This is a genomic window from Lujinxingia litoralis (assembly GCF_003260125.1).
In the GTDB taxonomy this organism is placed as follows: Bacteria; Myxococcota_A; Bradymonadia; order Bradymonadales; family Bradymonadaceae; genus Lujinxingia; species Lujinxingia litoralis.
Genome location: NZ_QHKO01000008.1, coordinates 115,344 through 172,461, shown reverse-complemented (window position 1 = coordinate 172,461; position 57,118 = coordinate 115,344). Strand labels below are relative to the sequence as shown.

The 57,118-nt window shown below is 66.6% G+C and carries 51 protein-coding genes and 1 pseudogene (2 of these 52 only partly in view); 36 read left to right on the top strand and 16 right to left on the bottom strand.

From position 1 onward, the window contains the following. From DL240_RS15820 to DL240_RS15780, 9 genes are all read left to right on the top strand, one after another. On the top strand, window positions 1-2,339 hold the 3' portion of the coding sequence (locus DL240_RS15820) for a monovalent cation/H+ antiporter subunit A (RefSeq protein ID WP_111730875.1). The gene continues 466 nt to the left of window position 1, outside the view; only the last 2,339 of its 2,805 coding nucleotides appear in the window; the start codon falls outside the window, past its left edge; the stop codon is at window positions 2,337-2,339. Beyond that, complete coding sequence (locus DL240_RS15815) at window positions 2,327-2,665, top strand: Na+/H+ antiporter subunit C (protein WP_111730874.1); 339 nt, start codon at window positions 2,327-2,329, stop codon at window positions 2,663-2,665. The genes DL240_RS15820 and DL240_RS15815 overlap by 13 nt, the downstream gene beginning before the upstream one ends. Continuing rightward, entirely contained in the window at window positions 2,662-4,224 is a 1,563-nt protein-coding gene (locus DL240_RS15810; protein ID WP_111730873.1) for a monovalent cation/H+ antiporter subunit D, read from the top strand. The genes DL240_RS15815 and DL240_RS15810 overlap by 4 nt, the downstream gene beginning before the upstream one ends. A gap of 1 nt (window position 4,225) precedes the next feature. After that, window positions 4,226-4,723: a Na+/H+ antiporter subunit E gene (locus DL240_RS15805; RefSeq protein WP_158542627.1), complete on the top strand. Its 498-nt coding sequence runs from the start codon at window positions 4,226-4,228 to the stop codon at window positions 4,721-4,723. Then, a complete protein-coding gene (locus tag DL240_RS15800; RefSeq protein WP_111730893.1) occupies window positions 4,723-4,992 on the top strand; it encodes a K+/H+ antiporter subunit F in 270 nt (89 codons plus the stop codon). The genes DL240_RS15805 and DL240_RS15800 overlap by 1 nt, the downstream gene beginning before the upstream one ends. A gap of 39 nt (window positions 4,993-5,031) precedes the next feature. Further along, window positions 5,032-5,376, top strand: a complete 345-nt coding sequence (locus tag DL240_RS15795; RefSeq protein WP_111730871.1) for a Na+/H+ antiporter subunit G — start codon at window positions 5,032-5,034, stop codon at window positions 5,374-5,376. Between the two features lie 86 nt (window positions 5,377-5,462). Next, window positions 5,463-6,413 carry a class I SAM-dependent methyltransferase gene (locus tag DL240_RS15790; protein ID WP_111730870.1) on the top strand — a complete coding sequence of 317 codons (951 nt, stop codon included), beginning with the start codon at window positions 5,463-5,465 and terminating at the stop codon, window positions 6,411-6,413. 61 nt (window positions 6,414-6,474) lie between these two features. Continuing rightward, on the top strand, window positions 6,475-7,476 hold the full coding sequence (trpS, locus tag DL240_RS15785) for a tryptophan--tRNA ligase (protein WP_111730869.1): 1,002 nt from the start codon (window positions 6,475-6,477) through the stop codon (window positions 7,474-7,476). A 61-nt stretch (window positions 7,477-7,537) separates the two neighbouring features. After that, a complete protein-coding gene (locus DL240_RS15780; protein ID WP_111730868.1) occupies window positions 7,538-9,241 on the top strand; it encodes a S1 RNA-binding domain-containing protein in 1,704 nt (567 codons plus the stop codon). Between the two features lie 121 nt (window positions 9,242-9,362). Here DL240_RS15780 and yaaA read toward each other — a convergent pair whose 3' ends face one another. The 4 genes from yaaA to DL240_RS15760 form a co-directional block, all read right to left on the bottom strand. Continuing rightward, a complete protein-coding gene (yaaA, locus tag DL240_RS15775; protein ID WP_111730867.1) occupies window positions 9,363-10,142 on the bottom strand; it encodes a peroxide stress protein YaaA in 780 nt (259 codons plus the stop codon). Between the two features lie 140 nt (window positions 10,143-10,282). Continuing rightward, window positions 10,283-11,137: a hypothetical protein gene (locus DL240_RS15770; RefSeq protein WP_111730866.1), complete on the bottom strand. Its 855-nt coding sequence runs from the start codon at window positions 11,135-11,137 to the stop codon at window positions 10,283-10,285. Between the two features lie 313 nt (window positions 11,138-11,450). Beyond that, window positions 11,451-11,837, bottom strand: a complete 387-nt coding sequence (locus DL240_RS15765; RefSeq protein ID WP_111730865.1) for a hypothetical protein — start codon at window positions 11,835-11,837, stop codon at window positions 11,451-11,453. Between the two features lie 153 nt (window positions 11,838-11,990). After that, a complete protein-coding gene (locus tag DL240_RS15760; RefSeq protein WP_158542626.1) occupies window positions 11,991-13,334 on the bottom strand; it encodes an aminopeptidase P N-terminal domain-containing protein in 1,344 nt (447 codons plus the stop codon). A gap of 350 nt (window positions 13,335-13,684) precedes the next feature. On the opposite strand from DL240_RS15760, the gene DL240_RS15755 reads away from it, so the two are divergent. The 7 genes from DL240_RS15755 to DL240_RS15725 all read left to right on the top strand — a co-directional run bounded on the left by DL240_RS15755 (window position 13,685) and on the right by DL240_RS15725 (window position 21,813). Beyond that, window positions 13,685-14,716, top strand: coding sequence for a M20/M25/M40 family metallo-hydrolase (locus tag DL240_RS15755; protein ID WP_111730863.1), 1,032 nt, complete (start codon window positions 13,685-13,687; stop codon window positions 14,714-14,716). Between the two features lie 152 nt (window positions 14,717-14,868). After that, entirely contained in the window at window positions 14,869-15,192 is a 324-nt protein-coding gene (locus DL240_RS15750) for a hypothetical protein (RefSeq protein ID WP_111730862.1), read from the top strand. A 94-nt stretch (window positions 15,193-15,286) separates the two neighbouring features. After that, window positions 15,287-15,838, top strand: coding sequence for a thioredoxin family protein (locus DL240_RS15745; RefSeq protein ID WP_111730861.1), 552 nt, complete (start codon window positions 15,287-15,289; stop codon window positions 15,836-15,838). A 50-nt stretch (window positions 15,839-15,888) separates the two neighbouring features. After that, entirely contained in the window at window positions 15,889-16,431 is a 543-nt protein-coding gene (locus DL240_RS20320; protein ID WP_199589836.1) for a Sec-independent protein translocase subunit TatA/TatB, read from the top strand. Beyond that, on the top strand, window positions 16,428-17,240 hold the full coding sequence (tatC, locus tag DL240_RS15735) for a twin-arginine translocase subunit TatC (protein ID WP_111730860.1): 813 nt from the start codon (window positions 16,428-16,430) through the stop codon (window positions 17,238-17,240). Before DL240_RS20320 ends, tatC begins: the two co-directional genes overlap by 4 nt. A gap of 209 nt (window positions 17,241-17,449) precedes the next feature. Further along, complete coding sequence (locus tag DL240_RS15730; protein WP_111730859.1) at window positions 17,450-18,229, top strand: ComEA family DNA-binding protein; 780 nt, start codon at window positions 17,450-17,452, stop codon at window positions 18,227-18,229. Between the two features lie 32 nt (window positions 18,230-18,261). Then, the gene (locus tag DL240_RS15725) at window positions 18,262-21,813 is read left to right on the top strand and encodes a serine/threonine-protein kinase (RefSeq protein ID WP_111730858.1); all 3,552 of its coding nucleotides are present in this window, start codon (window positions 18,262-18,264) and stop codon (window positions 21,811-21,813) included. Here DL240_RS15725 and DL240_RS15720 read toward each other — a convergent pair. Further along, window positions 21,796-22,941: a DNA gyrase C-terminal beta-propeller domain-containing protein gene (locus DL240_RS15720; protein WP_111730857.1), complete on the bottom strand. Its 1,146-nt coding sequence runs from the start codon at window positions 22,939-22,941 to the stop codon at window positions 21,796-21,798. The two genes, DL240_RS15725 and DL240_RS15720, sit on opposite strands and share 18 nt — an antisense overlap. 245 nt (window positions 22,942-23,186) lie before the next feature. Here DL240_RS15720 and DL240_RS15715 point away from each other — a divergent pair, with 245 nt between their 5' ends. The 5 genes from DL240_RS15715 (at window position 23,187) to DL240_RS20800 (ending at window position 31,383) form a co-directional block, all read left to right on the top strand. Beyond that, window positions 23,187-24,620, top strand: coding sequence for a hypothetical protein (locus DL240_RS15715; RefSeq protein ID WP_111730856.1), 1,434 nt, complete (start codon window positions 23,187-23,189; stop codon window positions 24,618-24,620). Between the two features lie 6 nt (window positions 24,621-24,626). After that, on the top strand, window positions 24,627-25,448 hold the full coding sequence (locus DL240_RS15710) for a fumarylacetoacetate hydrolase family protein (protein WP_111730855.1): 822 nt from the start codon (window positions 24,627-24,629) through the stop codon (window positions 25,446-25,448). A gap of 308 nt (window positions 25,449-25,756) precedes the next feature. Continuing rightward, window positions 25,757-28,195 carry a DNA topoisomerase (ATP-hydrolyzing) subunit B gene (gene gyrB, locus DL240_RS15705; protein WP_111730854.1) on the top strand — a complete coding sequence of 813 codons (2,439 nt, stop codon included), beginning with the start codon at window positions 25,757-25,759 and terminating at the stop codon, window positions 28,193-28,195. 78 nt (window positions 28,196-28,273) lie between these two features. Next, window positions 28,274-28,879 (top strand): hypothetical protein, encoded by a 606-nt coding sequence (locus DL240_RS20070; protein WP_158542625.1) that lies wholly within the window; start codon window positions 28,274-28,276, stop codon window positions 28,877-28,879. Between the two features lie 35 nt (window positions 28,880-28,914). Beyond that, complete coding sequence (locus tag DL240_RS20800; RefSeq protein ID WP_111730853.1) at window positions 28,915-31,383, top strand: PH domain-containing protein; 2,469 nt, start codon at window positions 28,915-28,917, stop codon at window positions 31,381-31,383. Window positions 31,384-31,939: 556 nt separating this feature from the next. On the opposite strand, the gene DL240_RS15690 is transcribed toward DL240_RS20800, so the two are convergent. Next, window positions 31,940-33,070: a DUF819 family protein gene (locus DL240_RS15690; RefSeq protein ID WP_111730852.1), complete on the bottom strand. Its 1,131-nt coding sequence runs from the start codon at window positions 33,068-33,070 to the stop codon at window positions 31,940-31,942. Between the two features lie 238 nt (window positions 33,071-33,308). Here DL240_RS15690 and DL240_RS15685 point away from each other — a divergent pair, with 238 nt between their 5' ends. The 4 genes from DL240_RS15685 (at window position 33,309) to DL240_RS15670 (ending at window position 35,508) form a co-directional block, all read left to right on the top strand. Then, window positions 33,309-33,803 carry a Spy/CpxP family protein refolding chaperone gene (locus DL240_RS15685; RefSeq protein WP_111730851.1) on the top strand — a complete coding sequence of 165 codons (495 nt, stop codon included), beginning with the start codon at window positions 33,309-33,311 and terminating at the stop codon, window positions 33,801-33,803. Window positions 33,804-34,005: 202 nt separating this feature from the next. After that, the gene (locus DL240_RS15680) at window positions 34,006-34,527 is read left to right on the top strand and encodes an RNA polymerase sigma factor (RefSeq protein ID WP_111730850.1); all 522 of its coding nucleotides are present in this window, start codon (window positions 34,006-34,008) and stop codon (window positions 34,525-34,527) included. Next, window positions 34,500-34,982: a hypothetical protein gene (locus DL240_RS15675; protein ID WP_111730849.1), complete on the top strand. Its 483-nt coding sequence runs from the start codon at window positions 34,500-34,502 to the stop codon at window positions 34,980-34,982. The genes DL240_RS15680 and DL240_RS15675 overlap by 28 nt, the downstream gene beginning before the upstream one ends. Window positions 34,983-35,022: 40 nt before the next feature. Beyond that, window positions 35,023-35,508: a Spy/CpxP family protein refolding chaperone gene (locus tag DL240_RS15670; protein WP_158542624.1), complete on the top strand. Its 486-nt coding sequence runs from the start codon at window positions 35,023-35,025 to the stop codon at window positions 35,506-35,508. 80 nt (window positions 35,509-35,588) lie between these two features. On the opposite strand, the gene DL240_RS15665 is transcribed toward DL240_RS15670, so the two are convergent. The 5 genes from DL240_RS15665 to DL240_RS15645 all read right to left on the bottom strand — a co-directional run bounded on the left by DL240_RS15665 (window position 35,589) and on the right by DL240_RS15645 (window position 37,620). Next, entirely contained in the window at window positions 35,589-35,906 is a 318-nt protein-coding gene (locus tag DL240_RS15665; RefSeq protein ID WP_111730847.1) for a hypothetical protein, read from the bottom strand. Continuing rightward, entirely contained in the window at window positions 35,903-36,181 is a 279-nt protein-coding gene (locus DL240_RS15660) for a hypothetical protein (RefSeq protein ID WP_111730846.1), read from the bottom strand. Before DL240_RS15660 ends, DL240_RS15665 begins: the two co-directional genes overlap by 4 nt. Beyond that, complete coding sequence (locus DL240_RS15655) at window positions 36,181-36,630, bottom strand: hypothetical protein (protein ID WP_146618342.1); 450 nt, start codon at window positions 36,628-36,630, stop codon at window positions 36,181-36,183. The genes DL240_RS15660 and DL240_RS15655 overlap by 1 nt, the downstream gene beginning before the upstream one ends. Next, window positions 36,627-36,872: a hypothetical protein gene (locus DL240_RS15650; protein WP_111730844.1), complete on the bottom strand. Its 246-nt coding sequence runs from the start codon at window positions 36,870-36,872 to the stop codon at window positions 36,627-36,629. Before DL240_RS15650 ends, DL240_RS15655 begins: the two co-directional genes overlap by 4 nt. Before the next feature lie 175 nt (window positions 36,873-37,047). Continuing rightward, window positions 37,048-37,620, bottom strand: a complete 573-nt coding sequence (locus DL240_RS15645) for a GNAT family N-acetyltransferase (protein ID WP_111730843.1) — start codon at window positions 37,618-37,620, stop codon at window positions 37,048-37,050. A 237-nt stretch (window positions 37,621-37,857) separates the two neighbouring features. Here DL240_RS15645 and DL240_RS15640 point away from each other — a divergent pair, with 237 nt between their 5' ends. Then, window positions 37,858-38,799: a DUF6503 family protein gene (locus DL240_RS15640; RefSeq protein ID WP_111730842.1), complete on the top strand. Its 942-nt coding sequence runs from the start codon at window positions 37,858-37,860 to the stop codon at window positions 38,797-38,799. A 120-nt stretch (window positions 38,800-38,919) separates the two neighbouring features. Beyond that, window positions 38,920-40,167, top strand: a complete 1,248-nt coding sequence (locus DL240_RS15635) for a M20 metallopeptidase family protein (protein ID WP_111730841.1) — start codon at window positions 38,920-38,922, stop codon at window positions 40,165-40,167. Here the strand turns inward: DL240_RS15635 and DL240_RS15630 are convergent. Together DL240_RS15630 and DL240_RS15625 are read right to left on the bottom strand one after the other, a co-directional pair. Beyond that, the gene (locus tag DL240_RS15630) at window positions 40,164-40,583 is read right to left on the bottom strand and encodes a response regulator (RefSeq protein ID WP_111730840.1); all 420 of its coding nucleotides are present in this window, start codon (window positions 40,581-40,583) and stop codon (window positions 40,164-40,166) included. The two genes, DL240_RS15635 and DL240_RS15630, sit on opposite strands and share 4 nt — an antisense overlap. Window positions 40,584-40,587: 4 nt before the next feature. Next, entirely contained in the window at window positions 40,588-41,547 is a 960-nt protein-coding gene (locus DL240_RS15625) for a hypothetical protein (RefSeq protein WP_111730839.1), read from the bottom strand. 133 nt (window positions 41,548-41,680) lie between these two features. On the opposite strand from DL240_RS15625, the gene DL240_RS20980 reads away from it, so the two are divergent. Beyond that, window positions 41,681-42,403: a site-2 protease family protein gene (locus tag DL240_RS20980; RefSeq protein ID WP_430673510.1), complete on the top strand. Its 723-nt coding sequence runs from the start codon at window positions 41,681-41,683 to the stop codon at window positions 42,401-42,403. A gap of 813 nt (window positions 42,404-43,216) precedes the next feature. Here the strand turns inward: DL240_RS20980 and DL240_RS20975 are convergent. Then, a pseudogene (locus DL240_RS20975) lies at window positions 43,217-44,680 on the bottom strand (SNF2-related protein); the annotation flags it as partial. Further along, window positions 44,680-47,943, bottom strand: coding sequence for an Eco57I restriction-modification methylase domain-containing protein (locus DL240_RS20790; RefSeq protein WP_158542623.1), 3,264 nt, complete (start codon window positions 47,941-47,943; stop codon window positions 44,680-44,682). The gene DL240_RS20790 and the pseudogene DL240_RS20975, both read right to left, overlap by 1 nt. Before the next feature lie 169 nt (window positions 47,944-48,112). On the opposite strand from DL240_RS20790, the gene DL240_RS15610 reads away from it, so the two are divergent. The 7 genes from DL240_RS15610 (at window position 48,113) to DL240_RS15580 (ending at window position 55,213) form a co-directional block, all read left to right on the top strand. After that, a complete protein-coding gene (locus tag DL240_RS15610) occupies window positions 48,113-49,132 on the top strand; it encodes a lysophospholipid acyltransferase family protein (protein WP_146618339.1) in 1,020 nt (339 codons plus the stop codon). Window positions 49,133-49,254: 122 nt separating this feature from the next. Continuing rightward, window positions 49,255-50,571: a hypothetical protein gene (locus DL240_RS15605; RefSeq protein ID WP_111730836.1), complete on the top strand. Its 1,317-nt coding sequence runs from the start codon at window positions 49,255-49,257 to the stop codon at window positions 50,569-50,571. Beyond that, window positions 50,568-51,260, top strand: a complete 693-nt coding sequence (locus tag DL240_RS15600; protein ID WP_111730835.1) for an ABC transporter ATP-binding protein — start codon at window positions 50,568-50,570, stop codon at window positions 51,258-51,260. The genes DL240_RS15605 and DL240_RS15600 overlap by 4 nt, the downstream gene beginning before the upstream one ends. Beyond that, on the top strand, window positions 51,257-52,081 hold the full coding sequence (locus DL240_RS15595; RefSeq protein ID WP_111730834.1) for an ABC transporter permease: 825 nt from the start codon (window positions 51,257-51,259) through the stop codon (window positions 52,079-52,081). Before DL240_RS15600 ends, DL240_RS15595 begins: the two co-directional genes overlap by 4 nt. A 503-nt stretch (window positions 52,082-52,584) precedes the next feature. Next, window positions 52,585-54,162: an amino acid adenylation domain-containing protein gene (locus DL240_RS15590; protein ID WP_111730833.1), complete on the top strand. Its 1,578-nt coding sequence runs from the start codon at window positions 52,585-52,587 to the stop codon at window positions 54,160-54,162. Window positions 54,163-54,164: 2 nt separating this feature from the next. Further along, window positions 54,165-54,965, top strand: coding sequence for an AAC(3) family N-acetyltransferase (locus tag DL240_RS15585; RefSeq protein ID WP_111730832.1), 801 nt, complete (start codon window positions 54,165-54,167; stop codon window positions 54,963-54,965). Beyond that, entirely contained in the window at window positions 54,965-55,213 is a 249-nt protein-coding gene (locus DL240_RS15580; RefSeq protein WP_111730831.1) for a phosphopantetheine-binding protein, read from the top strand. The genes DL240_RS15585 and DL240_RS15580 overlap by 1 nt, the downstream gene beginning before the upstream one ends. A gap of 44 nt (window positions 55,214-55,257) precedes the next feature. On the opposite strand, the gene DL240_RS15575 is transcribed toward DL240_RS15580, so the two are convergent. Next, on the bottom strand, window positions 55,258-56,571 hold the full coding sequence (locus DL240_RS15575; protein ID WP_111730830.1) for a DUF4910 domain-containing protein: 1,314 nt from the start codon (window positions 56,569-56,571) through the stop codon (window positions 55,258-55,260). A 273-nt stretch (window positions 56,572-56,844) separates the two neighbouring features. Here DL240_RS15575 and DL240_RS15570 point away from each other — a divergent pair, with 273 nt between their 5' ends. Beyond that, a protein-coding gene (locus DL240_RS15570; RefSeq protein WP_111730829.1) for a hypothetical protein crosses the window boundary here: on the top strand, window positions 56,845-57,118 show its 5' end (the start). It continues 872 nt past the right edge of the window; 274 of the gene's 1,146 nt are visible here — the first part of the coding sequence; it begins with the start codon at window positions 56,845-56,847; its stop codon lies beyond the right edge, outside the window.

Genomic DNA, 57,118 nt, shown 5'->3' with positions numbered 1-57,118 from the left:
CTCGCCAGGGCGCCCGCATGGCCCTGGCCATCACCGGGATGGGCGGGCTCCTGCTCTTTGCCGGCATGTTGCTCATCGGCCATATCGTGGGCAGCTACGAGCTCTCGGCCATCCTCGCCTCAGCCAGCCGTATCCAGAGCCACGCGCTCTACCTGCCGGCGCTCCTCCTGGTGCTGATGGGAGCCTTTACCAAGAGCGCTCAGTTCCCCTTCCACTTCTGGCTGCCCAACGCCATGACCGCGCCCACCCCGGTGAGCGCCTACCTGCACTCGGCCACCATGGTCAAAGCCGGCGTCTTTTTGCTGGCTCGCATGCACCCGGCCCTCTCCGGCACCCCGGAGTGGTTCTTCCTGGTCACCGGCGCCGGCCTGGTCACCCTGACCTTTGCGGCCTACGTCGCCCTCTTCAAACACGACCTCAAGGGCCTGCTGGCCTACTCCACCATCAGCCACCTGGGCCTGATCACCACCCTCTTTGGCTTCGGCACCCCGATGGCCGCGCTGGTGGGCGTCTTCCACATCATGAACCACGCCGCCTTTAAGGCCTCCCTCTTCATGAGCGTGGGCATCGTGGACCACGAGGCCGGCACCCGCGATATGCGCATCCTCGGCGGCCTTCGCCACGCGATGCCCATCACCATGACCCTGGCCACCTTGGGCGCCGCGGCCATGGCCGGCATCCCGGGCTTCAACGGCTTCCTCTCCAAAGAGATGTTCTTCTACGAATCCTGGAAGCTCCCCTTCTTGGAGCAGGACTGGATCGTGCCGGTCATCGTCACCGTCGCCGGCCTGCTCTCCATGGCCTACTCGGTGCGCCTGGTCATCGACACCTTCTTTGGCGAAGTCGGTCAGACCCCGGCCAAACCCCATGACCCGCCCTTTGGCATGTGGATGCCGGTGGCCGTCCTGGTGACCATCTGCGTCGTCATCGGCGTCTACCCGGCCGCCGGCGAGCCCCTGCTCAACGCCGCCGCCATGGCCACCATCGGCGGCGCGCTGCCCCAGGGCTACGACCACATCGCGCTGTGGCACGGCTTCAACGCCGCGGTCGTCATGAGCCTGATCGCCATCTTCGGCGGCGCCGCCTTCTTTACCCTGCGCTTTAAGCTCTTTGCCCTGGCCGAGCGCTACTGGCCCGACCTCTACGGCAAGCGCGTCTTCGAAGGCCTGGTCAACCGCGTCGTCGATGCCACCCGCGCCACCACCGTTGCCCTGGATAACGGCTCGTTGCAGCGCTACATCATGCTGCTCATCGCCGTTACCGTGGTCGCCGGCGCCATCCCCTTCTTCCTCTTCGACTTCGCGCCGGGCAACCTCCCGCGCACCGCGCTGGAACCGGTCACCCTGGTCATCTTCGGCATCTTCGCCGCGGCCTGCATCGGGGTCGTCGTCTACCACAAGCAGCGCCTGGTCGCCCTCTCCATCCTCTCGGTGGTGGGCCTCTCGGTAAGCCTCTTCTTCGTGAAGTTCTCCGCCCCCGACCTCGCGCTGACCCAGCTCTCGGTCGAGGTCGTCACGATCATGCTCCTGCTCCTGGCCCTCTACGTCCTGCCCAAAGAGACCCCCTCCGAGGGCGGCTTCTCGCTGCGCAAAGTTCGCGACGGCGTGCTCTCCACCATCGCCGGCCTGGGCACCGGCTGGATGAGCTACATGGTCATGACCCGGCCTCAGGACTCCATCAGCATGACCCACCTGGAGAAGGCCTACTACCCGGTCGGCGGCGGCAAAAACGTCGTCAACGTCACCCTGGTCGACATCCGGGGCTTTGACACCATGGGCGAGGTCAGCGTGCTGGCCATGGCCGGCCTGGGCATCTATGCGCTCCTGGCCAACGTCAACCCCGCCTTCATTGAGGGCGTCAAGAGCAAGGTCCAGGACCGCTTCCCGGTGATGCTCACCTCGGCCACTCGCCCCCTGATGAGCATGATCCTGATCGTCGCCGTCTACATCTTCTTCCGCGGCCACTACCTGCCCGGCGGTGGTTTCATCGCCGGCCTGGTCGCCACCGTTGCCCTGATCATCCAGTACATGGCCAGCGGTCAGGACTGGTCCAATGAACGCATGCCGATCAACTTCCGCACCATGGCCGTCATCGGCGTCCTGATCGCGGTGGCCTCCGGGGCCTCCGGCCTGCTCGTGGGCAAACCCTTTATGACCATGCTCGTGCCCCTCTTCGGAGAGCCCGGCATCGGCATGGCCGTCTTCTTCGACCTGGGCGTCTTCCTGGGCGTGGTCGGCGGCATGATGGTCATCCTCTCGAACCTCGGTGCGCTCAATCGCTCCGACACCACCTACGATTCTGACGCCTACCGCAAGGAGACCAATCCATGGAAGCCCTAGTCGCCGCCGCCATCGCCGTACTGGTGGCATGTGGGTTCTATCTGGTGCTGCGCGCGCGCACCTTCCCGGTCATCGTCGGGCTGGCCCTCTTCTCATACGCCGCCAACCTCTACATCTTTAGCACCGGTCGACTCACCTCCGGGGAGCCCCCGATCTTGCGCGACGGCGTGCCCCTGGAGGCCTACGCCGATCCGCTGCCCCAGGCGCTGATCCTCACCGCTATCGTCATCGGATTTGCCATGACCGCCTTTATTCTGGTGTTGGCCATCAGCGGCTATGTGGAGCTGGGCACCGATCACCTCGACGGCAAGGAGCAGGCGCAGTGAATAACTGGATCGTCATTCCCATCGTGCTGCCCCTGGTCACCGGGCTTATCTGCGCGTTGATCCCCAACTCGAAGATCGCCCTCCAACGCACCCTGGCGCTGGCCTCCTCGGCCTTCTACGTGGCCTTTAGCTTCTGGATGCTCTCGCAGACCTTCTCCGGCGAGATCTTCAGCTACGCCATGGGCAACTGGTCGGCGCCCTTCGGGATCACGGTGGTCGTCGACCGCCTGGCCGCCCTGATGGTCACCCTGACCAGCGTGGTCGCCTTTTTGGTGCTCACCTACGCAGTTCAGGGCACCGATAAGCGCGGGCCCTACTTCCACTTCCTCTACCAGTTCCAGGTTTTGGGGATCACCGGCGCCTTTATGACCGGTGACCTCTTCAACCTCTTTGTCTTCTTCGAGATCCTGCTGCTCTCGTCCTACAACCTGCTGGTCTATTCCGGCGGCAAAAAGCGCATCAAAGCAGGCATCCACTACGTGGCACTCAACCTGGTGGGCTCGGCCCTCTTCTTGATCGGAGTGAGCACCCTCTACGGCGTCACCGGCAGCCTGAACATGGCCGATATGGCCCTCTCGGTCGCCGCCCTGGGTCCCGAAGACCAGGCCATCCTCCAGGCCGGCGGGCTCATCCTGATGGTCGTCTTCGCCCTCAAGGCCGCGCTGCTGCCTCTCTACCTCTGGCTGCCCTCGGTCTACGGCGCGGCCACCGCTCCGGTCGCCGCCCTCTTTGCCATCCTGACCAAGGTCGGGGTGTACGCCATCCTGCGCACCTCCACGCTGATCTTCGGCCCGGAGGCCGGCGTCGGCGCCGACCTCATCGAGCCCTACCTCTTCCCCCTGGCCCTGATGACCCTCTTCTTCGGGATGGTCGGCGCCATGGGCAGCCGCCGGATGCGCCCGATGATCGGCTACCTGATCATCTCCTCGCTCGGCAGCATGCTCGCCAGCATCGGCCTCTTCAGCCAGGAGAGCATCTCCGGGGCGGTGTACTACATGGTGCACTCCACGCTGATCATGGGCCTCTTCTTTTTGCTCGTGGAACGTATCAGCCTGCAACGTGGACCCTTCACCGACGAGATCCGCGTGGGCTGGAAACTCTCCCAGCCCGGCCTTTTGGGTCTGCTCTTCTTCGGGGCGGCCGTGGCCGCCGCCGGCCTCCCGCCCTTGAGCGGCTTTTTGGGCAAGCTCCTGATGCTTCAGGCCGCCATCACCGAGCCCGGTGGGTTCTGGCTCTGGGTCGTCCTGCTCTTGACCAGCCTTCTGGGCCTGGTGGCACTGAGCCGCGTGGGCACCGAGGTCATCTGGAAGGGCGGCGAAGTTCCCCCCGCCAAACAAGACCAGATCGAGCGCACCTCCGCGCTCCAGGCCGCCCCCCTGGTTGCCATCCTCGCCGTACTCGCTACCTACAGCGCGTTGGCCGGCCCCATCACCGAGTTCACCGACGCCCTGGCCGCTCAGCTGCTCAACCCCGAGCAGTACATCGAAGCGGTCATGGTCGACCCGGTGATCTTCCCCGACACAGGCATGAGTGATGAATTCCTCACAAAGGACCACTGAAGTGATCAGCATTCCACAACGCTTATTGCCTCAGCCCCTCTTCAGCCTGGTGCTGCTGGCCATCTGGCTGCTCGCCCACGGTGAGCTGGGAGCCTCCACCCTGATCAAGGGGGTGATCCTTGCCCTGGCGATCCCGGCCCTCACCCGGCGCTTCACCGACACCTTCCCCCGGGTGCGGCGCCTGCGGCCCCTGATCTTTTACGTCTTCATCGTGATGTGGGATATCCTGGTGGCCAACATCGCCGTGGCCCGCCTGATCCTGGGACCGACCCGCAAGCTCACCCCGACCTTCTTGGAGGTGCCGGTGCAGCTGACCAACCCCTACGCCATCACGATCTTTGCGGCGACCATCTCGCTGACCCCCGGGACCGTTTCGGCCAACTTGAGCGGCGATAAAAAGACCCTGCTGGTCCACGCACTCAGCACCAGCGATCCCGACACCGAGATTCAGCTGATGAAGGCCCGTTACGAGGCCCCGCTGCTGGAGGCCTTCCAATGATTTTGACCTACGCCATCATGCTCGCCTTTGGCATCGTCGCCGCGGCGATCTTCCTCTGCGCCTTCCGCCTCTTTGAGGGGCCCAGCATCCTCGACCGGGTGGTGGCGCTGGACACGATGTACATCAACTCCATCGCCCTGCTGATCCTGGGCGGGATCTGGTGGAACCTCGACCTCTACTTCGAGGCCGCGCTGCTCATCGCCATGATGGGCTTTGTCAGCACCGTCGGCATGGCCAAGTTTTTGCTGCGCGGCAACATCATCGAGTGATCCGCGTCGCCACTCCTTCTTCGCATTCGAGAGCACACCATGACCGAGCTGCCGCTCTTCATTCAGATCCCGGCCGCCGCCCTGATCATCATCGGCGCCTTCTTCGCCTTTGTGGGCTCGCTGGGCCTGGCCAAACTCCCCGACTTCTTCATGCGCCTGCATGGCCCCACCAAGGCCACCACGCTGGGCCTGGGGGCGATGCTCACCGCCTCGATGCTCTTCTTTACCTACACACGCCAGTCGCTGACCCTGCACGAGGTCCTGATCACCCTCTTCCTCTTCATGACCGCCCCGGTCAGCGCGCACATCCTCTCTAAGGCCGCCATCAAGTCTCGCCTCTACGACTCAACCGGCATGGTTGAGGAGAAGACCCGCTCCAACTGAGCGACCTGCCGGCCCGCGCCCCGCGCGCGGGCCGCTCCTCTTCTGGCTTGCCAGCCCCCTCCTCCCCCCATCCCCCCGGCCGCCCTATGAGCACCACCGAACAGGCGGCGATGTTCGAAAATCGTCTCCAGAAGAACATCAGCCGCATCCAGAACGCCGCCCAGCGCCTCGACCAGCGCTGCTACCGCCTCTACGACGCCGACATCCCCGAGATCCCCCTCCTCATCGACTTCTATCAGGGCTACCTCCACGTCGCCCTGATGGCCCGGCGCAAGTTCCGCGATATGGACAACGAAGCCTGGCTCGACGCCATGCTCGAAGTCCTGATGAGCGAGCTTCAGATCCCGGCCGAAAAAGTCTTTGTCAAAACGCGCCGACGCCAGAAGGGCTCCTGGCAGTACTCCAAATTTGCCCACGAGCGCCGCGAAATCGTCGTCGAAGAAGACGGCCTCAAATTCAAGGTCAACCTCTCCGATTACCTCGACACCGGCCTCTTCCTCGATCACCGCATCACCCGCCAGATGGTCCGCGAAGAGAGCCAGGGCAAGAGCGTGCTCAACCTCTTTGCCTACACCGGCGCCTTCACCGTGCACGCCATCGCCGGCGGCGCTCGCAAGACCACCACGGTCGACATGAGCAACACCTACCTGCGCTGGGCCCGCGAGAACCTCGCGCTCAATGATATGAGCCTGCGCGGACACCGCTTTGAGCGCGCCGACATCCTGCAGTACCTGGCCAGCCCGGACCGCGCCCGCGAACGCTACGACCTGATCGTGCTCGACCCGCCCACCTTCTCCAACTCCAAGAAGATGGACGACACCCTCGAGATCCAGCGCGACCATCCCTGGCTGATCAACGCCGCGTTGAACTTGCTCAAACCCGGCGGTGCGCTTTACTTCTCGACAAACTTTCGAAACTTTAAGCTCCAGCCCGGCCCCCTCCACGGCGCCCGCGTCGAGGAGCTCACCCACAAAACGATTCCCCACGACTTCCAACACTCCAAACCCCACCGCAGCTGGCGCATCACCCGCAGCTAACCTGCCCGGACCTCGCCACTGAGGGTGACCTACTTTTCCCTGACCGCTGATGAGCACTGACATGTCTTCCCAAGCCACGCCCGCCAAAAAGCGCAGCCTCTCGGGCATCAAACCCACCGGCTTCCCGCACCTGGGCAACTACCTGGGCATGATCCGCCCGGCCATCGATCTGCAGGATGATTTCGAAGCGTTTTATTTTGTGGCCGACTACCACGCCCTGACCACGGTGCGCGACCCGCAGGCCCTGCGCCAATCGGTCTACCAGATCACCGCCTACTTTTTGGCCTTTGGTCTGGACCCCGAAAAAGCCGCCTTCTTCCGCCAGTCGGACATCCCCGAGGTCACCGAGCTCACCTGGCTCTTGAGCTGCGTCACCCACATGGGCCTGCTGGAGCGCGCCCACGCCTACAAGGCCGCCAGGGACCAGGGCATCGAGAAGGATATCAACCACGGCGTGTTCACCTACCCGGTGCTCATGGCCAGCGACATCCTGATCTACGACTCCGACGTCGTCCCGGTAGGCGCCGACCAGGTGCAGCACCTTGAGATGACCCGCGACATGGCCCAGAAGTTCAACTCGGCCTTCGGCGGGGACTTCCTCAAACTGCCCGAGGCCCGGGTCCGCGAAGACGTGGCCACCGTCCCCGGCCTCGACGGCCGCAAGATGAGCAAGAGCTACGGGAACATCATCGAGCCCCTCTTGCCCCCCAAAAAGCTGCGCAAACAGATCATGAAAATCGAGACCGACTCCAAAGGTCTCGACGATCCCAAAGATCCCTCGACCTGCAACATCGTCACCCTCTACAAGCTCTTCGCCTCCGCCGAGGAGCTCGCCGAGATGGAAGAAAATTACCGTCGCGGTGGCTATGGCTACGGCCACGCCAAGCAGGCGCTCTTTGAGAAGATGGACGAGCACTTCGCGCCCTACCGCGAGCGCTTCAACGCCATCATCGACGACCATAACTACCTCGACGACGTCCTCGACGCCGGCGCCCGCAAGGTTCGCCCCACCGTCGAAGACGTGATCGCCCGTGTACGCCAGGCCTCCGGCCTGGGCCGGTAGCCTCCGATCTGAAGTTCTGGCCTCTTCATCCCCTGATAAACACATCAAACAGGCAGCGACCATGGCCTCCAACGACTCCAAAAACAACAAGTCCAACAAACCCGCCGACCAGGCCGTGCCGCCTCGCGCCCGCAAGAAGCAACCCGATGCCAGCGCCCGCGGTGACAGCCCGGACCGCAAGATCGAGGTGATCCGCGCGCCTCAGGCCCCCAAAGCTCCCAACGCGCCTCAGAAAGAGGCTCCCAAACAGGAGGCCCCCGGCGCCACTAAGAAAGAAGAGCCCGAGGCCAGCGGCATGACCTTCGCCGACACCTCGGCCACCATGGACGACTTCGCCGCGATGTTTGAAGGCCACCAGGCCGCCACCCCCTCGCGCAAGCGCTTCGATGTGGGCGACCAGATCGAGGGCACCGTCATCACCGTGGGCTCCTCCAGCATCTTTGTGCAGATCGGCGCCAACCAGGAGGGCGTCGCCGAGCGCGCCGCCTACGAAGACGATGAAGGCAACGTGACCCTGGTCCCCGGCCAGACCTACTCCTTCTACGTCCTGGGCTTTAAAGGCGGCATCCAGCTCGGCAAAGAGCTTGGCGCCGGACGCCAGGGCCTGGTCGCCGTGGAAACCGCCCACGACACCGGCCTCCCCATCAGCGGGCGCGTCACCGGCACCAACAAAGGCGGCTTTGAGGTCGACCTGGCCGGCGTCGAGGCCTTCTGCCCCATCAGCCAGATCGAGCTCGGCTTCACCGAAGAGCCCGACGCCCACGTGGGACAGACCTACTCCTTTAAAGTTCAGGAAGTCCGCGACGGCGGGCGCACCGTCGTCGTCAGCCGCCGCGCGCTCCTGGAAGAACAACAAAAGGAGGCCCGCGAAGAGACCCTCAAAACCCTGGAAGTTGGCCAGGTCCTCGACGGCATCATCACCCGCGTGGCCGACTTCGGTGCCTTTGTCGACATCGGCGGGCTCGAAGGCCTGGTCCACGTCTCGGAACTCAGCCACACCTTCTTCGACCACCCCACCGACCTGGTCAAAGTCGGCCAGGAGGTCAAGGTCGAGGTCTTGAGCATCGAGGAGCCCGTGCGCAACAAGCCCATCCGCATCGGGCTGAGCATGAAGGCCACCGAGCAGGACCCCTGGCTCGACGTCAACGAGAAATTCTCCGTGGGCAGCCGCGTACTCGGGCGCGTGGTGCGTATCGCCCCCTTTGGTGCCTTCGTCGAGATCGCCCCCGGCGTCGAAGGCCTGGTCCACGTCTCGCAGATGAGCTGGGAACGCCACGTCGCCAACCCGGCCGACGTGGTCACCGTCGGCGAAGAAGTCTCGGTGGAAGTCCAGGACATCGACCTGCTGCGTCGACGCATCGGCCTGAGCATGAAGGCCGCCGAAGGCGACCCCTGGAGCGCCATTGACGAGCGCTTCACCATCGGCATGGAAGTCCAGGGCAACGTGGCCCGCGTTGAAGACTTCGGCGCCTTCATCGAACTCGGCGGTGGCATCACCGCGCTCTTGCCCCGCAGCGAGATGAACCTCTCCGAGGGGGGCACGCCCCATCGCCAGTTCACCGCCGGCCAGGACATCACCGCCCGCGTGCTCAACATCGAGCCCGAGCGCCGACGCATGGCCCTGAGCCTCAAAGACGCCGCGACCATCGCCGAGCAGACCGACCCCTCCAAGGCCGCGCCCACCAGCTACCAGGACGACAGCCTCTCCTCGGGCGGCAGCATGGGAACGCTGGGCGACCTGCTCAAGGCCCGCAACAAGAAGTAAGTCAGGCCGCGCCCCCCAAAAACCGGGGGGCTCTCCTCACGAAAAAAACCCCGCTCGCCAGTCCCTGGCGAGCGGGGTTTTTGTTGTGTCCGACATCAGCGCCGATGCCGGCCCGAGTGACTTAGCGCGGCTGCTCCTCGCGCAAAAACACGTACTCGCGCTCCGTGGAGCGCTCGTCACTGAAGATGTACCCCCCGCCGGTGAACCCCTTCAGACGCTCCGGATCGGTGATGCGTTCGCGCACGATATAGTCCGCCATCGTCCCCCGGGCCCGCTTCGCCCAGAAGGCCACGATCTTATACGTGTCGCCCTTGCGGTCCCGGAACACCGGGGTGACCAGATTCCCCTGGAGCGCCTTCTTATCGACCGACTTGAAATACTCGTTCGACGCCAGATTGATCACGGCTTTGGAGTCCTGTTCGGCCAGGCTTTTATTGAGCGCCTCGGTGATCTTCGTGCCCCAGAACTCATAGAGATTTTTGCCCCGCGCGTTCTTCAGTCGGGTTCCCATCTCCAGGCGATAGGGCTGGATCAGATCCAGGGGACGCAACACCCCGTAGAGCCCCGAGAGCATCCGGAGGTGCTCCTGGGCAAAGCGCACATCCTCCTCGCCGTAGCTCGGCAGCTGAAAGTCCGTGTACACATCGCCGGTAAACGCCCACAGGGCCTGGCGCGCGTTCTCCGGGCTAAAGGGCAACGCGAAGTCGCGATAGCGCTCGTAGTTGAGATCGGCCAGCTTATCGCTGATCCCCATCAAGCTTTTGATATCTTCGCGGGAGAGCGTACGCAGCAGCTCAATAAGCTGCTGCGAATCTTCAAGAAAGGGAGGCTGGCTGTGGTCACGGACCCCCACGGGGGTCTCAAAATCAAGCGACTTCGACGGCGAAAGCAGAACAAGCATGGACAACCTTCCGATACGACGTTGGTAAATCAGCGAACTCAGGGGGCCAAAGGACGGCCGCGCGCCCGCAGCATTAAGGACCGGGCCCAACCTGGCAAGCCTCGGCCACCTCTCAACGCCCGACGCCCTGAGGCCCGAGCTCAAAAGGGCTGCGTGCCGCTGAGCCCCTGCACCCGGGGGAACCCCCGGTACCTTACCTGCGTCTCCCGGGGAGGCTCCTGGCCGAGCTCCCGCAACTGGAAGCGACGATCGACCTCCGGCAACACCCAGCCCTGGACCACGTAACGCTGAAAACGCCGGCTCACGCTGAACCTCTCGCAGAGCCCCCGCATCGAATCCCGAAAGATATTCCGGTAGAGCGCCCTCAGATCGCGCTGCGCGAGATCGCGACAGACCCGACTCACCGCGTCCGTCGGCCGCACCGCCCGCTCCTTAATCGCCAGAAAGTCGACCACAAAGGCCTCGCTACCAAAGGCCTCCGACAGGATCTCGACCGCGTTCACACCAAAGGGCAGGCTCCTCCCCAGGCGCTCCCCACGCAACGCGTACAGCCGGCGCATACGCTCCAGGCGGCTTAAGCCCCGCATCTCCATCATCGTCCCACTTACATAGCGCGCCACCCCCTCCTCGGAGTCGAGCACCTCGGCCCAGATCTCCCGCTCCCGCGCCCGCAACTCACCGGACGCTCCGGGCCGATCCAGCAACACCTGCATCACCAGCACACTATCCTGAAGCGCCTCGCACACCAGCGCGTCCACCCGCTCCAAAAGATCGAGGTAGCGCCGCGCGAAGGTCTCCCGCGCGTAGTGCTGCAGCCCGGCGGCCACCGCCTCCCGGGTCCAGTTCTGCGCCTCCTCCTGGCTGGATTTGGCGGCCACCCACCCCCGGATATCGCAAAACTCACCGTGCGCTTCGATAAAACCGTCCAGGCTCACATCGGTGGCCCAACGGTCCCCCGGTGCCGGCGCGTCAACAAAGCAAAAGAGCACTTCCATGGCATCTCCTGTGGGCATCCCTGCCCGGAAAAAAGAATGCACCTGGTACGGCTCGGCGCGACAACTCCCCCAATGAATTCAACACCTTAACACGCAACACCATCACTCGGCTTGCGTCCCGACGTCTCGACGTTCGGCTCCCCATACATCTCGGATGGTCGTGATAAGATGAGCTTAACTCGCCGACCGCCTTGCATCAACGCTGAACATAGAAACGCCGCCTGTCCCCCGGGTTCGGCGCATAAAAAAACCGGCGCGCCCCTCTCGGGGCGCGCCGGCTCAAACACGCATCACACGCGCCTGTCGGGCGGCTTTACTTCGAGCCAAAGGTCTCATTGAAGTCCGGGAAAAACTCCCAGTCCCCCACCACGCGCTTCTCTTTGGCCTTGATCAGCAGATACGCATCGATCACCGAAGCGATCGAGATCAACCCACCGGCGCACCCGGTGACGATCGCCGCGGCCAGAATCACCAGCCCCTTGGCCGTCTGCCCCTGCATGATCTGCCCCACGCCGGGGATGAAGAAACTGAGCACCAGCGCAATGATCTGATCATTGCTCAGCCCTCCCGGCCCCCCCTGCTGGCGCTGAGCCAGATGCTGTTCCGGCGGCCGATAATCCTTAAAACTCTGCGCGGGCGGCGGCTCATGCTGCGGCGCGGCCCAGTCGTTATTCGAGTTGTCCTGCCCCTGATCATTCATCGCCTGCTCCTCTTCACTGCTGCTCAACGGCTGGCCCTGCGGGCCCGGTTTTTGGGAACATCACCTGCCGAGTCGTTCACTTAAAACAGACCCTAATGTGCGACCTGTGCCCTCTCTTTTACAAGGGGCCACGCACAGCCCGCACATACTTTTTCAGATCTCCAGCGCGTCGGCGGGCGCCGAGCCCACAAGGGCCTCGACCTCCTCGACCGATTTGGGGCACATCCGCGTTAAGTTCTCGTACCCGGACGCGGTCACCAGAATATCGTCCTCAATGCGCACGCCCACCCCGCGCAGCGCCTCCGGGGCGCTCTCATCGTCGGCCGGCACATAGATGCCCGGCTCAATGGTGAGCACCATCCCCGGCTCCAACTCCCGCGAGTCGTCTTCGGAGAGCTTGTAGAGCCCCACGTCGTGCACGTCGATGCCCAGCCAGTGCCCGATGCCGTGGGGGTAATACTTGCGGTAGGACTTCGACTCCAGCGCCTCTTCCAGCGTCTCATCCAGAAGCCCCAGCTCGATCATCGCCGCGGCGAGCTTCTTCGACGCCTCCTCCTGAAGCGCGTCGTAGGGGAGGCCGGGTTTGATCATCTCGATCGTCTCATTGAGCACCACGAGCACCTTCTCATAGAGCGCGCGCTGGGCCTCGCTGAAACGGCCGCTCGCCGGAAAACTCCGGGTGATATCACCCGAATAATGGCCGTACTCACACCCGGCATCGACGAGCACCACATCGTCTTCCCCGATGCGATCTTCGTTCTCGGTATAGTGCAGAATCGTGGCGTTATCGCCCGCGCCCACAATCGACGCGTAGGCCGGATAAGTGCCTCCCGAGCGGCGGAAGTGATACTCGATGAGCGCCTGAAGTTCGTACTCCATCATCCCCGGGCGGCAGTGCTTCATGGCCAGGATATGGGCCTCCGCCGAAATCTCACACGCGCGGCGCAGCACCTGGAGTTCGGCTTCTTCTTTGATCAGGCGCGCCTCAAAGAGCAGATCGCGCGCATCGCTGATCGCCGCCGGCATCGCCAGGTGCTGATTGCGACGATGGCGCAGGGTCTGCACCCAGGAGATCACGCGCTGATCGAACTCCGGCTCCACCCCCAGCGTGTAGTACAGGGTCTGACGGCCCTTGAGAAACGCGGGCAGCTCCTCATCGAGCTGGCTCAACCCGAACGCCACGTCGGCGCCGTAGGTTTTCACCGCGCCTTCGGGACCGGCGCGGCGCCCTTCCCACTGCTCTTTGGCCGGGTCTTTATCGGGCACAAAGAGCCCGAACTCCCCTTCTTCTCGGCCCGGGGCCAGCACCACCACCGCCTCGGGCTCACCAAACCCGCTCAAGTAGAGCACATCGCTGGAGGGGCGATAGGCGTACTCGGTGTCGTTGGAGCGCCGGCGCATCCCCGGGCCCACCACGATCATCACGCCCTCGGGGCCGATCTTCTCCATCAAGCGCGCGCGGCGAGCCTTGAGCACATCGTTGTCGATCATAGCCATGGTTTCCTCGTAGCTGGTCTCATCGTGAGCAGGTCGCGCCCCGGGCGGGCGCGCCATCGGGCGGCATCCTGCCACCGATGGCTCCGGCTGTCGATCCGCGCATCTGGTCGGCGCGCGCCTGCCCGATCTGGCGGGCGGCCCGGGCGCGCTCATCCCCCGAATCCCCCAAAATCTCCAAAAACGAGCCCCCGGGGCATCAGCCATCACCTTTACCCCCACCCCACCTGGGGGCGCGGGCATCATTCATCACCTTTACCCCCGCTCAGCCCGCGCATCGCCTTTGCCCCCGGCCCCCGGCCTTTGCTACATCTGGCGTAGAGACCGCTGACGCTTTCGCTTGAGGAGTTCGCATGGCTGCCCATCCTTCCCCCGATTCGCTCGCCAATCACCTGCAATCCTGGCTTCGCATCGACTCGACCAGCGGCCAGGAGCGCGCCTTTCTGGAAACGCTGGAGACCGAACTGGTCCAGGCCGGCTTTACACAGATCACCCGCCAGCCGGTCGCCGAGGGCCGCTGGAACCTCCTGGCCACCACCGACCAGCCCGCCCGCGTGCTCTTTTCGACCCACGTCGACACCGTGCCGCCCTTTTTGCCGGTGCGCCGCCAGGACGACCGCATCTACGGTCGCGGCGCCTGCGACACCAAGGGCGGACTCCTGGCCATGCTGGAGGCCGCCAAACGCCTGCTTGCCCGCGGCCAGCGCGAGGTGGGATTTTTGCTGGTCGTCGGCGAAGAAGTCGACCACTGCGGCGCCAAAACCAGCGTGAACCTCAACCTCGACGGGCTGGAGCGCATCCTCCTCTGCGAACCCACCCGCAATAAAGTGGTCGCGGCCCAGAAGGGCATGCTCAAGTTCACGCTGCACACCGAGGGCGTCGCCGGCCACTCGGCCTTCCCCGACCGCGGCGTCTCGGCGATCGAGCGCCTGCTCAACGCGCTCCAGGCCCTGCGCACCGATGACTGGCCGGTCGACCCGCTCCTGGGGCCGACCACCCTCAACGTCGGCACGATCACCGGCGGGGTCGCCGCCAACGTCTTTGCCCCGGCGGCCAGCGCCCAGATCCTCATGCGCGCCGTCAGCCCGATTGTCCCCCTGCTGGAGCGCGTCGAAGCGCTCGCCAGGGAGCACGAGGCCCGGATCGAGGGCGCGGTCTTCAACGATCCGGTCTTCTTTGACCCGCCCGCGGGCTACGACACCGACACCGTCCCCTTCAACACCGACGCCACCTACTTAAGTCAGCTCGCGCCGGTGTGGCTGGTAGGCCCCGGCGACATTCGCCTGGCCCACGCCGATCACGAACACATCGAGTTAAGCGACCTCCAGGCTGGCATTGAGCTCTACGACGCCCTGGCCTCTCAGGCCCTGGCCGACCGGGGCTGAGCCGGGCCGGGAGACATCGGCTGGACTTTACAGTCATTGTGAACAAGTTCGCCTCTGACGGAACTTGACCGGGCGATGAAACGCACCCTTCGCCCGACCTCTCCGCCGCGAATCACTGCCAGATCCGCGGCGCTCCACGTCTGGAGGACACGATGACTCGCTCCCGGCAACCCCTGCCTCTCTTCGAAGCCCCCGAACTCCACGCGGCCCTCTCCAGCGCCGCTCTCCATACCGACACCACTCCCACCGACCAAAGCCCCCACGCCGAGCTCCAGAGCGTGCTCCCGGCGCTGGCCACCATTAACCCCCGCTCCGCGCCCACCCCTTCGTTTAAACGACGCGCCGAAGCGACCTTTTTTCTCAACCACTTCGACGCCGAACACGCCATCGATGTGGTGCCCCTGTGGCATATTGACCACCACGATCTCCAGGCCAGTGAGATCGCCGGCTGGACCTACACCCGCCACCTCTGCTAACGAGCGCCACAGCCTACACGTGGTTCCCAGGCGCCCGGGGCTGAAGCCCCGGGCGCTTTTCGCGTCTCTTTATCTCCTGACTGCGAGGTCTTTCATGGCGCTTCTCGAAACCCGGGCCCCCGCCCCGGGCACCCCCGCTCCCGATTTTGCGCTGCCCGACACGCAGGGCACCCTGGTGCGCCGCGACGACTTCGCCCAGGCCCCGGTCCTGGTGGTGATGTTCATCTGCAATCACTGCCCCTACGTCCAGGCCGTCCTCGATCGCCTGGTCGCCCTGGGCCGCACCTGGCCCGCCGACCAGGTCGCCTTCGTGGCCATCAGCGCCAACGACGCCGAGCGCTACCCCCAGGACGGCCCCGACGCCATGGCCGAACTCGCCAGCCAGTACGACTTCCCCTTCCCCTACCTCTACGACCAGACCCAGGAAGTAGCCCGGGCCTACGGCGCGGTCTGCACCCCGGATTTCTTCGTCTACGATCAGCAGCGCACCCTGGCCTACTGCGGTCGTCTCGACGACAACTGGAAAGATCCCGCCGCCCGCACCCGACGAGATCTTCACGATGCTATTCTTGCTTTGCTTGACGGCGAACGCCCCGTCGAGGAACAACACCCCTCGATGGGTTGTAGCATCAAGTGGAAAATTTGAGCCCGATCGCCGCCGGCGTCCCCGGCTCCCCTTGAACCAGGCCTTTGACGATGTTCGGCATCTCCTTTCCAGAACTCATGGTCATCGCCGCGCTCGTACTCGTGGTCGCCGGCCCCGAGAAGCTGCCCGAGTTCGCGCGTTGGGCGGGCAAAGGCATGCGCGAGCTGCGCAAAGCCTCCAACACTCTGCGCGACGCCCTGATGATCGACGAGCTCGATCTCAACAAGCCCCTCCCGCAGATCGCGCCCAAACCCGCCGCGCCCAAACCCGCCGCGCAGGCCAACGCTGACGCCGATACCTCCCCCGCCGACGCCACCGACGCGCCGACGCCCCGGGTCAACACCGCCTCCGCCCCCCGCGATCGCTACCCCAGCGCCGAGCCTATGGGCCTGGACCAGCTCGACGAACGCGATTTTGATCGCCTCCTGGAGCAGCAGTACCTGATGCACCACAACCAGCTTCAAGCCATCGCCCTGGCCAGCCCCGCGAAGACCGACCAGACCCATCCGGTCGTCCTTCAACCCGCGGCCAGCAGCGACGCCCTCCACCCCGTCACCCTCTCCGCCTCCCAGGCTCCGGAGCCGATGCGATGAGCGATGACGCCTCCCCTGATCCGCGCTCTCAGGCCTCCGTCGAGAGCCTCCATGACATGCGCATGAGCTTTATGGGGCACCTGGCCGAGCTGCGCCGGCGCTTCCTCTTTAGCTTCGTGGCCCTGGTCATTGCGTTTCTGGTGTGCTGGAACTTTGCCACCGACATCTTCAACTTCCTGCTCCAGCCTCTCATCAACGCCGCCCCCGAAGGGGAGCTGGCCAACATGCACAACGCCGACCTGGCCGAGCCCTTCTTCACCCTGCTCAAGACCGCCATACTGGCCGCGGTCTTTCTGGCCAGCCCGGCCATCCTCTTCAACATCTGGCGCTTCGTCGCCCCGGGCCTCTACCCCAATGAGAAGCGCGCCGCGCTGCCCTTTGTCTTCTTCGGAACCCTCTTCTTCTTTCTCGGCGCGAGCTTCTGCTACTTCGTCGTGATCCCCTTTGGTTACGCGTTTCTGCTGGGCTTTTCCCTCGAAGTGTCCAACCCCACGCTGATGATCAAAGACTACTTCGCGCTCACCACCAAGCTCCTGCTGGGCTTCGGCATGGTCTTTGAGCTGCCGGTCGTCACCTCCTTTCTCTCGGCAGTCGGCCTGCTCACCCACCGCCACCTGCTCAAGCACTGGCGCATCGCCGTGATCGCAGCCTTCATCCTGGCCGCCATCCTCACCCCCCCCGATGTCGTCACCCAGATGATGCTCGCGGCCCCCCTGATCCTGCTCTACGGCCTCTCGATCCTGGTGGCCTGGTTCATCACCACTCGCCGCGAGCGCCGGGCGGCCCGCGAGCTCAAAGAGCTCTCCTGACGCCTCCCCCCCTTCGAGTGACGCCGCGCCCGCGCGGCGTCTTTTTTTTGCCCGAAGCGCCACTTTTTTTACTCTCGTACGCAAAGGTCACGCGTCTGAGCCGACAACAGGTGCAGGGAAGTCACACATCCACCTACATGCCCGGGGGCCTGACCATGCACACACCACCGATCCTTGACCTCGCGATCTGCCACCTCTGGAGGGGCTCCATGCTCCTTCTCCTGACACTCACCCTGGCGGCCTGCACCGACGCCAACGCCTCCGAGCTGGCCATCACCTACTTCCCGTCCCCCCGGGACTGCTTGCCTGTGCCTTCGGCTCCCTCGTCCCGCGATCTGCGGGCGGCAAGCCTTACCGACGAGCCCCCCAACGACGGGCCGGATGCGCTCGACGAGCTCGACGCATTCCCTGGCGACGAGCTCGACGCGTTCGACGAGAGCGAGGAGAGCGAGGAGATCGACGCCCCCGAACGTCTCTCCGACCTCGAAGCCTTCGACACCGCCAGCCCGGGCGACGCCCTCTTCGCCCTCGACCTCGAACGCGCCCTCGCTCACGACACGCCCCACCCCCTCCCGAGCGACTCCGACACCGCCCCCTCGCTCCACCTCGACCCTCGGCCCCCGACCACACACGCCGCACTTCCCGCCGCCCCCAGAGCGCAACTCCTGGCCGAAGAACGCCTCGCATCCGCCGAGAGGGCCCCGACGCCCGACACCCCGGAACACCACCTCCCCGACGAAGCCCCGGCTCCAGCCACCACCAGCGAGCCCACACCACCTGCTCAAATCAACCTCAACACCGCCACCGAAGCCCAACTCACCGCCATCCCCGGCATCGGCCCTGCGCTGGCCTCCCGCATCCTCGACTACCGCCGCCAACGCCCCTTCACTCGCCTCAGCCACCTCAAACGCGTCAAAGGCATCGGTCCTGCCACCTACGCCAAACTCCAACCTTACATCACCCTGGACTCGCCAGCCCCGGAGCGTTGACCGGCGATGAGCTCCCCGGTCATAGTAATCCCATGATTAAGACCTTTCAGATCCTCGAAAAACTCGGCGAAGGCGGCATGGGCGAAGTCTACCGCGCCCGAATCCGCGCCACCGGCGTGGACGTGGCGCTCAAGGTGCTGCGCGAGCGCTTTGCCCACGAAACCCGCTACCGCGAGAGCTTCAACCGCGAGGTCCGCGCCATCGGGGCCCTCAACCACCCGGGCATCGTCAGAGTCCTCGACTACGGCACCACCACCGAACGCTGCTCCGAGGAGCTCCCCGGCCTCTCGGCCGGCTCGCTCTGGCTGGCCATGGAGCTGGCTCAGGGCGCCCTCGAAGACGTCAGCGCTCCCCCCGGCTGGCCCCACCTGCGCCGCCTCCTCCTGGAAGTCCTCGACGCGCTGGCACACTCCCACGCCCGGGGCATCATCCACCGCGACCTCAAGCCCGCCAACGTCCTCTGGACCATCGGCGACGACAACCACGTACGCTGGATGCTCTCCGACTACGGCATCGCGCACATCCAGGACCCCTCGTTTTCCAACCAGACCGCCGACATTCACTCCCTGGCCGCCGGCACCCCCACCTTTATGGCGCCCGAGCAACTCCACGGACACTGGCGCGACTACGGCCCCTGGACCGACCTCTACGCCCTGGGCTGCATGGCCTACCTGCTCGCCAGCGGTCGACCGCCCTTTGAAGGCGACTCGCTGATGGCCATCGCCATGCAGCACCTCACCTCCGAGATCCCCCCGCTGCCCCCCCGACTGCCCCTACCTCAGGGGTTCGAAAACTGGGTGCGCCGCCTCCTCGCCCGCGATGTCTCCCGGCGCTACCGCAGCGCCGCCGACGCCGCGCGCGGACTCCTCCTTTTGGGAGACCCCGGCGACGATGACGCCACGCCCTTTTCCCTCTCCCGGGCGCCCCTCTCCGAGGCCACCACCGAGGTCTTCGCCGCACATGCCCCGACCCTCGAAGCCCTGGAGCTCCCCGCACTGCAAACCGCGCTGCTCGACACTCAGGCCCTGGAAGCCATCGCCCGCCGCGATCGCGGCGACGCTCAACACACCAGCCAGCCCCTGCAGCCGGTGCGGGTCCCCGGCGCCGTGGCCCCGCCTCCAGACTGGCGCTCCCCCCAACTCCCCCCCCTGGCCAGCCTGACCCTGGGCCTGGGCAAAGGCCTCTTCGGCATCCGCGACGCCCGCTTCATCGGCCGCCAGGACAGCCGAGACCTGCTCTGGCATCACCTCCAGGAGGTGCACCGGGAGGGCTGCGCCCGCGCGCTTATCATTCGCGCCGAAGCCGGTCTCGGTAAAACTCGCCTGATGGACTGGCTGGCCACCCGCGCCGAAGAACTCGGCGTAGCCACCGCCCTGCGCGCCAATCACAGCCCCATCATGAGCCGCTCCGACGGTCTGCCCCGCATGCTCCAGACCTTCTTTCGAGCCACCGGCCTCAGCCGTGAAAAAACCGCTGAGCGCATCCAACACGCCGCCCAGACCCACTGGGAAACCCGGCCTCACTCCCACCTGCTGGACAGCCTGGCCGACTGGCTCGCCCCGGACCACGAGGCGCCCCCCACGCTGAGCTCCCCCCTGGAGCGCTACACGCTGCTGGAGCAAACCCTCCAACTTATCTCCAGTGAACGCCCCATCATCCTCTGCCTCGACGACGTCCAGTGGGGCCTGGACGCGCTGGGCTTCGCGCTCCACGCCCTGAACACCCGCCGCGAACGCAACCTCCCCCTCCTCATCGTCGCCACCCTCCGCCCCGAAGGCATCGAAGAACGCCTGGCCGAACGCCAGCTCCTGGAGCTCCTCAGCGCCCACGAGCACTGCACGACACTCCACCTGGACCACCTCCAAAAAGACCACCAACGCGAGCTGGTCCGCGACCTCCTCGGCCTGGAAAACGGCCTCGTCACAGAGCTCTGCCGACGCACCCGCGGAAACCCCCTCTTTGCCGTGCAGCTCATCGAAGACTGGGTCCATACCGATCAGCTGCACTCCTCTCCCTCCGGCTACGTCCTGGCCGAGGGCGCCCCCTTTGAACACGACCTCCAGGCCCTGCTGACCCGACGGATCAACGCGCTACTCCAGCAACGCCCCGACCCCGACGCCGCACGCTGGGCCCTGGAGGTCGCCGCCGCCCTGGGCATCGACGTCGATGAGCACGAATGGCACCGGATCTGCGATGCCCTCGACCTCCCCCCAGATCCCGGCCTCCTCGACGCCTTGATGATTCACGGCATCGCCGGACACCGCCCCGGTGGCTGGCACTTCCGCCTCCCCCTCTACCGCGATGTCATCGAGTCGCTCAGCGCCCACACCCCGCGCTGGCCTCGCATCCACCGCGCCGCGGCCAGCGTCCTGGCCGGAGCCACGCAGGACGCCTCCCTGGCCGAACGCCGGGCCCGCCACCTGCTCGCGGCCCACGCCCACGCCAGGGCCCTGCCCCTGCTCTGGCAGGCCAACGAACACCACATGTTGCGCAGCGCCTACCTCCCCGCGCTGGCCATCCTGGAGCGCATCGACCGCTGCCACGCCGCGCTCAACCTCCCCGACGACGCTCCGGAGCGCCCCCGCGTCTGGATCGCCCGCGCCGAAGCCCAGCGCTACCTCGGGCATTTCGACCACACTCGCCAGCTCTTAGAGCGCGCGCTGGCCCTGGGCGACCGCCTCCGCCCGGCCGACCAGGGCAACGCGTTCCGCGTGTTGGCCAACCTCGAAAACTTCTCCGGGCACTCCGCCCTGGCCCTCCAAAACTACCGCAGCGCCCTCCTGCACTTTGAACGCGCCGCCGACGACCGCGGTGCCGCCCGCTGCCTCCACGGCCTCGGCTGGATCCTCGCCGGAGAAGGCGACATCACCGCCGCTCGCCAGGCCTTCGCACAAGGCCATCGCGTCGCCGAGCGCTCCGGTCAACTCCTCGAGGCCGCCTGGTGCGTTCACGGCATCGCCGAGACCCACCTGCGCACCTGGGATCCGGCCGGACTCCCCCACGCCCAACGCGCCCACCAGCTCTTCGATGCCGCGCAAAGCCGCAGCGGACTGGCCCTGAGCCTGCGCACCCTGGGAGACTTCGCCCGCTACCGAAACGATCTGCCCCGCGCCCGCGACTACTACCGGCAGGCTCGCCACCTCGCCACCTCCATCGGCCATGTCCTGGCCGGCCTGGTCGACTCCCTGATCGCCTTCTGCGACCTGACCGAAGGAAAATTCGACGACGCCAGACGCCGCTTTCAGCGCTTCTCCAGCTCCCCTCAAAACCTGATGTTTCCCCTCTATCGCCCCGTCGGCCCCATCGGCGGCCTGGTCGTGGCCGCCCACGACAACCGCCCGGACCTCGTCGACCGGCTCCTCACAGAACTCGAAGACCTCATCGACCCCCGTACCCCCCTGGCACGCGATTTTGCCTCCTTCATCGAACAGGCCGCCGATCAACTCCTGGAGCGCGGCCACAACGCCCGCGCCGCCCGCGCCCTGGGCCTGGCGGCAGACACCGTGGAACACATCCACCCGCCGCAGGCCCAGGCCCTGCGCCGCCGCCAGGCCCCCCTGCTCAACTCAACCCCCGCAGGGTAGCGCCACCAGGCCCCTCACTTCCTCCCCGGCCTCCAGCTCCAACACGCGTCCCCCCTTGGCCGAGCGTCCCATCAACGCCAGCTCCGCGGCGGGCATCCGCCACACCCGACCGCTGCTCAGAATCACCCCCAGATCTTCGGCCGGGTTGCAGGGCACCACCCCCACCACCTGATCACCGGCATTCAAACGCAGCACCTGCATCCCGGCACCGCCCCTCCCCTGTGTACGAAACTCCCCGAACTCCACCCGCTTCCCCAGCCCCTGAGCCGTGATCACCGCCAGCTGCTTAACCCGGGTGCCCTCAAACGCGTTGACGATCGCATCATCCGCCCCGCCCAGCTTCATCAGGTTCACCCCCACCGCCTTACGTCCCATCGAGCGCAGCTCTCCCGCCTCAAAATGAATCCCCTGACCCTGGGCCGAAGCACAAAAGATCGTGGCCTGACGCCCCACCGCCATCACCGCCACCGCCTCGTCCCCCTCATTGAGCAAAAACCCCTCGCGACCACTGCGATCGAGCCCATCGCCCTTATCAAACTCCCCGCCATCGCTGGCCTTCCCCTTGCCCTGCGCCGTCACATGCACCACCCGCCCGTTCACCAGCTGACGCCGCGGCACCAAAAAGCGCACCCGCTCCTCCCCCGAGAGCTGCAACACGTCACGGATCGTGCGCCCCTCCCCACGACGGTCCCACAGGGGCACCATCCGCGGATCGACCCCGTAAAAACGCCCCTCATTGCTAAACAAATACAGCGAGTCCCCCTCCCCTACCCAGCTCACATTCACCACCTCCCCGATCCCCTCGGGGCTCTCGATCAACTCCGGCTCCTCCCCTACCTCCAGATCCGGACCGTGCATCGCGTAGAGCATCCCTTCCCCCGTCTCCACATAGAGCGGATGCTCATACGCCTCACCAACCACCCGCTCCACCCGAGTCGGCTCACTGCGCCCACCGCGCCGACGCCCGCCGGTGGCCTCGACAAGCGCTGCCCACAACGCCGACTCCACGCTGCCAAACGCCTCCTCGGCCTGCCCACGTAACGCCTCGCTGATCCCTTCCTGCCCCGCGTCTTCAACCTCTTTCGCCGCCGACACCAGCGCCTGAATCACTGCCCCGCTCTCACTCATCGTGTTGCCTCCTCTGCACATCCATCCAAACATCAACCCGGCTCTCCACAAGGGCGGCCTGCACGCCCCTCAACACCCCCAAGCCTACCCTCCGCATCCAACGCCTCCAAGACCTCTCTCCGGGCCCCGGCCGCCTTGACACGTCCAGAGCCCCACGTCTAACCTCCCCCTCTTGAACCGCAGCGGGCCGCCTTTAGGCCTACCTGACTGGGTCATCCGGGCCCGTACGAAGGAGCACAACACACATGTCTGACGACACAAACACCAAAGACTCTCCGGCCAAAAAATCCGACGACATGATGTCCGGTATTGGCGGCATCTTCGATGTCCCCGGTGGCTCAAAGAAAAAGAAGAAGAAAAAGAAAGCTGCCGACACCCCTCCCCCCGCCGCTGAATCGACCGAGGAAGACGCTGCCGTCGAAGAAGACGCCGCCGCAAAAGACACCTCCGTTGAGGAAAAGCCCGCCCGCGACGACAGCAACGTCGACGAGCAGCCCAAGCCCGAAGCGGCCCAGCCGGCTAAAAAGAAGAAAAAGAAAGCCGCAGCCGCCGTCGAAGGCGTCTTCTCCACGTCGGCCTCCGACGATGACGACATCGACCTCTCCTCGCCATACCTCGACGACGAGGATCTGGGCGACATCGCCCCGCCCAAGAACCCCATGATCAAGGTTCTCGTCGGCGTGGTCATCGTCCTCCTGGTCGGCATCGTCGGCCTGGTCCACCACTTCACCGGCTTTGGCGACAACTTCGTCCTGCTCCTCCAGGGCAACTACCAGGAAGAGATGCTCCGGCGCGCTCGCCAGGCCGAAGAAGAGCACCTGGCCGCCCAGCTCGCCGCGATGCCCAAATTCGGCACCCTCACCTTCGCCGGCGGACCCGTCGGGGCCACCATCAAGCTCAACGGACAGATCCAGTACGGTCAGGTCGGCGGCGAAGAAGGCCCCTGGCGCGCCCTGGAACTGGGGCCCACCACCGCCATTCAAAACCTCTCGGTCCGCGACGACCATCACATCGAGGTCAGCGCTCCCGGCCACCAGCCCACCAGCATCAAGCTCACCGAAGGCATGTGGCAGGACAGTGGCAACGGCGACTACCGCTACCACTACACCGCCACCCTCAGCCCCGCCGACGCCAAATACGGCCAGGAATTCGCCCAGCGCATGGAAATGGACGCCGAGAACGACTTCTACGGCACCGCGACCATCAACACCATCCCCTCCGGCGCGCGCCTCCTGATCAACCGCAACATCGCCCTGGATAAAGACGGAAACGAGCTGCGCACGCCCGTCACCTTCGACACCTACTACATCCGGGATGAAGAAAGCGGTGAACTCAAAGAGTATCAGGTCCGCGTGGACACCCCGCCCGACCGCGGCGATCGCCTGGAGCTGACCTTCCCCGACAACGACGAGCTGCCCAACTTCCTCACCTCCATCAACCGCCGCAGCTGGACCTGCAACTGGAAGGATGAGGCCGAGACCAAGCGCCTGCCCGAAGACGCCAGCATCCAGCTCCACTGCGACTACACCTGGACCCTCGAAAAAGACTTCAACGCCATCAACACCTACATCGCCGAGCGCGAAGCCGAATTCGAACGCATCCAGGCCCAGCAAAAAGCTGCCCAGGCCGGCGCCGGCGCCGAAGCTGAAGCCGCTCCCGCCGAAGGTGAGCAGGGCTAACCCAACATGTCACGCAACGATCGCTTTACCCGGCTGGTGCGCATCGCGCACCCGGCCGGGCGTCGTCCGGTCTACGCGCGCTGCGAGGGTGACCTCTTCATCACCCTCGCAGGCGACGTCGCCGATCTCCATCAGGCCATTCGCCAGGGACGCCCCCTCCCCGAAGACGGCGCCCGCATCCGCAAAGATCGCGCCCAACTCCTGGCGCCGGCCTGCCCCTCCAAAGTCATCTGCGTCGGCCTCAACTACCGCGCCCACGCCGAGGAAATGGGAAAACCCCTTCCTCCCGAACCCCTGATCTTTCTCAAGCCCTCCACCGCCGTCATCGGCCCCGACGAGGCCATTGAGCTCCCCCCCGACGCTCACGAGGTCCATCACGAGGGCGAGCTGGCGATGATCGTCGGTGAACGCATCAAAGATGTGCGTGAAGACCAGGCCATGGACGCCATCTTCGGCTACACCTGCGCCTGCGACGTCACCGCCCGCGACATTCAACGCCGCGAATCGCGCTACACCCGCGCCAAAGGCTTTGACACCTTCGCCCCCCTGGGCCCGGCCCTGGCGCTGACCGCCACCTTCAACCCCGCCGAGCACACCCTGCGCTGCTGGGTCGACGGCGAACTGCGCCAGCAAACCCGGCTCAACGACTTCATCTTCGAACTGCCCCGGGTCGTCGCCTTCATCTCCAGCATCATGACCCTGCTCCCCGGCGACGTCATCCTCACCGGCACCCCCGCCGGCGTCGGCCCCATCACCGAGGGACAGCGCGTCGAGGTGGCCATCGACGGCATCGGAACCCTGCACAACCCGGTGCGACGACGCCCCTGACACCCCCCAGCATCCCCCGTCCACCCACGCCTCGCCACCCCGGGGCGTTCCCTCCCCTGCCGACGCCGCGCTCCTCCCCGGCCCCGGCCGATCACATAGACGCCCACCCGCCCCTGTGCTACGCTTCCGCGACTCGCGAGCCTGCGCGCCCGCGCGCGCGCAATCATCCGCGTGCGGGCATCCTTTTGGCTCCTTGATTGTTTCGGATGATTCCGGCGCTCCCCGGGCCCGGCCTCCTCGTTTGCGGCGGCCCCCTCGCAGGAGCTCACCGACCGATCCTGACCCACCGACCCAGGGTAAGACGTACCATGGCCCAAGATAACCAGCTGCCCCAAGACGCCGCCCCTCAGGGCAACGAGTACACCGCCGACGCCATCCAGGTCCTCGAAGGCCTGGAAGCCGTGCGCAAGCGCCCCGGCATGTACATCGGCGACACCGACGATGGCTCCGGACTCCACCACATGGTCTACGAAGCCGTCGACAACTCCATCGACGAGGCGCTGGCCGGTTACTGCGACCAGGTCACCATCACCATCCACCCCGACGAATCCCTCTCCGTCGAGGACAACGGCCGCGGAATCCCGGTCGACATCCACAAAAAACAGGGCCGCTCCGCCGCCGAAGTCATCATGACCGTGCTCCACGCCGGCGGTAAATTCGACCAGAACTCCTACAAGGTCTCCGGCGGACTCCACGGCGTCGGCGTCTCCGTCGTCAACGCCCTCTCCACCTGGCTCACCCTGGAGATCCGCCGCAACGGACAGATCTGGACCCAGACCTACGACCGCGGCGTCCCCCGCGAGCCCCTGCGCGCCATCGGCAAGGCCAAGACCACCGGCACCAAGATCACCTTCTTGCCCGATCCCGAGATCTTCCAGATCACCCGCTTCTCCTTCGACGTCCTCTCCCAACGCCTGCGCGAGCTCTCCTACCTCAACAGCGGCGTGCGCATCGTCATCGTCGATGAACGCGACAACAAGCGCCACGACTTCAACTACGAGGGCGGCCTCAACTCCTTTGTCACCGACCTCAACAAAAACAAATCCCCGCTCCACCCCGAGCCCATCTCCATCGAAAAAGAGCTCCCCGAGCAGGGCATCACCGTAGAAGTCTCCATGCAGTGGAACGACTCCTACAACGAAAACATCTTCTGCTACACCAACACCATCCGTAACCGCGACGGCGGCAGCCACCTCTCCGGCTTCCGCGCCGCCCTCACCCGCACCGTCAACCTCTACGGCGTCTCCAACGGGATGCTCAAAGAGTCCATCTCCGGTGACGACATCCGCGAGGGCATCGCCGCGGTCCTCTCGGTGAAGATGCCCGACCCCAAATTCTCCAGCCAGACCAAAGACAAGCTCGTCTCCAACGAGATCAAGGGCGCCGTCGAATCCGTCGTCAACGAACGCCTGGCCATCTTCCTCGAAGAGAACCCCTCGGTCGCCAAGGCCATCATCGAGAAAGCCATCGCCGCCTCCCGCGCCCGCGAAGCCGCCCGCAAGGCCCGCGAAATCTCCCGCAAGAGCGCCCTCCAGATCTCCGCCCTCCCCGGAAAACTCGCCGACTGCCAGTCCCGCAAGCCCGAGGAAAGCGAGCTCTACATCGTCGAGGGTGATTCCGCCGGTGGCTCCGCCAAGCAGGGCCGTAACCGTAAATTCCAGGCCATCCTCCCCCTGCGCGGTAAGATCCTCAACGTCGAGAAAGCACGCTTCGATCGCATGCTCTCCAACAACGAGATCTCCACCATCATCAGCGCCCTGGGCACCGGCATCGGCCAGGAGTACTTCTCCATCGATAAACTCCGCTACCACAACATCGTCATCATGACCGACGCCGACGTCGACGGTAGCCACATCCGCACCCTCCTCCTGACCTTCTTCTACCGGCAGATGCCCGAAATCATCTCCCGCGGATACCTCTACATCGCCCAGCCCCCGCTCTTCTCCATCAAGCGCGGCCGCACCATGGAGTACCTCAAAGACGAGCGCGAGCTAAACGACCGCCTCATCGAAAACGCCAAAAACGCCCTGACCCTGCGCGGCGCCAACGGACAGGAACTCGTCGGCGATGAGCTCGCAAACTTCATCGACGACCTCCTCAAGTACCGCATGGTCCTGGAGCGCGTCGCCCGAAACCACGACGACCGCATCGTCGAAGAGGCCCTCAAGGTCGGCTTCACCATCGACGACCTCCAGGACCGCGAACGCCTGGAAGCACGCTCCCAGGAACTCCTGGAACGCCTGCGGCAGGCCTTCACCACCGTCCCCTGGCGTGCTCCCCAGATCCTCGAAGATCCCGAACTCGACGACCTCTTCCTGGCCCGCTGGAAGAGCCGCGTCTCGGGTACCTCGGTCGTCTCTCTCCTTAATCGCGCCTTCCTCTCCGGCGTCGATTACCGCGAACTCCTGCGCATCCGACGCGCCTTCGAAGCCCTCGGCGACCACATCATCGTCGATGACGGCAAAGAGCCCGAACCCCTGGACTCCATCGCCGCCGTCCTCAACCGCGTGCTCGCCAGCGGCCGCAAGGGCCAGACCATCCAGCGCTACAAGGGGCTCGGTGAGATGAACCCCGACCAGCTCTGGGACACGACGATGGACCCCGAGACCCGCACCATGCTTCAGGTCCGTATCGAAGACGCCGTCGAAGCCGACGCCCTCTTCACCGTCCTGATGGGCGATCAGGTCGAACCCCGGCGCGAGTTCATCGAAACCCACGCCCTCGACGTGCGTAACCTCGACATCTAACACCCCCGGTGAGCGCCTGCGGGGCGGCCTGGCTTCGTGTTTCCCCCCGCCAGCGCCGCCCCTGCTCCAGGGCTCCCCATGGCGCGCATCCAACTCTTAAGCGGCCCCGCCGTACAGCAATCCCTCCACGACGAGCCCGGCGCTCAGCTCTTTCGCTACCGCCTCAACACCCTGACCCTGGGAGCTGCCCTGGGCCTGGGCCTCATCCTCCTGCTCGTCGCCGCCCTCCTCTTCTTTGGACCCGGCCTCGGCGGCTTCTACACCGCCGGCTTCATCGCCTCCATGGCCCTGGGACTGACTCTCTGCAGCGTCGTCTCCTACTGGTCCAACTTCGCCCGCAAGCACTTCGTCGCCACCACCGACCACAGCCTCCTGGTCGGCCGCAACGACAACGCCTGGCGCGTCGACTGGTCCCTCGTCACCCGCGAAACCCTGGACTTTGAGGGCATGACCCTCTCCCCCACCCGCGCCCGCCTCGACCTGCGCGCCGGCGGCCAGCATATCGCCATCCCCATCTTCACCCCCTTTGTCTACCTGGGCGACCTGGAGGCCCTGATGCTGGCCCTCCTCGAACGCCTCGACATCGACCCCGGCGCCCTCTCCGAAGACTCCGCCGACGACGTCCTCTCCTCCTCCGATACCCCCGACGACGCCCGCTCCGAAATCTCCGAGCGCGCCGACTAATTTTTCTTCATTCTAACCCTGGCGAGGAACCCCTGATGGCATCCCCTGACTCCGTGATTCGCCCGCTTTTCCGGCCCTTTGTCCTGCGTCCCACCCTCTGGGCCGTCGCCTTCGGACTGAGCCTGAGCATCCTCGCCATCGGCTCCCAGGCCGCCACCGCCGGCCCCTCCCCCCTGATGGCCCTCTGGGCCCTGGTCGGCCTGGCCATCCCTTTTTTGCGCTACCTCGAGCGCCGCGCCGCCTTCCACAAAACATCCTTTGAGATCCGCCCCGACCGCATCATCTGCCGCTACGGCACCTGGTTCTCCGAAGACACCCTCGATCTCCCCTTCCGCAACATCACCCAGATCGAGCTCACGCTTCCCTACCTGGAGCACCGCTTCTACAAAACCGGGCACCTGCGCGTGCACGCCGCCAGCTCCGACACCGGCGCCCCCCTGATCTCGGTCCTGGAACCCGAAGCCCTCTACGCCCGCCTCGAAGAGCGCCTGCGACACAACGGCTTCGTCATCAACCGCACCCGCCTCGTCCAGCAAGAAGCCCCCCACTTCCTGGGCACCCTGATGGACGCTGGCGCCTCCAAAAACAACCCGGTCGTCGGCATCGCCCTGATGGTCTTTATCGCGGTCCTTCCCGCCATCGCCGACCACCCCGACCTGTTGGAGTCCGCCCTGATGATGGGCGCCGGACTCGCCACCATCATCGCCCTGGCCGCCGCCGCCCTGGCCTACCAGGTCGTGCGCGTCATCGACCTCAACAAGCGCGTCTACACCCTCTACGACGACGTCGTCGACTACGACGACGGCTTCCTCACCCGCCGCAAACGCCTCATCCCCATCGAGAACCTGGCCGACACCAACATTCACCAGCCCTTCTTGAAAAACCTTCTGGGCATGGCCGACGTGATCATCAGCTGCCAGGGAAGCAGCGCCGACATCCACTTCCCCTCGATGCCCAACGCCAAACCCTTTCGCGACAACCTCAGCCAACTCATCAAATCCACCGAGAGCCCGGCCCAGGCCCCCTCCCAGGCCCCCCCGACGCCCGGCCCCGCCCTCGACGACGACCTGACCGCCCCGGGCACCGCCCCGGCCGCGCTCCGACCGACCGCCCCCAACGCCGCCGGCGCCGCGCCCCCCACCGGCCTGCGCCTGAGCGGCCGACCTCCCCTCACCCTCAAACCCCACATCGGCGCCTGCACCGCCACCAACACCCTCCTCGCGCCCATCCTGGCCGCCTCCCTGCTGCTGGTCTTCGGCCTCATCACCTTCATCGAAAACCAGACCGCCCAGTCGACCGACGTCGCCACGGTCGGCGGCCTCATCACCCTCTTCATCTTCGTCGCCTCCATCCTGGGCGCGGTGGGCAAAGCCATCCAGACCTACGTCCTCACCGACGCCGAGCTCAACGACCAGAAAGTTGCCCTGACCCACGGCCTCTTCAACAAAGAGACCACCGAGTTCGCCCTCGATAAAGTCACTCGCCTCGCCATCACCCGCTCCCCCATCGACCGCCTCTTTAACACCGCCTCCTACGCCTTCAGCTCCATCGGCAGCGCCTCCACCCTTCGCCTGGCCCACATCCCCGACGCCACCACGCTCACTCCCGAGATCGAGCGCCGCCTGGGCTTCGACAACACCGCCCCCACCCACGCCCTGGCCGCCCAACCCACCTCGGCCTCCCTGGCCTACAGCCAGCTGGCGACCCTCGTCTTCTGCTCACTGGGCGTGGTGGCCTCCCTCATCGCCGCCATCTTTTTGCCCGAGGCCCTCCTGGCCAGCGTTGCCTTCCTGATCCTGGGCCTGATCCTGGTCGGCTACGAGGTCTTCCACGCCCCCACCTGCAAGCTCGACCTCTTTGACCACCACCTGCGCACCCGCGGCGGCGTCCTCCTGCACACCCACCAGATGATGGCCCTGCACCACGCCAAAGACCTGCGCACCACCTGCTACCCCGGACTCACCTCCGGCACCCTGCGCATCTCCGGCGGCGGCGAGGCCAGCGCCATCTCGCTGGGCCACCTCCCCGACGTCCAGATTCTCCACGAACGACTCGACGACCGCCTCTTCGACCACCCGCCGCGCCAGACTCGCCAGCCCGACCAACGCCGCACCGAACCCGCCCGCGCCTTTGGCCCCGAGATCCAGGCCGCCGCCCTCCAGGCCGCCGCCCTCACCGCTCTGCCCGTGGTCTCCCTCCCCCTGGCCCCCTTCGCCTTTGTCTGGGCGCGCTACAGCGCCTCCCGCACCACCTTCACCCTGGAGCCCGACCGCATCCGCGTCGACCGCGGCGTCTTCTTCCGCACCCGCGCCTCCGTCCTGCTCAACCGCATCGACCAGGTCAAAACCTCCCGCGGCCCCATCGACACCGCCCTCAAAACCGGCGCTGTCCAGATCTCCACCGTCGGCAGCGCCACCCCCGAGATCACCATCGGCCCCGTCACAAACTTTGAAGAGGTCTACCGCGCCATCGACACCCGCAGCGGCTACGCCCCGGCCTCCTGACCCACAAGCGCCCGACCTGACGTTCTGGGGCCCCAGATCCCCCACTCAGCACGCTTACCTCGCGATCTGGGTACCCAGAGCCCCTACTCAGCACGCTTACCTCGCGATCTGGGTACCCCGGAGCCACCACTCAGCACGCTTACCTCGCGATCTGGGTACCCCGGAGCTCCTACTCAGCACGCTTACCTCGCGATCTGGGTACCCCGGAGCTCCTACTCAGCACGCTTACCTCGCGATCTGGGTACCCCGGAGCTCCTACTCAGCACGCTTACCTCGCGATCTGGGTACCCCGGAGCCCCTACTCAGCACGCTTACCTCGCGATCTGGGTACCCCAGAGCCCCCACTCAGCACGCTTACCTCGCGATCTGGGTACCCCGGAGCCCCTACTCAGCACGCTTACCTCGCGATCTGGGTACCCCGGAGCCCCTACTCGACACGCTTACCTCGCGATCTGGGTACCCCGGAGCCCCCACTCAGCACGCTTACCTCGCGATCTGGATACCCAGATCCACCACTCGACTCCCCGACCTCCTCTTCTTTGGCCCTTAAATCCCCTCATCCCCCACGCAACATAAGCCACCACGCCATCCCCACCCCCAGATAGTTGCCCAGCGCAAATCCCAGCAGCCCCATCGCCACCCCGGGCAAAATCAGCTCCCGATTCCCCAGACGCTCAGCCACCATCGGCACAAAGGGCGGTCCGTAAATCGCCGCCGTCGACGTGATCAAAAAGGTATCCCCATCCACCCGGAGCACACGGGCCAGCAGCGCATGAAGCGCCACCGAGCCCAGCATCACCGCCGCCATCGCCCCCACCACCTCCAGCCCCACCCCCATCAACTCCCCGGGCCGCGTCATCGCCCCGATCCCCACACAGAACACCAGGATCAGGTACTCCCCGGCCTCGTACGTCCCCCGCCACGCCCGCACCCGCGACGATAACGACCCGGCGATCCCTCCGCTGGTGATCCCCAGCATCACCAGCGCCACCGAGAGTTCCCCGCTCACCATAAGCGCTCCCCCCACGCTCAGCGCCACCACCCCCACCGCCAGCCCCACCCCGCGCGCGACCTCCCCGGCCACCACCTCCCTTACTCCTTCCCCGCCCACGGCCTCCCCCTCCCGCCGACGCCCCCGCACATACGCCGGAAACACCCGCCGCACCAACGCCCCGCCCACACTGACCACAAAGAGCAAATACATCCCGCCCACCACCACATCGGCGGCGTTCATCGCCACAAACACCTCCTGACTCACCCCCAGCGCTTTGCCCACGCTCAGCATATTCGGCGTCCCCCCGGTGTAGACCCCGACCATCATCCCGGCCACCCCCGCCGACTCCTGCGACCAGCCGGCCAGCCACCCGGAAAGCCCCCCCACCACCACCAGCACCGACACCACCGCGCTCCCAAACGACACCAGTGCCGCGCGCCCCTGCTTAAGCCACCCCCGCACATCACTCGAAAAGAGCAGCAGCGGAATTGCCAGCGGGATCGCCGCCTCGCTGATCCCCTGCGCCACCGCCTCCGCCACCTCAAGCCCCGGCACATGGGCCAGCACGATCCCGCTCCCGTAGCAGAGCAGCACCGGATGAAAGACCTCAAACGCTCGCCAGCGCGCCTCCAGCCAGCGCGCCAACACCGGCATCCCCAACGCCACGATCACCAGCACCAACGCCCCGATCATCTCGCATCCTCCTCGCCAATCACCATCGCCTCACAGGACTTCAGCCTCCCCCCCTTCCCCCCTCGCGCGCAACCTCCCCCACACCGCCCGACAAAAAAAGCGCGCCCCTCCCCAAAAAAATGAGCGCCCCTGTCATACAGCTCCCCTCCCCGCGGCACTCCTATTCAGAACCATCGGGCACACCCGGTCCACCCACTCACCCGGCGCCGCCTCGGCCACCTCCCCCACAGGAGCTCCCATGAAACGCCTGACCTTCGCCCTGACCGCCCTGCTCACCCTGACATTCCTCCTCCCCATGCAGGCCACCGCCCACCAGCGCCACCAACGTCACCAGGGCGGCGTCGAGCGCCTCTTCCCCTCCCCCCGTCACGTCATGGCGCTCCGCGACGAGCTCAACCTCTCCCAGGACCAACAGACCCGCATCCGCGCCCTGGTCGAGGAACAACGCAGCGCCCACCAGGCCCAGCGTCAAACCCTTCAACAGGCCCGCGCCTCCCTGCGCGAGCAGGTCCAGTCCGGAGCCAACGCCGCGACCATCCGCGGAGCCTTCGACCAGGTCCTGGAACTCGAAAACGAACTCAAACGCCAACGCCTGGAACTCGGCCTCTCCCTGCGCCAGGTACTCACCCCCGAGCAACGCACACAACTCGCCGAAAAGGCCGCAGAACGCCGTCAGAAGGTCCAGAAACGCCGTGAACTACGCCGCCAGCGCACCGCCCCCGCGGCCAACTAAGCCCCTCTTTCATGCCCCATAAACCCGGGCGCTCCCCTGCCGGGGAGCGCCCGCCCTGTATCAGCCCTTTCGACCAAAAACACCGACCCTCCAAAAAAATCCCCGCGCCTGTCATACAGACATCCCCCCCGCGACACGTATACTCAGACGCCTCGGGTGCCCCCGGCCCGCCCATTCGCCCCGCGCCACCGAGCCCGGTTCTATGAACGACCTCCGCCAGCAACTCCAAAGCCTCCACGCCGACGCCTTCCGCTGGGCGCTGCACCAGGCCGGCGAACGCGCCCTGGCCGAAGACGCCCTCCAGGCCGCCTACGAGGCCCTCCTCAACGGATCGGCCTCCTGCACCGATCCCCGCGCCTTCAAGAGCTTCCTCTTCGGCGTCATTCGCAACAAAGTCCGCTCGCTGCGCCGCCGCCAGACCTTCTGGCGCCTGGCCTCCCTCGACTTAGCCGCCCTGCGCAACCTCCCGGCCCCTCCCGACGACCTGGCCAGCCGGGATCCCCGCGCCGCCCAACTCCGCGCCGCCCTCACAAAACTCTCCCCGCGCCAGCGCGATATCCTGGAGCTGGTCTTCTACCACGAACTCACCCTCGATCAGGCCGCCCGCGCCCTCAACATTCACCCGGGCACCGCCCGCACCCACTACGAACGCGCCAAATCCGCGCTCCGCAACCACCTGACCCCCACGGAGGACGCATGCACCGCCACGACGACCCCGCGCTGAGCGAGCGCACCACCGGCGACGCCTCCGCGCTCCCCGACCCCGCCCTGGCCACGCTCTACCGCCAGGCCACCGCCCCCGAACTCGCCAGCCCTGCGCCCGGCTTCGACCGCACCTGGGCCGCCGCGGCCTCCCCCACGCCGGGGCCGCGCGCCGAGCAACGCCTCCCGGCCCTCCTCCTGGGCGGCGGCGCGCTCCTGGCCGCGCTCCTGCTCACCCTGGCCTTCGGGGCCTTCGGCCCCTCCACCGCCGCCCCCTCCACGGCCGACAACCCCACCGAACTCGCCACCGCCTCCCCCACGCCAACCCCTGCCTCTCCCTCGCCCTTCTCCGACGACGACTGGGGCGCCCTGGCCCAGGCCGCCGATGACCTCTGGACCTGGCAGGCCCCCACCGACACCCTCATCGACGATCTCCCCCTCCTCGATGACCTCACCACCGCCGACAACCCCGGCTAACCCCTCGGCCCGACCTGCCCCACGCTCACAGGAGCCCTCCATGAAACCCCTGCCCCTTGCCCTGACCGCCCTGCTCACCCTCACCCTCCTCCTCCCGATGCCGGCCGCCGCTCAGCAACGCCACCACCAGCCCGAGGGCGGCGTCGAGCGCCTTTTCCCCAACCCCCGACGAATCATCGAACTCCGCGATGAACTCGGCCTCTCCCCCGACCAGCAGACCCAAATCCGCACCCTGCTCCAGGAGTCGCGCAGCACCCACCAGGCCCGGCGGCAGGCCCTCCAACAGGCCCGCGCCTCCCTGCGCGAACAGGTCCAATCCCAGGCCAACGCCAACGCCATCCGCCAGGCCTTCAACCAGGTCCTGGAACTCGAAAACGAACTCAAACGACAGCGCCTGGAACTCGGCCTCTCCCTGCGCCAGATCCTCACCCCCGAACAACGCGCCCAACTCATCGAACACACCACCGAGCAACGCCAGCAACGCCGTGGCAAACGCCGCCCACGCCAGGCTCCCACGGCCAACTGAGCGCCTCCATCACCCCCACAAAAAAGGCGCGCCCTCTTCAGGGCGCGCCTTTTCTATCAACATGTCTCCACTCCACCTGCTTACGGAGACCAGGGATCGCTCAAATCCTCCTCCCCCCGCATATGCGGGTTGAGCATATTGGCCAGACGCAGCTGATCGCGACAGAGCAACGCATTGCCCTCCTGCACCTTGCACACCCTCACATGGGTCGTACGCGACGCATCCACGTCAAACACTCCCGACGACTGCTGGCGCTCGTACACCACGATCACCGTCTCTTCGTCATGCCAGTGCGTAAACGTCGCGTCCCGATACGTCGCGCTCCCCGCACACCCCACGGCCATCCCGCTCACCAGCGCCAGCAACGCCACCTTCCACCACATTCTTGCACGCATCATCGGTACTCCTCGGTGCGCAAGAGCACCGTCTCACGGCACGCAGACTCCTGGCCGGCCTCCTCCTCATCGATCGAACAGACCTCCAGCACCAACGCCGCATCATTCCGGCTGCTCCCGGCCGTCGATGGATAAAGCGGGTTGTAGATGTACTTCACACTACGCTCTCCCACGACCTGATAGTCGGTCATATACACGTACTCCGGCATCGCACAGCCAGCACTCAGGCTCAGCAAAAGCGCGCTTACCAGCACCATCCACATCCTGCGGGCTCCCATCACTGCACCTCCTGATCCGGCGTCGACTCCTCCGCCGGCACCTCGTCAGCCTCCACCGGAGTCTCTTCAACCTCTTCCGCCGACGCCTCATCAACCTCGACCGGCGCCTCCTGCTTCGGCCCCGACACCATCCCCGAGGGCGGTAGACTCACCCGTCCGTACATCCCGGCAAGCCCCGGCGCACAGACCCGCGCCCCCTGGTCTTCACAGACCTTGGTGCAGGTCATCTTCCCCTCCCCCTTGCCGCAGCGCCAGTAGTTGATCCCCACGGCCTCCACCTGCTCATAGAGAGGCCCCAGCCGGGTCACCCGCTCCCCGGCGGTCTGCAGCGTGTAGAACTGACCCTCATGTTGGGAATCCACCTGCCGGATGGTGTAGCGCATCTCGCTGCATCCCATCGCGCCGACCGCCAGCAGCACCAGTGCCCACCCGATCATCGACCTCATCATTGGTACTCCACGTCTAAAATCTGGCAGTTCGAGAGCTGATCCCCCTCAAGATCACACTCGATCACTCCCCGATCGCTCTCTTCCCCGGAATGCTGGCTGTACAAAAAGGTGACCTTCGTCGCCGACGAATCCACCGCCTCCACCTGACGCATCCCCGGGGTCACACACCCGCTGAGCCCCGCGCACAGCGCGACCACGCCAACCCAACGCCAGACCGCAGCCTGGCACATCGTGTTCATCATCCTGACTCCTGCCAACAACAACCACCGACACATCCACTTCACATCGCCCTCGCCCCCTCCGAAGCCACAGCAAGCTGAAGGCCTTCCGCAACTCCGGGGGCGAACGAACAGTGCGCCCCAGCGTAGTGGATGACCGAACACCCCGACAAGCCCGGCCGCCCCCCCACTCGCACACTCACTGCGCGGCGAGTGGCTCCAGCTTGTCAGCGCCCCCCACACGCTCGCTATCTTCCACGATCTCTGCCAGATCGCGGCGCATCACCGTGACCTCCTCCCCACGATAGGTCTCCACGGCCACCACCTCCCAGCCCAGCCGCTCATAAAGCGGGGCCTGATCCGGCGTATACAGATACAGCTCCTCCACCCCCTGATCGGCGGCGACCTTCTCCACCCGACGTACCAGCCGACTCCCGATCCCCCGACGACGCACCGACTCATCCACGTACACCGTCGACAACCACGGCCCACACTCCGGATAGGTCTCCAAATCCTCTTCGGCCAGGCTGATGGTCCCCACGATCGCCTCCTCCTCCACCGCGACCAGCGTCAGTGGAAGCCCCTCGGTCACCGCGCTCTCGCGCAGCTCCCGGACACGCGAGGCCACCGACTTCTTCGGACTCAAATGCGCCCACTCCTCCTGGTGCCACCGGGCCACCTTGCGCATCTCGGCCAGCTCCTCGGCGCTCAACTCCTCGACCGAGGGCTCCTCCATCCCGAGATGTTCCGAAAGGTACGTGATCTCAATCATGCCTCTTCTCCATACTTAGATTCACTGAACACATGCCACTGTGTAGGGGATGGCCCTACATCTTTCAAGCGCCCCTCCCCGCCGCCCCGTTGACCTCTGCCACCGGGGCTTACTACTCCCTAAACACACCTCGATGACGATGAACCCCGCAGACACGACATCAACGCGAGCTCAGAGCGCACCTCATTATCCCTGCACTCAACCTCACCGCCTCGCCCACCTCGCCACGGAGACTCCATGCGCGCCCTCCTCCCGCTGAGCGTTATCACGACCCTCCTCATCACCACCTCGGGCTGCGACGACGCTCCCCCGGCCAAGGCGCCCCCCAACGCCCCTAACCTCGCCACGTCGACCACCTCACCACCTCCCAAAGACCCATCCTCCCCACGCAACGCGCCCCTCAAACCCGATCCCCACTGGGTCGAATCCCACGTGGACGACGCTCACCAGCGCCTCTCCGAATCCGACGCGGGGAAGATCCTCCTGAAATCCATTGAGGCCCACGGCGGCCTGAGCACCTTCTTCAACAACGGCCCCCTTTTCTTCCGCTTCGACGACCGTCCGCTGGCAGGCGCCCCCCGCGACACCCGCCAGCTCATCGACACCTGGTCCTCCCGCGCATCCCATACCCTGACCGACGCCCCCGACGTCGCCTTCGGCTACGATGGCCACAACGCCTGGATCGCCCCGGCCAACGCCAAACTTCCCTTCAACCCCCGCTACTGGGCGCTGACCCCTTACTACTTCGTCGCGCTGCCCTTCGTCCTGGCCGACCCCGGCGTTCTCCTGGACTACGAGGGCAAAGCCTCCTTTTTAGGACAGACCTACGAAGTCATCCGCGCCACCTTCGAACCCGGCGTCGGCGACACCCCCGACGACGTCTATGTCCTCTACCTCCATCCCGAGACCTACCGCCTCCACGCCATCCGCTACAGCCTCTCCTACCCGGGCCTGGTCCCCGAAGGCGGCAACTCCCCCGAACGCTTGATGAGCTACGACGACCCCGCAACCTTCCACGGCATCACCCTGGCCACCTCCCACAAGACCTACACCTACGACGATCATCAGCCCGGCGACCTCCTCACCACCATCACCCTCTCCGAAATCGCCTTCCAGCCCGAGCGGACCCTGGCCGACATCCTCCCTCCAAAGAACGCCTCCCTACTCCCGGGCGACTGAACCCCCGCGCGGGTTGATGTTTTCACGCTCGATCGCTTACCCTCGCCAGCCTCAGAGCCCTGACCGCCGGGCCCCCTCCGGGCCCTGGCGACGCCCCCTCCCGCAGCACCGGACCCTCGCATGAACGCCCCTTCCTCCGAGCTCATCGAACGCCTCTCCAACACCCTCCAGGCTCAAACCGACCACCTCATCGAACTGCGACGCCAGCTCCACGCCCACCCCGAACTCAGCCAACACGAGTTCGAAACCACCCGCACCATGGTCGCGCGCCTCCAGGAACTCGGATTTACAACCTTCGTCCGCCCCGAGGGCACCGGCTTCTACGCCGACCTCACCCCGGTCGGCTTCGATCCCGAGATCCACCCCACCATCGCCATCCGCTCCGACATCGATGCCCTCCCCATCAACGAGCTCAACGACGTCCCCTACAAATCCCAGAACCCCGGCGTCATGCACGCCTGCGGGCACGACGTCCACATGGCCACCGTCTTCGGCTCCGCCCTGGGACTGCTCGATCTCAAAGACCACCTCCCCGGACGCCTGCGCCTGATCTACCAGCACGCCGAAGAAACCGTCCCCGGAGGCGCCACCGAAATGGTCGACTTCGGCGCCATCGACGGCGTCGACGCCGTCCTGGGCCTGCACTGCGACCCCGAACTCCCCATCGGGCGCGTCGGCGTGCGCCCCGGCCCCTTCACCGCCTCCTTCGACCTCTTTGAACTCACCATCGAAGGCAAAGGCGGCCACGGAGCGCGCCCCCACCAGTGCACCGACCCGATCTTTGTAGGCACCCAGGTCGCCAACGCCCTCTACCAGCTCCCCGCCCACAACTTCGACGCTCGCATCCCCGCCGTCATTACCCTGGGCTCCTTCCAGGCCGGCGCCGTCGCCAACGTCATCCCCGAGTCCGCCTCCCTCTCCGGCTCCATCCGCACCATCAGCCCCGAGCACCGCGACCAGCTCGACGACCTGCTACGCCGCATCATCGGGGGCATCTGCCTGGCACACGGCGCCTCCTACGAGCTCAAGCTTATCCGCGGCGCCCCCGCCATCCACAACGATCCCTACCTCACCGACGCCATCACCGAGATCGCCACCGATATCCTCGGCGACCAGGGCATCTACCGCATCCCCCTCCCCTCCATGGGCGGCGAAGACTTCTCCGTCTACTGCGAACGCGTCCCCGGCGCGATGTTCCGCCTGGGCACCGGCGCCCGGGCCCCACGAAACTTCCTCCACTCACCCCACTTCAATATCGATGAGCGCGCCCTCACCATCGGCGCATCCATCCTGGCGCGCACCGCCCTGCGCCTGCTTCACGAAAAAGCCCTCGAGAAAAAAACCGACCGCATGGTCCGCCCCCTCTAAACGCGCCCTTCGCCCCCGGGAGACTCCCCGGGGCGCGCCTCCTCCGACGCGAAAACCTCCTGCACCACCTCCCGAAGCCGATCCAGCTCAAAGGGCTTGCGCAACAGCTTCACCCCCTCATCGCGGATCTGATCCCCGAGCATGCCGTCCCCGCTGATCCCGCTCATAAACACCACGCGGGCCGCCTGCTTCGGCCACTTGCGACGCACATCCTCAAAGAGATCCAGCCCGCTGTACCCGGGCATCATCACGTCGCATAAAAACACATCGAAGCGCTCCCCCTCCTCCAACGCCTCCAGCGCTTCGCCCGCCTTCTCAAAGACGCGCACCTCCCAGTTTCGTTTCAACGCTCGCGCGACAATGTCGCCGATCATCGGCTCGTCATCGACCACCGCTACCTTCCCCATCGTCGCCATCGTCCTACCTCCCGGGCATCGAACTGCTTTCGTTGGGCTCCTGACAAACGAACCTTTCGCTCACCGGCGCTCTTCCTTCCCTCGTCCCCCTCTCCCTCAGAAACAACCTTAACCACGCCTGCTGCTCCTCCTCACCAAACGCCCCCACCTGCCACCCTGGCCAGCCCGGCACCGCCACCTCAAACCGGCCTCCCACCTCCCAACGCACCCACCCGGCCGGCACCAGCACCTCGCCAAGCAGCCCCCGCACCGCCCCACGCACCGCCCGGCGCTCCACCCCGGCCACCCACACCTTCAGCCCTCCTCGCGTCGACACATCCACCTCCCGGGCGGCTCGCCGCGCAAAACGCATCGCCTCTTCACAAAGCGTCACCAACGCCTCTTCGCTCTCCACCCCCGCCCCGCGCTCCCCCATCATCCCGACCACCACCGCCAGGCTCACAAACACCTGCCGACGCAACGCCTCCAGGCGCTCCACCTCCATCACCCCCTCATCTCGCCAGCCCACGCCCCGCGCTCCCCCCCAGGGCGCCTCCCGCTGCACCTCACCCACAAGCCGCACGCCCCACATCGGGTGCACTCCCAGCGCCAGCAGCCAGCTCGCCGCCGCCCCCGGAGGAGTCAACCAGCGCAAAAACCCCTCCAGCAATCGCTGCCGCGCTTCCTCCTCCGTCCAACCTCGAACCTCCGCTACATAGCTCCCCGCTCCCAACCCTCCGGGCTGCGCCCGCAGTACCCCGGCCCCGGCCGCCACCCCGGCCAGCGCCGCCCACCCTCCGGCCGGCACCCCGCCGCTGACCTCGCTTAACCCGCGCGCCTCCTCCGGATGCAGCCGCCAGATCCCCTCCTGACGCAAAAGCCCCCTGGCTTCCACCCGCCTCACCAGCTCCCCCAGCCCGGCCAATACCCCCACACCGACATCCTCCCCGCGTCGTTGCCCTTCATAACTCACCAACTCACCCATCATCCCCTCCTCGCCACGCCCTGGCTCCCATCGATAACGACGCCCTCCCCCCCGCACAGCGCAATCGCTCGATGTCTGGATTATCGCCGCCCTGTTTCTAGTTTTAACCCCCGATTGCCCCGTGCTCCTCTGGATGTCCTGCTCCCCGATAGTCCCCATGCGTATTCGTCAATCGACCGGTCCCCGCTGGAAACTCGCCACCTTCTCCGGCCACACCATCTACGTCGAAGCCTGGTTTCTTGCCCTGGTAGCCTTCTTCGTCTTCTCCGGCCTCCAATCCGCCCAACAGCTCCCCTACCAGCTGATGTGGGCCCCCATCCTCTTCTTCGGCATACTCCTTCACGAACTCGGACACGCCGCCGCCTTCAAAAAAAGCGGCTTCGGCACCTCCACCATCGTGCTCCAGGGCATGGGCGGCGTCGCCATCAACCACCGCGCCAACCCCAACCCCAACCAGGGCATCTTCATCGCCCTGGCCGGGCCCGCCGTCACCCTGGCCCTGGCCCTGCTCTCCTTCGGCGGCCTCCTGGCCCTCAACGCGCTGGCTCCGGCCAACGCCTGGCCCCTGCTTCGCCACCTCCTCCAACTCTCGGCGATGGTCAACGCCTTCTGGCTCCTCTTCAACCTCCTCCCCATCTTTCCCATGGACGGAGGCCAGGCCCTCTTCCACGTTTTGCGCAAGCGAAACCCCCAACGCCAGGCCCTGGCCAACGTCGCAAAAATCTCGCTCGGCACACTGATGCTCGCTGCCGCCCTGGCGCTCTACTTTCTTAACGGCGGCATCTTCATCCTGCTCATCCTGGGCTTCTTCGCCTACACCAACTGGCAGCTCCTCGAACAAACCCGCGCGCGCTAAAGCCCGACTCTCGGCCCCCCGTCCCCACCCCAGCGCCGCCACCACCTCCACCCTCACCGGCGCCTCCTCCTGCACCTCCAGGCGCTGAACCTCCTCCCAGAGCGCCCGCGCACCGCCTCCCAGCGCCAGCAGCCCCTCCCAACGCCGCAACACCCCGGGGGGCTGCTCCCGGAGCACCCGCTGCCGATAGCGCCCCACCCCTTCCAGCCCCACACCCAGCTCCCCACCACGCGCCCCCTCCGACACCACGCGCCACACCCGCACCTGCACCGCACCCCGTCCCAACACCGCCGGCGCCAGACGAGCCCCTTCCAACTCCGCACGTCGACGCCTCACCCACCCCTGCACCGCCTCCCAACACGCCTCGTCCCGAGGCTCCCAGGGCCTCACCTCCGCCCGCGCCTCCCCCAGCGCGACCAACCCGCCGAGCCTCTCCACCAGACGCCCCACCCGCACCCCCGACGCCCCCGCGCTCACCCACACCGTCCGCTCCACCCCCGCACACACCCTGACTCTCGCCAGTACACGCTCCACCTCTCCCTCTCCCACCCTCATCCACCCTCCCACGGCCTCCTCCCCCCGAAGCCTCTCCCTTAAACGATCCTCCAGCGTCATCGCCTCCAACACTCCCACCTCCTCCTCGCCAGCCTCGCTCCCCAACCCCACGCTCCCGGCCAGCCTCGGCGCCACCCCCACCCGCGACGCCTCCCCGATCTTCGCCGCCAGCCGACGACGCATCCCCAACGTATCCGCCCACTGCTGCGGACGCGGCAGATACACCCGCACCTCCCCACCGCTGCCCCCCGGACGTACAACCCTCCCCACCCGTTGCTCCAGCTTCAGCGGCGAATAGGGTAGATCCGCCAGCACCAGCCGAGAACAACGCTGCAGATTCACGCCCTCCGACAGACAATCCGTCGCCACCAACACCCCCACCCCGTCTCGTCGCCCCACATCCCCCACAAAGCGCGACATCACCTCCTCAAAGCGCTCCCTCCCGGCCCCCGTCACCTCGGCGCCACCGCCGGTCACAAGCCCCACCCCCACCTGCGCCCCCACCTCCTGACACAGGCGCCGATACAACGCTCGCGCGGCCCCCTGATAGCCGGTAAACACCAGCCACTTCTCACCCCGCTCCCTCCCCACCAGCCGCGCCACCGCCCCCTCCACGCCCCCACCCTCCTCACGCACCTGCCTCACCCTGGCCAACACCTCCCGCACCACCTCGAGGTCCTCCGCCACCCCCTCTCGCGCCACGGCCAACCTCCCCTCATCCGCCGCGCGCTCCCCGTACACAAACCCCATCACCCCCTGCCGCGCACTCACCCCCTCAAACACCTCCCGAAACCGCCCCACAGCCAGCCACCGCCCCCGCGCGGCCGCGTCCAACCAACGCTCAAAATAGTGCGCCAGCCCCCCCAACGCCTCTTCCAGAGCCCCCGCACCGCTCTCCCACTGCCGCAGCCCCGTCGTCACAAACAACCCCCGGGGCCACGTCCCCTCAAACGCTGCCAGCCCCATCCCCCGCAACGCCTGCTCCAGATGTTGCCACAACCAGGCCTCCGCCTCCCCGGCCTCGTACCTCTCCACTTCAAAACGCACCTTCGGACGCCGTACCTCCCCAAAATCCGCCCGCCAGCGCCGAATCACCACCGACTCCAACAACTCCGTCAGGTCAAACGCCCCACGCCCGGCCTCCTCAAACGCATCCGCCAGCCCCATCCCCACCAACCCTCGCACCGCCCGATCGCTTAAAAAATACGCGAGCAACTGCCGCAAGTCCTCCGCCCCCCGACACACCGGCGTCGCCGTCACCAGCACCACCGGAGACTCCGACGCAAGGCCCATCAACGCCTGCGCCCGCCGGGTCCCCCCATGCCGAAAACGATGCGCCTCATCCACCACCACCACAGCCCAACGCCCCCCGATCCCCCCTCGGCTCATCCGGTGATGCGTCACCACCTCATACTGGCGCCCCTCCACCCAGCCCCGGGTGCCAGCCTCCGCCCTCCAGGCCCCCTGCACCCGAGAGGGCACCACCAGCAGCACGCGCCCTCCCCCGGCACGACGCCGCACCACCGCCGCCAACCCCAACGCCTCACGCGTCTTGCCCACCCCCACCCCATCGGCCAACACCACCCCGCCCAGCGCCGCCACCACCTGCGCCCCCCGCACCACCGCCTCATGCTGCTGCTCCGAGAAGGCCTCCCCCCGCACCTCCCCCACCGGCGCCCCGTAGCCCAACGCCCCGCTCAACCACCCCCGCACCTCCGCCATCACGCCACCTCCCGCGTCGTCAACGCCCCGCTTCCCTCCCGATACCTGCGGAGCACCTCCACCTCCCGACCACTCAACCCCCAGGCCTCCTCAAACGCACCGCCCTCCCACCACGCCTCAAACCCCTCCCCCCGCACCACCGCCTCCACAAACGCCCGGGGCACCGGCAGCAGGCGCACCACCCAGGCAAAATGGCGACGCCACTCTCCCCGCGCCCGCTCCCCCAACGCCCAGGCCAGCGCCCTCACCGGCTCGCTGTTCAGATACGCCGCCAGCGCCCGCGCCTCCCCCTCACTGCGCACCCCGGCGTAATACACCGTGTTCAGCGGCACCTCCTCTCCCGACGACGCCACCGCCTCCAACCGCTGCCCCAGATCCGCCCACATCACCTTCGGCCCCAGCACATCGGCATGCACCCGGTAGAGCTGCCACAGTGGCTGTCCCTCCCGATAATCGCTGCGTCGCTTCAACGCCCCGGCATACCCCTCAAAATGCGCCCTCAACCCCCGGGGCAACTCGCGCATCACCTCCCCTTGAGCGTCCACCGGCCACACCAGCCACCGCCGCCCCGCCTGGCCCTCCCCCCCGATATCGCGTCCCCCCACCGCCGGGCGCAGATACGACGACGCGCCGGCAAAGCACCCCGAAGGCTCCGCCCCTGACTCCACCAAAAACGCCTGATTGCATCCCGTCATCACACCCCGACGCACCTCCCACAGCCCCGCGGCCCCCAGCGCCACCGACCTTGCCTGCATCCGCCGAAAAAGCCCCAGCACCTCCTCGTCTACCAGCACCCAGGGCTCGCCAGCCGCCGCCCCCCAGACCCCCAGCGCCTCCACCCGGCGCGTAAACCGCCGCACCTCCTTACCCCGCCAGATCGCCACCTCCACCCCTCGCCACACCTCCCCGGCGCCCCCACCTTTTCGTACACGCAGCACCGCCGGATACGTCGTCGCCTCAAACATCGCCGCCGACGCCTCCGAACGATCCTCCACCCCCTCCAGCTCATGCTCCCCCAGCACTCGCCGCAGACTCGCCCCGTTCAACGAGCGCAACACCTTCCCCGGCACCAGCGCCACCAGCCGCCCCCCGGGCTTCAACAACTCCAGCGAACGCTCCACAAACAACGCCGCCAGATCCGCCTGAGCCCCGAAGGTCGCCCGCACCCCGGCATGCGCGGCCCCCTCCCATAACCCCGGCTCGCTCACCCGATAACGCGCCCGATACAACCCCCGCAGCCCCCGTTCCACCCGCGTCGCCCTCACCCAGGGCGGATTCGTCACCACCAGATCAAACCCGCCCCGCGCCATCACCCCCCCGAAGCGCTCCCCGTACCCAAACGCCAGCCCCTCCCGGCGCCCGGCCTCCACATCGGCCAGCACCTCCTCCAGCGCCCTCACCTCCACCTCCAGCTTCTCCCGCGCCTCCCGCTCCCGAGGCCCCTCTCCCGCCTCCTCCCCGAAGAGGTCCCGGCTCTCGGCCCGCGCCGCCAGCTGCTCCAGCTCCCTCTTCAACCGGCTCAGCCGCCCCTCCAACACCTCAGCCTGCACCGCCCGCTGCGCGCGCTCCATGGCCCGCTTCAACACCACCTTCTCCTCCCCGTGTGCCGCCGTATACGCCTCCTCCAGCTGCGCCAGCCGCTCCAAACCCTCCCGACTCACCTCTCCCACCTCCCCCCAGGCGCCCACCTCTCCCTTCACCCGGTAGCGCGCCACATCCAGGGGCTCCAACAACGAATTCCCCGCGCACAACCGATGCGTCAGATTCGGCAACGCCGGCATCGCCTCGGCCGGCAACCCCTCCAGCGCACTCAGCATCGCCAGCCACAAACGCAGCTCACACAGCCGCACCGCCGTGGCCTGCACATCCACCCCGTAGAGATGTTCGTGGATCAACCTCCGCATCCGCTCGTAGCGCTCCCCCGCCGTACGCACCACCCCGGCGGCCTCATCCAACGCCCGATCCACTCGCCGCAACACCCCCAGCACCTCCAGCAAAAACGCCCCCGTCCCCACCGCCGGATCCAGCACCCGCACTCGCCAGAGCGCCTCCCGCAAGCGCGCCCGCCCCTCCGCATCCAGGCCCCGAACATCCCCCTCCAACGCCCCCTGCGCCTGCGCACGGCTCAACCCGGCCTCCGACTCCAGGTACCCTCCCAGCCCCTGCCCCACCATCTGTCGAACCACCTCGCGCGGCGTATAAAAACTCCCCGACCTCCCCCGCCACTCCCCGTACATCAACCCCTCAAACACCTTGCCCAGCATCTCCGGATCCACCGCCGGACTCAGGTCTCCGGCCTCCGCCCACTCCGCCACAAAACGGTGCCGCTCAAACACCCCCTCCAACACCTCGCGCCAGACCTCATCGGGCCAATCCAACTCCGGACTCGCCAGCTCCCGCGCCGTGGCCTCAAACAGCCCCCCGTTCAAAAATGGCAACCGCCCCAACCCCCGGGCCTCCTCCCCACGAGCCCCCACCGGACAATTCAACGCCCCGAAGAACAGCGGCCGCATCACCTCCCGATAAAAACTCCCCCGACGCCCTTCCCGGCGCAGCCGCCGCATCACGTAGCGCCGATCCCCGTCCAACGCCCCCCGCGCCTGCAAAAAATACAGAAACACCACCCTCAACAGAGTCCCCAGCGCCACCTCATGCCGAGCCTGAGCCTCCGCGGGCCCCCCCTCCATCGTCGCCGTCAAACGCCGCAACGCCCCCGAAAACCCCTCAAAAAACGCCCGCGTCACCCCCTCCTGATCCAGCACATCCCGCACCTGCCGACGTACCGCCTCTCCCTCCCCGGCCGCCCCCCCCTTAACCACATCGCTCACCCGCAGCGCCCACCACTGCCCCAGCCCCACCGGATCGGGCTCCCTCCCATCCACCCGCAGCCGCCGCACGATCCGCCGCCCCTCCTCATCGTCATCCACCATCGCCGCCGTCCACGCCTCCCCGCTCAACCACCACCACACCACCGTCATCCCCTCACTGCGCGCGGCCACCTTCATCATCAACGCCCGCGCCCGCTCCCAGCTCCCCCCGCGCACACACATCAGACGATACCCCTCCCCCCGACCCACCACCTCCAGCCCCTCCAGGCCGGCCAGATCCCCGTCCCACAGCCCCCAGGCCCGCAACGCCGCGCCCATCACTTCCACCCCCACCACCTCATACCCCATCGCCCGGGCCAGCCCCCGCACATCGCCGGCCTGCATCAACGCCCTCACCTGCGCCCCTCCCCCCACCCTCTCCATGCCCTTGCCCATGACTCCCTCCCCTGTCTATAAGCCAACCCTGGCCACCGGATAGCCCTCCCCGGACCCCGGGTGTGCCCCTTACACCTACATGTCAGCACATCGCCTGCCTCTGTTGTCGTGATCTTTGGGCGATCTTTGCGTGCTCCCCTTCATTTTTTCTCTCCCCACCGACATCACCATGAACCCCATCCCCACCGACATCTCCTGGAAGCGCCGCCTGATCACCACCTCCGCCTGGTTCGCGCTCGCCATCCTCATGCCCGCCTCCCTCCCGCTGACCCTCCCCCTGGCCCTGCTCTGGGGCCTGGTCGCCCGCGACCACTTCTCGGCCGCCCGCGCCCTGATCTTCCTGAGCTACTTCTTTGTCCTGGAGTGCACCGGCCTGCTCTTCGCCCTGGTCCACTGGCTGCGCTTTCACCTCCTGGGCCTCTCCCCCCAGGCCTACGAGCGTGCCAACCGCCGCGTGCAGCGCTGGTGGTCCCGCGGCCTCTTCTGGACCGCCCTAAAACTCTTCGGCGCCAGAATCTCCGTCAAAGGACTCGACCACCTGGACAACCCCCACCCCGCCGTCATCCTCTGCCGACACGCCTCCACCCTCGACACCATGCTCCCCCTGGGCATCGCCTCCTCTCCCCGCATCTTCGCCTACGTCATCAAGTCCGAGCTCCTGGCCGACCCCGCCCTCGACTACGTCGCCCAGCGCATCCCCAACGTCTTTGTCAACCGCGGCACCAACAACCCCGAGGCCGAAGTCCAAAAAATCCTCGCGCTGGCCCGGGACCACCGCGACACCTTCTCGCTGGTCCTCTACCCCGAAGGCACCCGCTTCTCCCCGGCCAAGCGCCAGCGCCTCCTCGATAAATTCGCCGCCTCCCCCGATAAAGCCGACCTCCTGGCCACCGCCCGCGCCCTCACCCACACCCTCCCCCCCCTGCGCGACGGCGCCCTCAAACTCGTCGAACACGCCGCCGACAAAGACCTGGTCTTCATCGCCCACCGCGGCATCGATCGCGTCGGCTCCATGGCCGAACTCTTCACCGGCGCCCTCACCCACGCCCACCTCGAAGTCAACATCTGGCGCATCCCCGCCGCTCAGGTCCCCCGAGACCCCGAACTCATCGCCCCCTTCATCCTGGAACACTGGCAGCGCATCAACGACTTCGTCGCCGCCGCCCAGACTCACCCCACAACCGCCTGATCCCCCGGCCAGACACCCGCCCGAACCCCTTCCTTCTCCCGGCCCTCTCCCCATGCTAGCGTAACCTCTCCTTACACCAGCTGACACCCGAGCCCGCAGCTCGCAACCCGGAGCGCTTCGCCATGTCCTTGTCGTACCCCACTCCCCTCCTCGCCATGGCGCTCCTCACCCTGGCCGCAGCCTGCTCCCCCTCCCACGACGCCCGCAGCTGCGCCTCCTCGCAGGACTGCTTCAGCGACGAGACCTGCATCCAGAGCCGCTGCCACCCGACCACCCCCGACGATGCCGGACACGACGCCGACACCGAGGACGCAGGCCCGCCAGCCGACACCGGACACGACGCCGACACCAACCCGCCCACCGACGCCGGGCACGACGCCGATGCCGACACCGGCCCGCAGCCCTCCGATCCCTCCCTGATCGCCCGCTACACCACCCTGGAACAGACCCCTTTCTTACGCGCCGAAGCCATCGCCTTCGACACCGCCCATCACCCCCACCTGGCCTTCGTCTCGCGAAACAACCAGACCATCCAACTCGTCAGCTGGACCGGTGACACCTGGGAGTCCCGGGTTCTCAACGCCCCGGACAACTCCTTCTCAAACAGCGCTCCCCCGAACGTCACCCTGCGCATCCGCGACGATATCTTCCACCTGGTCTACCACGACGAACACGAGGGCACGCCGCAGGTCACCTACGCCCGGGGCGCCGGCAGCGAAAACTGGTCCTACTCGCCACTGCCAGTCCCCCCACGCCTCATCCCCGGCTACCTGACCATGGACCTCGCACCCAATGGCTTCCCGGTGATGGGCTTCCCCAACGAAGTACGCGCACGGATAGACGAGAACTGGCACATCTTCTTAAACTTCGAAAACGCCGATCCCCCCCTCATGTTCCCAGGCCCGCTGGCCTCAAGCCCCTCCAGCCTGGGCCTGCTCGCACTCCGCCCCCCCGCAGACAACCCCACCATTGCCAACGCTCTCTGGCTCGCCGAGTTGACCAACGACAACGAGCCCTTCCAACTCACTCCAATCGCCGACAACTCCTCCCCTTCCTTTCTCCTGCGCTACTCCCCCAACGGCACTCCGCTGATCCTCTACCACCAGTTCAGCAACGCCGAACAACGCCTCGTGCGCCGCAACGAACGCGCCATGGAAAGCGTGTTTATCCCCGTTGAGGTCCACATCACCGATCTGGCCTACACCCCCTCCGGCCTCCTCTACATCCTGGGACACGCCACCGACGCCACCGGCCAGCCCACCGGCCAGCTCACCCTCCACCGTCAGACCTCCAACGGCGGCTACGAACCCATCGACCTCCCCGAGATCCCCGCGCACAATCAGGCCATCCTCCGCATCACCCCTGACAACCACGCCCACATCTTCTACCGAACCGACACCGCCGAACTCCGCCACCTGCGCCTCCCCCTCTTCCAATGAGCGCCCCCCTCCTCCGGGTCCACAACCTCAGCTGGACCCCGCCCGACCACGACGCCCCCCTGTGGTCCGGCGTCACCTTCGAGCTGGGCTCCGGCCAACGATTGGCCCTGGAGGGGGAAAGCGGCTCGGGCAAGTCGACCTTGTTGCGGGCGATCATCGGGCTGCTCCCCGGCTCCACCGGTCAGGTCTACTGGCGCGGCCAGCCCCTGAGCCCCGACACCATCCGCTCCGTCCGACGCCAGCTCGTCTACCTCCACCAGCGCCCCGCCCCCCTGGCCACCACGCTGGGCCAGGAGCTCGCGCTGGCTCGCCACTACGCCGATTTTCGCCCCGACGACACTCCGCCAGGGCTCGACGAAGACGCGCAACGCCAACTCCTCGACCTTCTGGGCCTGGGAGACCTGCGCGACCACCACCCCTTCGATCGCCTCTCCCCCGGCCAGCAACAACGCCTGGCCCTGGTCCGCGCGCTCACCCTGAAGCCCCGGGCCCTCCTCCTCGACGAACCCACCGCCTCGCTCGACCCCGAGCGCCGCGACCTCGTCGAAGCCCTCCTGCTGCGCTACCTCAACGACGATCCGACGCGCGCCCTGATCTGGATCAGCCACTCCCGCCAACAACGCCAACGCCTGGCCACCCGCACCCTCTCCATCCACCGCTGGCGCCCCCCGGCCTCGACCTCGCCATGACCTACGTCCAGCTCTCCCCCCTCGACCTGGCCATCGCCGCGCTCCTGCTGCTGATCCCGGCCCTCATCAGCCTGGCCCTCAAGCTCGGCCTCCAAAAAAGCCTGGCCATCGCCGCCCTGCGCACCGTCGTCCAGCTCTCCCTCCTGGGCCTGATCCTCGAATGGGTCTTTGAGGCCAACCGCTGGTACTACGTCCTCCCCATGCTCCTGGTCATGCTCATCGCCGCCGCCCGCGCCGCCATCTCCCGCTCCGCTCGCCAGGTGCCCGGCTCCCACATCACCGCCTTTGCCTCCCTGACCCTGGCCACCTCCCTGACCACCTTCGCCATCACCGAACTCGTCATCGGCGCCGACCCCTGGTTCACCCCCCAGTACGTCATCCCCCTGCTGGGCATGTTGCTCGGAAACGGCCTCACCGGCATCAGCCTGGGCCTCGACCGCATGCTCAGCGACATCGTCCTCCAACGCCCCGCCATCGAAGCCCGACTCGCCATGGGAAGCTCCCTCTGGGAGGCCTCCCGCCAGCACCTCAAAGAAGGCGTGCGAAACGGCATGATCCCCATCATCAACGCCATGATGGTCGTCGGCCTGGTCAGCCTCCCCGGCATGATGACCGGCCAGATCCTGGCCGGCGCCGACCCCGCCGATGCCGTCGCCTACCAGATCCTGATCATGTTCATGATCGCCGCCGCCACCGCCCTGGGCACCATCACCCTCTGCCTGCTCACCTTCCGCCGACTCGCCCACCCCATGGCTCGCCTGCGCTGGGACATCATCACCCACCGCGATGAAACGCCGGCCCCCTCCCACGCCAAAAAATGAGCCCGCTCACAGCCCGGCTCCTGCCCCCCCAGCTCGACCGACCCCGCATCACCCCGATTCTCTAAAAGTGCGACATTTTGGCACAGTACATCGCCTTACCCCCCACACCACCGTGGTAATTTGCAACAGTCCATTGCCTTACACCCCACCTCACCGTGACATTTTGGCACAGTCCGTCAATTTACCTCCGCCAATACCCGATTTAAGGACATCCCGGATGCCTTCCGCCCGTCTTTTAGCGGGCTGGAGAGCGTCTTGATGTGCTCTTCCGGACATAGGGCCTGAGCCCCCTCTCGCCAGGAGGCCGGCCACGGGGAGGCCCCCCAAAGGAGGCCCCTCTCCAAAGCCCCCTGCCTGACCCGGCCCACACGCCCCGGGCTCCCGGGCTCCTCCCTCCTCCTTTCCCCTCGACACCCTCCCCCTGATGCCGACCTTTGACCAGACACCACACATCGCCAACGCGACCGGCCCCATTTTAGCGACCCGGGCACAGGGGGAGAGTCATGGTTTCCATCGTCGAGTACGTGTTTGACCAGGCGGAGCGCACCCCGGACACCGCGGCGCTGCTCAGCGAGGGGCAGACCACCACCTACGCCGAGCTGGTCGGGCAGGCCGGGCGTCTGGGCTGTGCGCTCTTAAGCGTGGCCCCCCCGGGAGGACATCAGGTGGTGGGCATCGCCGCGGAAACCAGCCTGAGCGCACATGCCGGGATCCTGAGCATCTGGGCCGCCGGCGCGGCCTACACCCCGCTGAACCCGCACCACCCGCTGAGCCGGCGCCTGGAGCTGGTGGAGCGCGCCGGGGTCGACACGCTGATTGTGGGGCCGGAGGCGCTCAACGACCTCGACGCCTTCTTAAGCCAGGCGCCCCGACCGCTCACCCTCTTGCTCCCGGAGCTTGAGCACCAGACCGCGCTGCGCGCGGCCCATCCCAAGCATCGCCTGCTCTTTGCCCCGGATCTCCCGCCGGCGCCCCTGCCTCATGCCTGGCGCTACGTCGACCCGCAGGCGCTGGCTTACCTGCTCTTCACCTCCGGGAGCACCGGCACCCCCAAGGGCGTGCCCATCACCCACGCCAACGTGGGCGCCTACCTGGAGCATGCGCGTCAGGCCTGGCCCCTGCAGCCCGGGGAGCGGGTCTCGCGCACCTTTGAGCTCACCTTCGACCTCTCGGTGCACGATCTGCTGACCGCCTGGTCTTCGGGCGCGACCCTGGTGCCCCTTACGCGCCGCGATCGCCTCTCCCCGGGGCGCTTTATTTTGGAGCATCAGCTCACGCGTTTTTTCTGCGTCCCGACGCTGGCCGCGGCGATGGCGCGTCACGGGCAGCTCCCTCCCGGCGGGCTGGGCACGCTAAAGAGCGTGCTCTTCTGCGGCGAAGCGCTGCCCATGGGGGTGGCCCGGGCCTTTGCCCGGGCCGCCCCCCGGGCCGAGCTCTTCAACCTCTACGGTCCCACCGAGGCGACCATCGCCATCTGCGCTCGCCAGCTCACCCCCGAGCTCCTGAATCAGGGCGAGGGCAGCGCCCCGCTGGGGGAACCCTTTGCCGGGCATGAGGCGGTGGTGGTCGACCAGGAGGGCCAGCCGCAACCGACTGGAGAGCCCGGCGAGCTCTGGCTACGCGGGCCCCAGGTCTTCGCGGGCTACTGGAAGGATGACGCGCGCAGCGCCGAGGCCCTGGCTCCGGGCGCCTTCTACCGCACCGGCGATCGGGTGGTCCGCGACGAACGCGGCGAGTTGCGCTTTGTGGGACGCCTCGACACTCAACTCAAGGTGCGGGGGCATCGGATTGAGCCGGCCGAGGTCGAAGCCGCCCTGGCCCGCGCGCTGGGTCACGCTCAGGTGGCCTGCCTGCCCTTTCCCTCCGAGCCCCGGGCCGCCGACCATCTGGTCGCGCTCATCGCCCACCCCACCGAGCTCAGCCCCAGCGCCGAGCAGGCGTTGCGCCAGCGCCTGCTCGCGGAGCTCCCGGCCTACATGGTGCCCGAACGTCTCTTAGCGCTGCCCACCCTGCCTCAGAACTCCAACGGCAAGCTCGATCGCCGCGCCCTCGCGCTCTACCTCAACACGCTCCGGGAGTGACCATGACCACCTACGCCTTAAGCGACCTCTTACGAGCCCTCAAAGAACTTCATCCCGAGCCGCCGCGCCTGGTCTTTGTGCACAGCTCGCTCTTTCGTCTGGGGCTGCTCCAGGGGGCTACTCCCACGGCCATCCCCGAGCTGATCTTTGAGACCCTGCGCGAGCACCTGGGCCATCGGGCCACCATCTGCGTGCCCACCTTTAACTTCGGGTTCTGCCGCGGGGAGTTCTTTGATCGGGCCTCCACTCCCTCGCGGCAGATGGGGGCCCTGGCGGAGTTTGTGCGCACGCTCCCGCATGCCCGGCGCTCGGCGCATCCGATGCAATCGATCGCCGCGGTGGGTCCGCTGGCCGCGGCGCTGACCGCCCCGGACACCGCCGGGGCCTTTGAGCGCGGCTCCAGCTTCGACACGCTCATCGAGTACGACGCCCGGGTGCTCACCCTGGGCTGCGGGCTGGAGCGCGTGAGCCTGGTGCACTGGGCCGAAGAGCGGGTGGGTGTGCCCTACCGAGCGTGGAAGTCCTTTCAGGCGCCCTATCGGAGCGCGGGGGTCGCGCGCCTGCGCACCTACCGCATGTACGCCCGCGATCTCTCGCTGGGGCTTCAATCAAACATCGCCCCGCTCACCCACGCCCTGCACCGCGACCGCCAGCTTGGCGAGCGTCGGGTGGGCGCCTCGACCCTCATCAGCGTCTCCAGTCGCGACTTTGTCAATCAGGCCATCGGCCTGCTCGAAGCCAACCCCTGGGCGCTGGTCACCCACCGGGGAACCGACGGATCTCTGCCCCGGAGCAGCCTCTGATGCAACCTCCCCACGCCCGAACTCTCCTTCTGGAATTGCTTGATGGCCCGCTCACCCGCGCCGGCGAGGCCCCCCGCGACGAGCTCGACCTCATCGAGGCGGGTGTGCTCGACTCCATCGCCTTTCTGGAGCTTTTAAGTGCTCTGCAGGAGCGCGCCGGCATCACCCTGGATCTCCTCCAGACCGACCCGGCCGAGCTCACCACCCTGGGAGCCCTGCTGCACCTCCTCCGCACCTCGCCACGCTGACGCTCGCGGAGCGTGGCGAACCCGGCCGAAGCTCCCGGGCGCAGCTACTCCCCCAGGGCCTCCCGCAGCTCGTCGCGCGCGCCTCCTTCCTCCACGCGCACCACCAGCCCCTCGCGCTCCAGGATCTTCAACAGGGGTACGCACTCCCAGGCCGCCAGCCCCACCGCCTCGGCCAGCTCCACCAGGTCGAGGCGTCCGTCGGCATAGGCCAGCAGGTTGCGCATCCCTTTGACTCCCACGTCGCGGCGCGCCCCCTCGCGCGTGCTCAGCGTCGGGTGAAGCCCTCGCCGGCCCAGCTGGGGCTCACAGATCGTGGTGGTACGCCAGCGCGCGTTGTGCTCCAGCACGTAAAGCGCCAGACGATGCGCCTCGTACGCTCCCTCCAGCCCTCGCGGCGTAATCAGCGAAAGGTCGTCCAATGAGGTGTGGTACTCCGGGTAGGTATGAAATTTCGAGCGCATCATCAGGGCCACCGGCAGATCCACACCCACCGCCCCGTACTGCCGCTCATCGCTGCCTCGATCCAGAAAGCTGTAGGCATCAAAGCTGCCGGCATGATGCTTGAGCACATGGCGCGCCACCCGATCGGTAAGCGTGTCCCCCCGGCGCGTGGGCAGGTACGAGTAGGTACGCTCGTCACCCACACAGCTGAGCACAAACCCGGCCAGCGTCCGCCGACGCATCTCCTCCAGGTGACGGCTTAAGTACACGATCGAACCGATGGTCTCGGGGACAAAGACGATTCGGTAGCTTAGCCGGCGCCGGGGCTGCGCCATCAACCAACGCGCCAGCGCCGTGGTGACCACCGGCCCGGAGAGCTCGTTATTGGCCATGGAGGGATGACACACATAGGTCGACAGGAGCACTTCCCGCGAGCTCTCCCCCTCCAGCAGCAGCTCTCCATAGGTCAGGCTGCCCGGCGCCAGGGTGCTATCGATCCACACATCAAAGGGCCCCGGTCCCAGCGCCTCGCGCAGCCGATGCGGCACGCAAAACCCCCAGCGTCGCTCATAAAACGACGTCACATAAGGGATGGCGTCGGGCTGCTCCTTGATCGAGTAGAGATGGTGCTCAAGCTTTTCTCTACTCACCCGCGCACAGATGGGCTCCGAATACCCCATCACATGCAAATTATGATCGGCAAAATCCACCAGCACTCGCCCGGACATGTCGCGGATCTGCGCTCCCCGAATGTTCCACTCCAGCGGCACCTCCCAATCAAAAGCGCGCGTTCCACTGGGCACCTCCACCAAGCGCATCCCCGGCAGACGCTCCTGCAAGAATCGCAGGGTCTGGCGGGTCCCCTCCCCGGTCAGGCTACGGCACATCGGATAGAGCTCACGCGCCCATTGATACATCTCCTCACCGACCGATCCGACCCTGCGCTCCGGTGGTTCTGACACGATGCCCCCTTGGAGGTATTGGAATCCCGGATTCACGAACGAAGTAAACCTAAACCGCCCCCTAAACACGGCAACACCACCGCCCGGGCGAGCAGCTAGCCTGTAATCACGACCACAACCAGGGGACCTTCTCAACGAAGTGGAGCAGTCATGCACGGCGTCACACGCCCTGATGTCAGCACTCCTGTGTCCATCGAGACGCACACGTGATCCTTTCAAGGAGCCTTCATGCACACCTCGCGCCCACGCGCATCGCGACGCTCATCAATGGCCTGCTTTCTCGCCCTGCTCCTCATCCTACTCCTGGCCCCTGTGGGGCCCGGCCCCCTGGCGCTCCCTCCCGACCTCTCCGAGGCCGACGCCCCACACGGACAGGGACAGGGGCATGCCCACGGATACGGAAAGGGCCAGGCACTCGGACACGAGATCGGGCGCGGACACACGCACGGGCACCAGGATTCGGCCTGCGGCGATGACACCATCAACCAGAGCGACGAAGCCT

What these genes read in the sequence shown, in the direction of transcription:
- DL240_RS15815 (WP_111730874.1), top strand. Translation starts at nt 2,327, where the DNA reads ATGGAAGCCCTAGTCGCCGCCGCCATCGCCGTACTGGTGGCATGTGGG.
- DL240_RS15795 (WP_111730871.1), top strand. Translation starts at nt 5,032, where the DNA reads ATGACCGAGCTGCCGCTCTTCATTCAGATCCCGGCCGCCGCCCTGATC.
- DL240_RS15790 (WP_111730870.1), top strand. Translation starts at nt 5,463, where the DNA reads ATGAGCACCACCGAACAGGCGGCGATGTTCGAAAATCGTCTCCAGAAG.
- trpS (WP_111730869.1), top strand. Translation starts at nt 6,475, where the DNA reads ATGTCTTCCCAAGCCACGCCCGCCAAAAAGCGCAGCCTCTCGGGCATC.
- DL240_RS15780 (WP_111730868.1), top strand. Translation starts at nt 7,538, where the DNA reads ATGGCCTCCAACGACTCCAAAAACAACAAGTCCAACAAACCCGCCGAC.
- yaaA (WP_111730867.1), bottom strand. Translation starts at nt 10,142, where the DNA reads ATGCTTGTTCTGCTTTCGCCGTCGAAGTCGCTTGATTTTGAGACCCCC.
- DL240_RS15770 (WP_111730866.1), bottom strand. Translation starts at nt 11,137, where the DNA reads ATGGAAGTGCTCTTTTGCTTTGTTGACGCGCCGGCACCGGGGGACCGT.
- DL240_RS15765 (WP_111730865.1), bottom strand. Translation starts at nt 11,837, where the DNA reads ATGAATGATCAGGGGCAGGACAACTCGAATAACGACTGGGCCGCGCCG.
- DL240_RS15760 (WP_158542626.1), bottom strand. Translation starts at nt 13,334, where the DNA reads ATGGCTATGATCGACAACGATGTGCTCAAGGCTCGCCGCGCGCGCTTG.
- DL240_RS15755 (WP_111730863.1), top strand. Translation starts at nt 13,685, where the DNA reads ATGGCTGCCCATCCTTCCCCCGATTCGCTCGCCAATCACCTGCAATCC.
- DL240_RS15750 (WP_111730862.1), top strand. Translation starts at nt 14,869, where the DNA reads ATGACTCGCTCCCGGCAACCCCTGCCTCTCTTCGAAGCCCCCGAACTC.
- DL240_RS15745 (WP_111730861.1), top strand. Translation starts at nt 15,287, where the DNA reads ATGGCGCTTCTCGAAACCCGGGCCCCCGCCCCGGGCACCCCCGCTCCC.
- DL240_RS20320 (WP_199589836.1), top strand. Translation starts at nt 15,889, where the DNA reads ATGTTCGGCATCTCCTTTCCAGAACTCATGGTCATCGCCGCGCTCGTA.
- tatC (WP_111730860.1), top strand. Translation starts at nt 16,428, where the DNA reads ATGAGCGATGACGCCTCCCCTGATCCGCGCTCTCAGGCCTCCGTCGAG.
- DL240_RS15730 (WP_111730859.1), top strand. Translation starts at nt 17,450, where the DNA reads ATGCTCCTTCTCCTGACACTCACCCTGGCGGCCTGCACCGACGCCAAC.
- DL240_RS15725 (WP_111730858.1), top strand. Translation starts at nt 18,262, where the DNA reads ATGATTAAGACCTTTCAGATCCTCGAAAAACTCGGCGAAGGCGGCATG.
- DL240_RS15720 (WP_111730857.1), bottom strand. Translation starts at nt 22,941, where the DNA reads ATGAGTGAGAGCGGGGCAGTGATTCAGGCGCTGGTGTCGGCGGCGAAA.
- DL240_RS15715 (WP_111730856.1), top strand. Translation starts at nt 23,187, where the DNA reads ATGTCTGACGACACAAACACCAAAGACTCTCCGGCCAAAAAATCCGAC.
- DL240_RS15710 (WP_111730855.1), top strand. Translation starts at nt 24,627, where the DNA reads ATGTCACGCAACGATCGCTTTACCCGGCTGGTGCGCATCGCGCACCCG.
- gyrB (WP_111730854.1), top strand. Translation starts at nt 25,757, where the DNA reads ATGGCCCAAGATAACCAGCTGCCCCAAGACGCCGCCCCTCAGGGCAAC.
- DL240_RS20070 (WP_158542625.1), top strand. Translation starts at nt 28,274, where the DNA reads ATGGCGCGCATCCAACTCTTAAGCGGCCCCGCCGTACAGCAATCCCTC.
- DL240_RS20800 (WP_111730853.1), top strand. Translation starts at nt 28,915, where the DNA reads ATGGCATCCCCTGACTCCGTGATTCGCCCGCTTTTCCGGCCCTTTGTC.
- DL240_RS15690 (WP_111730852.1), bottom strand. Translation starts at nt 33,070, where the DNA reads ATGATCGGGGCGTTGGTGCTGGTGATCGTGGCGTTGGGGATGCCGGTG.
- DL240_RS15685 (WP_111730851.1), top strand. Translation starts at nt 33,309, where the DNA reads ATGAAACGCCTGACCTTCGCCCTGACCGCCCTGCTCACCCTGACATTC.
- DL240_RS15680 (WP_111730850.1), top strand. Translation starts at nt 34,006, where the DNA reads ATGAACGACCTCCGCCAGCAACTCCAAAGCCTCCACGCCGACGCCTTC.
- DL240_RS15675 (WP_111730849.1), top strand. Translation starts at nt 34,500, where the DNA reads ATGCACCGCCACGACGACCCCGCGCTGAGCGAGCGCACCACCGGCGAC.
- DL240_RS15670 (WP_158542624.1), top strand. Translation starts at nt 35,023, where the DNA reads ATGAAACCCCTGCCCCTTGCCCTGACCGCCCTGCTCACCCTCACCCTC.
- DL240_RS15665 (WP_111730847.1), bottom strand. Translation starts at nt 35,906, where the DNA reads ATGATGCGTGCAAGAATGTGGTGGAAGGTGGCGTTGCTGGCGCTGGTG.
- DL240_RS15660 (WP_111730846.1), bottom strand. Translation starts at nt 36,181, where the DNA reads ATGGGAGCCCGCAGGATGTGGATGGTGCTGGTAAGCGCGCTTTTGCTG.
- DL240_RS15655 (WP_146618342.1), bottom strand. Translation starts at nt 36,630, where the DNA reads ATGATGAGGTCGATGATCGGGTGGGCACTGGTGCTGCTGGCGGTCGGC.
- DL240_RS15650 (WP_111730844.1), bottom strand. Translation starts at nt 36,872, where the DNA reads ATGATGAACACGATGTGCCAGGCTGCGGTCTGGCGTTGGGTTGGCGTG.
- DL240_RS15645 (WP_111730843.1), bottom strand. Translation starts at nt 37,620, where the DNA reads ATGATTGAGATCACGTACCTTTCGGAACATCTCGGGATGGAGGAGCCC.
- DL240_RS15640 (WP_111730842.1), top strand. Translation starts at nt 37,858, where the DNA reads ATGCGCGCCCTCCTCCCGCTGAGCGTTATCACGACCCTCCTCATCACC.
- DL240_RS15635 (WP_111730841.1), top strand. Translation starts at nt 38,920, where the DNA reads ATGAACGCCCCTTCCTCCGAGCTCATCGAACGCCTCTCCAACACCCTC.
- DL240_RS15630 (WP_111730840.1), bottom strand. Translation starts at nt 40,583, where the DNA reads ATGGCGACGATGGGGAAGGTAGCGGTGGTCGATGACGAGCCGATGATC.
- DL240_RS15625 (WP_111730839.1), bottom strand. Translation starts at nt 41,547, where the DNA reads ATGGGTGAGTTGGTGAGTTATGAAGGGCAACGACGCGGGGAGGATGTC.
- DL240_RS20980 (WP_430673510.1), top strand. Translation starts at nt 41,681, where the DNA reads ATGTCCTGCTCCCCGATAGTCCCCATGCGTATTCGTCAATCGACCGGT.
- DL240_RS20790 (WP_158542623.1), bottom strand. Translation starts at nt 47,943, where the DNA reads ATGGGCAAGGGCATGGAGAGGGTGGGGGGAGGGGCGCAGGTGAGGGCG.
- DL240_RS15610 (WP_146618339.1), top strand. Translation starts at nt 48,113, where the DNA reads ATGAACCCCATCCCCACCGACATCTCCTGGAAGCGCCGCCTGATCACC.
- DL240_RS15605 (WP_111730836.1), top strand. Translation starts at nt 49,255, where the DNA reads ATGTCCTTGTCGTACCCCACTCCCCTCCTCGCCATGGCGCTCCTCACC.
- DL240_RS15600 (WP_111730835.1), top strand. Translation starts at nt 50,568, where the DNA reads ATGAGCGCCCCCCTCCTCCGGGTCCACAACCTCAGCTGGACCCCGCCC.
- DL240_RS15595 (WP_111730834.1), top strand. Translation starts at nt 51,257, where the DNA reads ATGACCTACGTCCAGCTCTCCCCCCTCGACCTGGCCATCGCCGCGCTC.
- DL240_RS15590 (WP_111730833.1), top strand. Translation starts at nt 52,585, where the DNA reads ATGGTTTCCATCGTCGAGTACGTGTTTGACCAGGCGGAGCGCACCCCG.
- DL240_RS15585 (WP_111730832.1), top strand. Translation starts at nt 54,165, where the DNA reads ATGACCACCTACGCCTTAAGCGACCTCTTACGAGCCCTCAAAGAACTT.
- DL240_RS15580 (WP_111730831.1), top strand. Translation starts at nt 54,965, where the DNA reads ATGCAACCTCCCCACGCCCGAACTCTCCTTCTGGAATTGCTTGATGGC.
- DL240_RS15575 (WP_111730830.1), bottom strand. Translation starts at nt 56,571, where the DNA reads ATGTATCAATGGGCGCGTGAGCTCTATCCGATGTGCCGTAGCCTGACC.